The organism is Granulosicoccus sp. 3-233 (genome assembly GCF_052681095.1).
This window is the reverse complement of the sequence record NZ_JBQYLE010000002.1, coordinates 707815-765485: the sequence shown is the minus strand read 5'-3', so window position 1 is coordinate 765485 and position 57671 is coordinate 707815. Positions and strand designations below refer to the sequence as shown.

Here is a 57671-nt window from a genome sequence, read left to right as displayed (position 1 = left end):
AGGAAACGGTTACGATGGGGTTACCATCAGCGGTTCCTATACGGATTCCAATGACGTCCTTGGCAATCTGATCGGCACCAGTCTGGACGGCAGCAACGCGCTGGCCAACGGTCGACACGGTGTCCAGATTTCCAATGGTGCCCAGGACAATTTCATAGGCGGCAGCGGGCTCCACGAGAGAAACATCATCTCGGGCAATACCCAGACCGGGATTACCATCGACGGCAACAATGGCTCCACCACCACCGACAATGCAGTCGTGGGAAATTACATCGGCACCGATATCACAGGTAGCATCAGTATCCCCAACGTACAGCATGGCATTTACGTGAAACGCGGTGCCAGCGACAACCGGATTGGTGGCAGCAATGACAACTCCGGTCCCTATGCGCTGGCAGAAGGCAATGTGATCTCCGGAAATGGAGACTTCAGTGACTTGCTGAACCCGAGTGGCTCGGGCATAAGAATCGAAAACACCACAACGGACAGAAACGTCATATTTGGCAACTTCATCGGCACTCAGGCCGATGGTGTCTCACTGCTGGGTAACGCCCGCAATGGAATCGAGATCTATTATGGGCCACAGAACACTCTGATCGGTACTGGCGATATCACCCATGCCAATGTCATATCAGGCAATGGATTCGATGGCATCAAGATCGACAGTTACAACGCTCCAACCGAGAACAATTCGATCGTCGGTAATCGTATCGGCACTGATATCACTGCATCACAGAGCATCGGCAATGGTGATAGTGGCATTCAACTGAGCAATGGATCTGCCAACAACACGATCGGCGGCGATCGAACGGCAGGCGAAGCGAACATCATCGTTGCCAACAAGAACGGCATCAGACTGGGGTCAACGGGCTCCGACAACAATACAATTGTCGGCAATTACATTGGTACAAACTCCGTGGACAGCACGACCCTGGGCAACACTCAGGATGGCATAACGCTCTATGGTGGCGCCAGTGCCAACCGAATCGGCGGCTCGGGAATCGGCCAAGGAAACATCATCTCCGGTAATTCCGACAATGGTATCCGTCTCAACGGCAGCAACACCGACGGCAATGTCGTGCAGGGCAATTTCATCGGAACCACCGTCGACGGCAGTGGTGTCATCGGAAACGGGGGCAGTGGTATCAGATTGGTCTCCGGTCCCGGAAATTCTCTGATCGGTGGTGACCGTGGCGCGGGAGAAGGCAATCTGATTTCCGGTAATGCCTATGCCGGAATCAGCTTCTGGGGCGCCGGAACCGATGGGCACATCATTCAGGGCAACCGTATCGGCACCACTCTGGACGGTAACAGTGCGCTGGGGAGTCAATCCAGCGGCATCCTGATCACCGGGGGGGCCAGTAACAACACCATTGGAGGCCTCAGCACGGCCGGCACCGGTAACCTGATATCCGGGCATGCCAGCGGCTACGGTATCAGCATCAGCCTGGCAACCAGCAGCGACAATATCATCACCGGTAACCTGATCGGCACCAATGCCGCAGGAGATGCGCCGCTTGCCAACCTGACCGGCATCTACATCGATGATGCCACCAACACGCGTATCGGCGGCTCCCTGCCCGGCGAGGGAAACATCATTGCCGGCAACAGCGATATCGGTCTGAATCTCCAGGGTACGACCACCTCGGCGACGGTTCAAGGCAATCTTGTCGGCACGAACAGCGCTGGCTCATTGACGCTGGGTAATGGCGACTACGGCATCCATGTCAGGGACAGCACGGAGCTGGTAACCATTGGCGGCGCAGCTGCCAATGAAGGCAACATCCTGTCGGGCAATGCCACCTATGGTCTTTCCATCAACGGTACAACCAACGTTGTGGTAAAAGGCAATTACATCGGTGTTGATGCTTCCGGATTCGTGGCAATCGGCAATGATCTCGGCGGCATTCAGCTATCAGGTGCGGCCAGCAATACGCAGATTGGCGGATCAGGCAACGGTGATGGCAATCTGATCTCGGGCAATGCGGGTTCAGGCATCACCTTGTCCAACAATGCCGACGGCAATACGATTTCCGGTAATCTCATCGGTCTTGCCGTCGATGGAATCACGCTCCTGGGCAACCTTGGCTACGGCATTGCCATCAATACCAGTAACAACCGTATCGGCGGAAATACCAGCAGCGAACGCAACATCATATCCGGCAATACAAGTCATGGAATAGCCATACTCTCTGCCGCCGACCAGAACACCCTCATCGGCAACCGCATCGGCACCGACGCCAGTGACACCATTGACCTAGGCAACAACGGACATGGCATCTGGCTTGAATCCGACAACAATCAGCTGGGTGGTACTCTGCCCGGTTCCGGCAATGTCATCGCCTTCAACATCGGCAACGGCATACGGGTGGAAGGCGGCGCTACCGGCAATGCCATGCTTGGCAATGCCATCCGTGACAATGGCGGAATCGGGATTGACCTGGATGGTGACGCGGTCACTGACAATGATGCGGACGATAGCGATTCAGGCGCCAACAATCTGCAGAATTTCCCCGTCCTCGCCAATGTCATCGTTGGCGAATCAGGTGAATTGAGCATCGACAGCGAGATTCGATCGAGCACCAACACGACATTCAGAGTGGAGTTCTTTGCCAGTTCCACTGCCGATGCAAGCGGCCATGGTGATGCGCAGCGAATGATCGGATACACCACGATGACAACAGATGCCGGTGGCTCGGCCACTACCCAGGTGATACTTGATGCGAATGTAGCGGCCGGTGAATACGTGACAGCGACAGCAACGGTGGACAATGGAAGCGGCGGATTCTCGGATACCTCGGAATTCGCGGCCAATGTCATTGCCGTGTCCCATGCGACGGTCAATTCGGCCCCTGACTTCCACGCTGGCGAAGGCTTTCACACCGTGGCTCTGGCGAACTTGTACAACGGTGCTGTCGACCTGGTGACTCAGCCCGATGGCAAGTATCTGGTGCTGAGTGCCGTCAATACAGCGGCATCCGGAAAGGACCTGGATTTCGCGCTGACACGCTTCAATGCAGATGGCTCCCTGGATACGGGATTTGGCAACGGCGGCACGATCATCAGCGCGCTGACGAGCAACAATGAAACCGTGTCAGCCTTGTCCTTGCAAGGCGATGGCAAGATCATACTGGCTGGTGCTCGGAGTCTCGGCAACGCGAACGAAGCGGTCATGATTCGCTACAACAGCGATGGCTCTCTGGACACCACTTTCGGTTCGGCAGGTGTCGCTGCCTTTTCCCTGGCCGGCACTACCAGTTCAGTCATCACGGACATCGACTTGATGACGGACGGCCGTATCGTGGCCAGTGGCCACGTCAAGGTAGCAGGCGTCGACGCCATGCTGGCACTCCGCGCAACCAGCGATGGCAATCTGGACAGCAGCTTCAATGGCACCGGTTACCGGATCATCGATACGGGAATCGGTGATGCCGAAGCCGGAGCCCTGCAGGTTCAGACCGATGGCAAGGTCGTACTCGCCGGCTACCGCGACAATGGCACGACAACCGAAGCCAGAATCGTGAGGCTGACAGTGGACGGGGCTCTCGATAACACACTCAGTGGCGATGGCCATATCATTCTCGTCTCCGGTGACAATCTGCAAGCGACTACATTGGAAATCGCCGCGGATGGCAAGATCGTCGTCGGCGGCAACTCGGATGCGGCAGATTACCCATCACAGATTTCCCGCTTTCTCACCGATGGCAGTCTGGACAGCAGCTTCGGAGGCACAGGGTATGTGATCGTCAACGTCGGCAGTCCGTTCGAATCAGTCAACAAGCTCACCATTCAACAGGATGGCCGGATCGTGGTGGCAGGCAATGGCTACAATGGGTCCAACAATGATGTCTCGGTATTCAGGCTGAACACGGACGGCAGTCTGGACACCAGCTTCAATTCGAATGGGATGGCACGATTCGATATCAGCGGCGCTACCGATAGCGCCACGGCTGTGGATATCGATGCAATGGGTAATATCATGGTCGCCGGCAACAGTGACGGAAACATGTTCATTGCCAGCATTCGGGACAACGGTACTCTCAATGGACAGTTCAACGCCCGCAATACACTGGATGCCACGCCAGCCTACACCGAAGATACTGCTCCTGTTGTACTCGATGCAGATGTGCAGGTGTTTGATCGTGAGTTGAGTGAAGCCGACAACTTCTCGGGGGCCAGCCTGGTATTGGAGCGTGACTCGCTCGCCAATGCGGATGATATCTTCGGATTCACTACCGCCAATGGTCTCAGCCTGTCGGGCAATCAGATCATCAAGGGCGGACAGGTCATTGGCATATTCGATGCCAATAGTACGCCAGGGCAGTTGACGCTGACATTCACCGATGCAAACGGTGAAATACCTACGAACGCAGATGTCAATCACGCGCTTCAACAGATCACCTATCAGAATTCGAACGACAACCCACCCGGCAGTGTTCAGATCAACTGGACACTGAAGGACGGTAACGCGGGCGCGCAAGGCAGCGGTGGCGATCTGTCAGCGGCTGGACAGACGACGGTCAGCATCACTGCATCCAACGATGCGCCTGTCATCACCAGCGATGGTGGAACAGTGTTTGCCAGTATCGTTGTGAATGAAGGCGACATCGACGTCACGGAGGTCACTGCGAGTGACGTCGACATCGGTGCTGTATTGACATACGGCATCCGTCCATTCGTCGATCATGACAGCTTTTCGATCGATCCGGTGACAGGCCAGCTCTCATTCAACAATCCACCGGATCACGAGACGCAATCCGAATATCAGGTGTGGGTTGAAGTCACGGATAACGAAGGCGCAACAGACACTCAGATCATCGACATCTCTGTCGTGGACATCAATGAGCAACCTGTATTTCTCACCCCTGCCACCCTACCTGATGCCGATGAAGACGCAGCTTATAGCGTCAACATCGACACGAGCGATCCCGACTCCGGCGATACCCGCACTTTCAGCGCAACGGATCTACCCAGCTGGTTGACGATGCAGGACAACCTGGACGGCACGGCGACCCTGAGTGGCACCCCGCTTCAAGGCGACATCGGGCCCGTCAGTTTCACGCTGGACATCGAAGACGCCGCCGGTCTCAAGAGCACACGCACTTTTTCGCTGAACGTACAGAACGTCAATGATCCCACCGTGCTGACCTCTCCGTCCAGTTTCACGGTCAGCGAGAACAGCACGGTGGCAGCGCAGATCACCTCCACGGACGAGGATGGCGATGACCCGGAATATGCCATCAACGGCGGTAGTGATGCATCACTTTTTTCCATTGACGCGGCCACCGGAGAGCTCAGCTTCAATAGCGCAGCGGACTTCGAAAATCCGCTGGATGCAGATGGCAACAATGTCCATGAAGTCATTGTCTCGGTAACTGACAACGCAGGACCACCGTATTTCGCCACCTCACAAGTCATCACCGTCACCGTCACGGATACAGCCGATGAAGACCTCTCGCCGATCATCGACCAGGATGCCCTCGCCGGCGACCAAGGCATCATCGATGAAAACAGTGCCATCGGCAGCACCGTGGGTATCACTGCCCACAGTACCGATGGCGATGCGGGGCAGACTGTCAGTTATGCACTGAGTGGCACCGATGCGGCCCTGTTCAGCATTGATGCCAATGGCGTGGTGACCACCGCCGCCGCGCTGGATCATGAAGAAGCCGACACTCGCAGTTTCATCGTCACAGCCACTTCCAGTGATGGTTCGACGACCACACGTGGATTCACGGTCAGTGTCACCGATCTGGCCGATGAGGATCTGTCGCCGATCATTGACCAGGATGCCCTCGCCGGTGATCAGGGCATCATCGACGAAAACAGTGCCATCGGCAGCACCGTGGGTATCACTGCCCACAGTACCGATGGTGATGCGGGACAGACCGTCAGTTATGCGCTGAGTGGCACTGATGCCGCCCTGTTCAGCATTGATGCCAATGGCGTAGTCACTACCGCAGCCGCGCTGGATCATGAAGAAGCCGGTTCACGCAGCTTTATCGTCACGGCGACCTCCAGTGATGGTTCCACCGCCACACGTGGATTCACGGTCAGTGTCACCGATCTGGCCGATGAGGATCTGTCGCCGATCATCGATCAGGACGCCCTCGCCGGCGACCAAGGCATCATCGATGAAAACAGTGCCATCGGCAGCACCGTGGGTATCACTGCCCACAGTACCGATGGCGATGCGGGGCAGACTGTCAGTTATGCACTGAGTGGCACTGATGCGGCCCTGTTCAGCATCGATGCCAATGGCGTAGTCACTACCGCGGCAGCGCTGGATCATGAAGAAGCCGGTTCACGCAGCTTTATCGTCACGGCGACCTCCAGTGATGGTTCGACGACCACACGTGGATTCACGGTCAGTGTCACCGATTTGGCCGATGAGGATCTGTCGCCAATCATCGACCAGGACGCCACCACTGGCAGCAACGGCAGTGATGGCATCATCGACGAGAACAGTGCCATCGGCAGCACCGTGGGTATCAATGCCCACAGTGCCGATGGCGATGCGGGTCAGACCGTCAGTTATGCGCTGAGTGGCACTGATGCCGCCCTGTTCAGCATCGATGCCAATGGCGTAGTCACTACCGCAGCGGCGCTGGATCATGAAGAAGCCGACACTCGCAGTTTCATCGTCACTGCCACTTCCAGTGATGGTTCGACGGCCACACGCGGATTCACGGTCAGTGTCACCGATCTGGCCGATGAAGATCTGTCGCCAATCATTGACCAGGACGCCCTCGCCGGCGACCAGGGAATTATCGACGAAAACAGTGCCATCGGCAGCACCGTGGGCATCACTGCCCACAGCAGCGACGGTGATGCGGGGCAGACTGTCAGTTATGCACTGAGTGGCACTGATGCGGCCCTGTTCAGCATCGATGCCAATGGCGTAGTCACTACCGCGGCAGCGCTGGATCATGAAGAAGCCGGTTCACGCAGCTTTATCGTCACGGCGACCTCCAGTGATGGTTCGACGACCACACGTGGATTCACGGTCAGTGTCACCGATCTGGCCGATGAGGATCTGTCGCCGATCATCGACCAGGACGCCACCACTGGCAGCAACGGCAGTGATGGCATCATCGACGAGAACAGTGCCATCGGCAGCACCGTGGGTATCAATGCCCACAGTGCCGACGGTGATGCGGGACAAACCGTCAGTTATGCACTGAGTGGCACCGATGCCGCTCTGTTCACCATCGATGCCAATGGTGTGATTACCACCGCCGCCGCGCTGGATCATGAAGAAGCCGACACTCGCAGTTTCATTGTCACGGCAACTTCCAGTGATGGTTCGACGGCCAGCCGCAACTTCATCGTGACCGTCGGTAATGTCAATGAGGCACCGGTTTTTACCAGCAATTCAACATTGCCCGATGCCACCGAGGACTCCTACTACACCACCACCATCTCAACGCGTGACCCTGATACAGGGGATTCACTGAGCTTCAACAATACTGCGATGCCGAACTGGTTGTCGCTGATCGACAACAACGACGGCACGGCAACCCTCAGTGGCACACCACAGAACAATCACGTCGGTAGTCATTCCATCACGCTGGAAATCGAGGATGCCGGAGGACTCAAGAGTACTCGCACCTTTACCGTGACCGTCAGCAACGTCAACGATGCCCCGGTCTTCACCAGTGGAAATACATTCACTATCACGGAAAATGCCAGCGATATCGCGTCGATCAGCGCAAATGATGCTGATGGGAACAGCTTGAGCTATGCCATCGCAGGTGGTGCCGATGCCGCTCTGTTTACCATCGATGCCACTACCGGGGAGTTGAGCTTTTCCGCAGCGCCCGATTACGAGAACCCTCGGGATGCCGACCTCGACCAGGTCCATGAATTGATAGTCAGCGCCGATGACGGTACCGCGTCACCAGATTCCATAACAACACAAGCCATCACCGTCAGTGTTACCGACCTGGCTGATGAGGACTTGTCGCCAATCATCGACCAGGACGCCACCACTGGCAGCAACGGCAGTGATGGCATCGTCGACGAGAACAGCAGTATCGGCAGCACCGTGGGCATCACCGCCCACAGTACCGATGGTGATGCGGGTCAGACCGTCAGTTACGCACTGAGCGGCACTGATGCGGCCTTGTTCAGCATCGATGCCAATGGCGTAGTCACTACCACGGCAGCGCTGGATCATGAAGAAGCCGACACTCGCAGCTTTATCGTCACTGCCACTTCCAGTGATGGTTCCACAGCCACTCGCGAATTCACGGTCAGTGTCACTGATCTGCCTGATGAAGATCTATCGCCAATCATCGACCAGGACGCCACCACTGGCAGCAACGGCAGTGATGGCATCGTCGACGAGAACAGTGCCATTGGCAGTACCGTGGGTATCACTGCCCACAGCAGCGACGGTGATGCGGGACAAACCGTCAGTTATGCACTGAGTGGCACCGATGCGGGCCTGTTCAGCATCGATGCGAATGGTGTGATTACCACTGCCGCCGCGCTGGATCATGAAGAAGCCGACACTCGCAGTTTCATTGTCACCGCGACCTCCACTGATGGTTCCACAGCCATACGCGAATTCACGGTCAGTGTCACTGATCTGCCTGATGAAGATCTGTCGCCGATCATCGACCAGGACGCCACCACTGGCAGCAACGGCAGTGATGGCATCGTCGACGAGAACAGCAGTATCGGCAGCACCGTGAGCATCACCGCCCACAGTACCGATGGTGATGCGGGTCAGACCGTCAGTTATGCACTGAGCGGCACTGATGCGGCCTTGTTCAGCATCGATGCCAATGGCGTAGTCACTACCGCCGCCGCGCTGGATCATGAAGAAGCCGACACTCGCAGTTTCATTGTCACCGCGACCTCCACTGATGGCTCGACAGCCACACGCGGATTCACGGTCAGTGTCACTGATCTGCCTGATGAGGATCTGTCACCGATCATTGACCAGGACGCCACCACTGGCAGCAACGGCAGTGATGGCATCGTCGACGAGAACAGTGCCATTGGCAGTACCGTGGGTATCACTGCCCACAGCAGCGACGGTGATGCGGGACAAACCGTCAGTTATGCACTGAGTGGCACCGATGCGGGCCTGTTCAGCATCGATGCGAATGGTGTGATTACCACTGCCGCCGCCCTGGATCATGAAGAAGCCGGAACACGCAGCTTTATCATCACCGCGACCTCCACTGATGGTTCCACAGCCATACGCGAATTCACGGTCAGTGTCACTGATCTGCCTGATGAAGATCTATCGCCAATCATCGACCAGGACGCCACCACTGGCAGCAACGGCAGTGATGGCATCGTCGACGAGAACAGCAGTATCGGCAGCACCGTGAGCATCACCGCCCACAGTACCGATGGTGATGCGGGTCAGACCGTCAGTTATGCACTGAGCGGCACCGATGCGGCCTTGTTCAGCATCGATGCCAATGGCGTAGTCACTACCGCCGCCGCGCTGGATCATGAAGAAGCCGACACTCGCAGTTTCATTGTCACCGCGACCTCCACTGATGGCTCGACAGCCACACGCGGATTCACGGTCAGTGTCACTGATCTGCCTGATGAGGATCTGTCACCGATCATTGACCAGGACGCCACCACTGGCAGCAACGGCAGTGATGGCATCGTCGACGAGAACAGTGCCATTGGCAGTACCGTGGGTATCACTGCCCACAGCAGCGACGGTGATGCGGGACAAACCGTCAGCTATGCGCTGAGTGGCACCGATGCAGCCCTGTTCAGCATCGATGCCAATGGCGTAGTCACTACCGCGGCAGCGCTGGATCATGAAGAAGCCGACACACGCAGCTTTATCGTCACTGCCACTTCCAGTGATGGTTCGACGGCCATGCGCGGTTTCAGTGTCTCTGTCAGCGATATCAACGAAGCGCCTGTCCATGTTACGGACACCACCTTGCCGGATGCCACCGAAGACAGTCGTTACTCGGTGATCATCAACAGCCATGATCCTGACCAGGGCGACTCGCACTCGTTTCACTCACCCGATCTGCCCGATTGGCTGACGATGGTAGATAATGGTGATGGTACCGCGACGCTGACGGGCACCCCACAGCAGGCCGACAATGGGTCTGCCACCTTCAATGTGGAGATTACCGATGCCGCTGGACTCAAAAGCAATCGCAGCTTCCTGTTGACGGTCAATAATGTCAACAACGCCCCGGTCATTGACTCTGAAAACAGCTTCACCGTTGCCGAGAACAGTGTCGTCATTACCACGGTCACGGCATCGGATGCTGATGGGGATGCGTTGACATATGCCATTATCGGAGGCAGTGATGCCGCCATGTTCACCATTGACCCCGTAAGCGGAACACTGGCATTCTCCACAGCACCCGATTACGAGAACCCTGACGATGCCAACGGCGATCGGGTTCATGAGTTGACCATCAGCGTTGATGATGGCTCGGGCTCTGACAATGCAGTCATCACCAGGACAATCTTCGTGACCATCAGCGACTTGCCGGATGAAGACTTGTCACCTGTCACCGATCTGGACAATACCGCCGGTCAAGCAGGTTTTGTCATGGAGAACAGCGTTATCGGCACCGCCGTGGGCATTACTGCACACAGCGAGGATGGCGATGCCGGACAAACGGTCTCATACACCCTGGGTGGCCCCGACGCAGCGGCGTTCCAGATCGATAGCGAGGGTGTCATTACCACCACAATTCCGCTGGATCACGAAGCGGGCAATGAGCTTGCCTTCATCGTCAACGCCACCTCCAGCGATGGCTCAACGGCCACGCGCAGTTTCACGGTGGCAGTGGGCGATATCGATGAATCACCCACGATCACTTCCGCAGACAATATCAGTATCACCGAGAACCGTACGCTGGCAGGAATCATCACGGCCATCGATATCAATGGCAATACGCCGACAATCAGCATAACGGGTGGTGAGGATGCCGGACTGTTCTCGCTCGACCCTGACAGTGGAGAACTGCGTTTCCGCAACAATCCCGATTTCGAAGTGCCACAGGATCATGACAAGGACAATCGGTACGAGCTTGAATTGACGGCAACGGATTCCCTCAACCAGTCAACGACTCAGACACAGACTGTCACAGTGACGAACCTCAATGAAGCCCCCTCGATCAATATTCGGGAGATCCAGAGCACACCCGAGCACAATGGCGACATTGGCACCTTGAGTATCGTGGATCCGGACAGCGGTGATATCGTCGAGTTGACCATCGTGGGCGGTAATGCAGCATCGTCATTCCACTACGACAATGCCACCGCGCAGCTCAGCCAGATTGCGCACCTCGACACAGGTCGCTATACGCTGGAAGTCATGCTCGTTGATTCCGCTGGCAACGCCACTCAGGCAACGCTGACCATCAGCATCCTCGACGATCCCAGGCTGCAGGCAGCGCTGCCCGAGTCCACGGTCGACATGGACATACTGGCGGAACTGGAAACCACACTGTCCGAGTCCATGGAATCGACGTACAGCAGTTTGCCTGTGCCAGGAAAAATCACGCCATCGGATACCGAGTATCACGTACAGGAAAAGCCAGCGGAACCGGATAGCGCGGCCGACGAAGTCGTGGAGCAATCAGAGACAACCACCCCGGTTGGTGATCACTTCCACGACCCGAAGTTCGATATGGCTCCCGATCTGGTGTCAATGGCGCTCGACAACCCGAACATCGTAAACCCTGTTTCCTCGCTGAGTGCATCGGGCTACGGCAACGAGTCCTCGGAGAAGACACGGTTGCTTGAAATAATGAGTGACCTGCAGAAACGGGGACTGATGAGCCCGCAATCCATCATGGAGAAATTCCAGATACTCCCATTTCAGCTTACTCTGGCACCTTCCATGCTGGACGGCAGCGACACGCTGACCCAGGACTTGTCGGAAACGGCAAAAGAGCAGAATCAGCAGCAGCAACTGGTCGTGGCAATCGGCACGGGGGCAAGCGTCGCGCTGACCGCAGGCTTTGTCTCCTGGTTACTGAAAGCCGGTGTGCTCATATCCACCGCAAAGTCCAGCGCCCCGCTATGGAGCGCCATCGATCCGGTGCCAGTATTGCAGAAGAGAAACGATTCCTGATGCGAAGTACGCTGTCGACAGCATTCAGGCAGTAGCCACGACTGCCTGTAGTCCATACTCCTTGCCCGCACGCTGCAACCAGAGCCACAGATAATCGGCAAGACTGCGCCGCACCAGTACTTCGTAGCGGTCACCATCCAGCTTCATCAGTGTAGCCTGCGCCTTGGCCATCACCGTATTGACAACCTTGCCGGGTGGGAAGTTTTCCGGATTGATGTTGTACGAGGTACTTTTACGCATGACATTGATGGCATCGACACCAGATAATGTCAGCAGACAGTAACCACCGGATACATTGACAATGGCAATGTGCCCGGTAATGGCCGCACGCAGCTTCTTTTCGATGTCGTATGCCTGCTCGATGGGACAGCTCAGCAACCATTCATCAGGGGACATCCAGCGAACGCAGAAATGCGCCCCCCTGGCATCACTCTGCAGTCGCTCCGGCAACTCCAGCTCGAGCACGCTTCGCAAGGCCGCCGACAGTTGGTCACGGGCAGCGCTGGCGCGCAATATCAGCATCCCGGTGAGCTGCGCCTCCTCCAGCAACACCGTGGGTTCGATCTGCTCGGCCGTGGATTTCGAATCAACGATATCAGCGATCGAGGTTTTCATCGATGATCTTCTGCTCCGAACTGGCAGACCGACATGCGCCAGCGGGGTTTTCGCGCCGACCATATCGGAAGCCTTTCGACTGACAGCGTACTGATCCATGACGGCTACATCGGATACCGGATTACTCATGCCTTTTGCCTCACGCCTTCCGGGTCGAAGAACACCGGGGAACAGATGGTGGCCTCGATCACCGAGCCGCCCTTGAGTGGAAAGTAGACCTTCTCGCCCAATCGGTTCAAACCATCCTTGATGACCGCCATGGCAATGCGACGTTCCAGCGTGGCGCTGACGTAGCTGGAGGTCACATGACCTACCATGCTCATGGGTATGGCCTGATCAGGGTCACGTACTGCCTGCGCACCTTCGGGCAACTCGGCATCAGGGTTGCTTGTCATCAGTCCGACCAATTGCTTGCGGTCGCCTCGCAGGCAATCCTGCCGGTTCATGCCGCGCTTTCCGATGAAGCTGAATGGCTTGTTGTTGGCAACTGCCCAGCCATGATTCATGTCGTAGGGGGTCATCGATCCGTCCGTATCCTGACCGACAATGATGAATCCCTTTTCCGCCCGCAGAACATGCATGGTCTCCGTACCATAGGGTGTCAGATCAAACTCCTTGCCAGCCTTGAACAAGGCATTCCAGACCGCCAGTCCGTACTGCGCCGGTACATTGATTTCGTAGGAGAGATCACCAGTAAAGGAAATTCTGAATATTCGTGCGGGTACTCCGGCAACGGCGGCCTCGCGCCAGTCCATGAAACCGAAATTCGCGGCTGACAAGTCGATGGACGTCAACTTGCCCAGCAGCTTGCGACTGTCGGGCCCGGCGATGGTCATGGTGGCCCACTGGTCGGTGACACTGGTGAAGAAGACCTCCAGCTCAGGCCACTCGGTCTGATGATAGTTCTCCATCCAGGACAGGACATGGGCCGCGCCACCGGTCGTGGTGGTCATCAGGAAATGATTCTCCGCCAGGCAGGACGTCACGCCATCATCCATGATCATGCCGTCCTCACCGCACATCAGGCCATACCGACAACGTCCGGGAGCCAGCTTTGCCCAGGCATTGGTATACACACGCCCCAGAAACTCACGAGCATCCTTGCCCTGGATATCGATCTTGCCCAGAGTGCTTGCATCCAGAATGCCCACACCGTTGCGAGTTGCCAGCTGCTCTCGGGCAATCGCTTGTTCCAGGGTTTCATCTCCCCGGGGAAAATACAGGGGACGTTTCCACTGACCAACGTTCTCGAACTCTGCACCCTGCTCAAGGTGCCAGCTGTGCATGGGTGTGAATCGCTGCGGGTCGAACAACAGGTCGGTATGTGCACCACTCACCACGCCAAAACTCACCGGCGTGTAATTGGGGCGGAACACCGTTGTGCCGGTGTCTGCCATGCTCTTGCCCAGAGACTTCGCAACAATCGCCATGCCATTGATATTGCCGGTCTTGCCCTGATCGGTGCCGAACCCCAGCGCCGTATAGCGTTTCACATGTTCGATGGATTCAAACCCTTCGCGGGTGCTCATCTGAATCCCTGCAGCGGTTACATCGTTCTGCATATCGACGAACTGCCCGGGCGCCCGGCTGCTTGGTCTGGAGTGTGGTACCAGAAACACCGGCATGGCTGCACAGACCACGTCGTTACCCGGACCTGCACTCGGCCAGTCCTCTTGATCATCGGCGTCCGGGTAGCCGGCTGCAGCAGCTGCGTCACTGCCCGCCTGCAAGCCATCCTGCAGACACTCTGCCAGGCTCTGCAAGCCGGCCATGGCCCCCGCACTCCAACGCTGTTCGGTGGTATCACCCGGCACGAAGCCCAGTGCTTCTTCCGACCACACCGGCCGACTTCCAGTATGACAGGACAGATGCACAACCGGGCTCCAGCCACCGCTGGTCGCAATGGTGTCACAGCTCAGCAACTGGCTCTCGCCGGTGACAAAGCTCGCCCCGGCATTGATGGGAGCGACCAGCGCACCAGATACCCGCTTGCGGCCACGCGCTTCAATCACCGCAGAGCCGGTGATCACCTTGATGCCCTTCTGCAATGCCAGCTCGGTAACGCTGCCATCGGGTTCGCGACGGGTATCGACAATCGCCACCACCTTGCGTCCGGCATCGTGCCAGTCGAATGCACTCTGGTAACCACTGTCATTGCTCGTCATGACCACCAGAGTATTGCCCGGTACGACGGCAAAACGTCTTATATAGTGCGACAGACTGCTGGCGACCATGCATCCTGGCAGGTCATTGTTGGCAAAAACCAGTGGCCTCTCATGCGCCCCGGTTGCCAACACGACACTGCCGGCCCTGACCTTGTGCAGGCGCTGCCGGGTCATGTACCCCGGGGCCCTGTCGCCAAGATGCTCGGATCGTCGTTCGCTGATCGTCAGGAAATTATGATCGTGGTAGCCGTTGACCGTGGCACGTTGCAGCAGTGTGACTCGCGGATTGTCACGAAGCTCCTGTACCGCCTGATCTACCCATGCCATGGCATCGCCACCGTTGATCTGTTCATGACTGAACAGCAGTGAACCACCGGCTTCACTGCGTTCATCCGCCAGCATGACTCGCGCGCCTTGTCTGGCTGCGCTCAGTGCGGCACCCAGACCGGTCGGCCCGGCGCCCACGATCAGCACGTCCACGTGATGATTCATGTGATCGTAACGATCAACGTCGGCAAGCTTCGGGCTACGTCCCAGACCCGCCGCCTTGCGGATGAATCTTTCGTAGTTTTCCCATTGCGATCTTGGCCACATGAAGGTCTTGTAGTAGAAGCCCGGGGACATCAGATGGCCTGCCAGTCTACCGAGCAGACCCATCGCGTCCGCCTCCACATTCGGCCAGCCATTGACCGGTTCGCACACCAGTCCGTCGTACAGCGTCTGTTCGGTCGCCTTGATGTTGGGAGTCTGTGTCGCCTCGCTGGCACCGATCTGCAGCACCGCGTTGGGCTCTTCCACACCCGCGGTCATGATGCCGCGCGCACGACCGTACTTGAAGCTGCGGCCGACAATGTCAACCCCGTTGGCCAACAGAGCCGATGCAAGTGTGTCCCCCTCATAGCCCATCAGTCGCCGACCGTCGAAGCTGAACACCAGCGGCTTGTCCCGATTGATACGACCACCTCGGGAAAGGCGATTGCGCTGCTGAATCTTCAGCTGATGCGAGCTCATCATGATTCAGTGCTCCAGTTCAATACCGAGCCCGTCTCGGTCACCTCCGGCTCGCCGTCATACTCCAGCATCTCACCGGCCTTGTAGGTGCCGTAGATTTCGTAGGTCTGTGTATTGCGAAGCACATTGAAATACTTGCGACAGCCGGCCGCATGCACCCACAGCTCGCGATGCACGCCACGCGGGTTCTTGCGGTAGTAGAGATGATTTCCCCACTGCTCGTCACTCAGTGAATCCGGATCCGCAGGCCTGGGCAGATGAGCCTGGCCAGCAGCATGAAATTCCTCTTCTTCGCGGTGTTCGCCGCAATAAGGGCAATGAATCAGAAACATGGCAGCGTCAGTCGTTTGTCGTATCGTCGGGAATCAGTGTGCAACGCCTGCAGCACCGTGCTCGTCAATCAGGGCACCACTGTGAAAGCGCCAGTAGTCGAAAGCCCTGCTGAGATCGTTGGGCTCACCGGTGGCCAGCATATCGGCGAAGACATGACCTGAGCCGGGCGTTGCCTTGAAGCCTCCGGTACCCCAGCCGCAGTTGAAGAACAGATTTTCAACCGGCGTCTTGGAGATGATGGGACAGGCATCAGGAGTGGTATCGACGATGCCACCCCACTGGCGGTTCATGTGCACCCGCGAGACCACGGGGAACAACTCCAAAATGGCCTGCATGGTGTGTTCGATGACCGGGTAGGAACCGCGCTGCCCATAACCCACATAGCCGTCGATGCCCGCGCCGATGACCAGATCTCCCTTGTCGGATTGAGACATGTAACCGTGTACGGCATTGGACATCACGACAGTATCCAGAATCGGTTTGATCGGCTCGGAGACATAGGCTTGCAGCGGATGCGATTCTATCGGCAGCTCGAATCCGGCATAGCCTGCGAGAACACCCGAATTGCCAGCCGTGACACAGCCGATCCGGTCAGCACCTATCCGCCCGTGCTGCGCCGTCTCCACACCCACAGCGGCACCATCTTCGATCACGATGTCCGTGACTTCCGTCTGCTGCAGAATATCCACTCCGTAGCTGTCCGCGCCACGGGCAAATCCCCAGGCCACGGCATCATGCCTGGCGACACCGGCTCGCGGCTGCCAGGAAGCACCCAGTATCGGATAACGGGTGTTGCCTGAACAATCCATGATCGGCACGATCTCGGCACATTGCCGGGCATCGAGCACCTCGCCATCGATGCCATTGAGCCGATTGGCGTTCACTCGTCGCTGGATATCGCGCATGTCCTGCAGAGTATGGCCGAGATTCATGACCCCTCGCTGCGAGAACATCACATTGTAGTTGAGTTCCTGTGATAGCCCCTCCCACAGCTGCATGGCGTGCTCGTACAACTGTGCTGCTTCATCCCACAGGTAATTGGATCTGACGATGGTGGTATTGCGACCGGTATTTCCCCCGCCGATCCAGCCTTTCTCGATGACCGCCACATTCACCTTGTCATGCACACTGGCCAGATAATAAGCCGTTGCCAGCCCATGCCCGCCACCACCGACAATGATGATGTCGTAGTGTTTCCTGGGCTTGGGATTGCGCCACATCCGCTGCCAGTGCTCCTGGTGACGGAACGCCTGTTTGATGAGGCCAAATCCGGAAAATCGACTCATGTCCGTTGTCTGCATGCGAAGGGCTGAACGGCTATTGTGGACTTGTCGACGCTTGCGGTCCTGACAATTCACGTACATCTTTTGTCTGAATACGCCATTGATTGCAATTTGCGACAGAAAGAGCAGTATGCTCCACCGATGAAAGCACCTACACAAGCCGTTGCCGGGACGCACTGTCCGATCACCGTGGAGTTCGTGCTGCTATCTCACTTCTCATTGCTGAGCTTCACTGCTGCGGCCGATGCACTGACCACCGCAAATCTGGTCAGTGGGCAACCGCTGTTTGCGTTCAGAACGATTGCCCTGACAGAACACTCGGTGGTCAGCGATCTGGGCATACACCTGACAGCGGACAGCCTCATCAGTCAGTCAGAGCTGCCGCCGAACGAGGCGTCAACCAACATCGTACTGATTTGCGGTGGTTACCGATGCGATCTGCAGGAAGACCCGCAGCTCTCGAACTGGCTTCGTCTGCGCGATCAGCAGGGAACCCAGCTGGGAGGTCTCTGGAACGGCATACTGGCCGTGTCGGCAGCCGGCCTGATGACTGGCTACGGCTGCGCGCTCCACCCGGACAACCATACGCTGGCCAGCATGAGACACCCGCACATGACGGTTCGCCCAGACACCCTGGTGGTGGATCGCACCCGCTGGTCGGCTGCCGGGCCCAGCAGTGCCTTCGAACTGATGCTGATGCTTATCGGTCGTCACGACTCCGCCGAGACGGTGCATGCCATCAGGCAGATCCTCAAGGCCGATACGATGGTGTCTGCCGACAGCCGACCACGCTCGTGGAAACAGGAACAGGCCGAGCTGCCTGCCAACCTGCAGAGTGCCTTGCGACTGATGCGCAACAATCTGGATGAGCCGGTCAGCAAGCTGGCGTTGGCGCAACACATCAATCTGTCAACCAGGGCAATGGAACGACTTTTCCAGCGACATCTGAACACCAGCCCGGCGCGTTTCTATCGTCAGCTGCGACTCCAGCGAGCGCACGAACTGCTGTCGCAGGGCGATGCTTCGGTAGGCGAAGTCAGCGATGTCTGCGGCTTTGTCAGTGCCGCTCATTTCAGTCGATCCTTTCAGAAGCGGTACGGCGTTTCGCCGTCTGACGTCCTTCGATCCACCTCGTCTCTGCTGGATATGTCATGAGACTCGAATTGCACAAGAGCTGAGTTCGCGTCCCGAGAATGCCGTCGGCAAGACTCTGCTGCACTCGCGCTGGTCCTGCACCAACTGCCTCGCTGGGCAACACCAGGTCAGATTCCCTGGCAACAGGCGGTATCGAGAATCACCCGGAATTCCTGCCTGAGCTGAGCCAGAGAGCTGGGCTTCCTGATGAAGCTGCAATGGTGCAGATGACTCGTCCGCTGTCTCAGGAGTGCCATGTTATTGCCGGAGCAGAATACCACCCGACAACTGTCGCGACGATCCTGTGCCAGCGCCGCCACTTCGACCCCACTGAGTCTTTCCCCCAGATCCCAGTCAGTAATGAGAACCTGGGGAGCGCTGCGCAGCACCTCGTCGATGGCCTCCCCACCTGTGCGAGCACCGCGCGGGTTGAAACCCATTCGGCGAACCAGGTTCATCAGCGCAGCATGGGTCTGCTCATCATCTTCCACTATCAGGATATTCATGACCGTGTCCGCCCACGCAGCGCCAACTCGCCTTGCTTCAGAGAATCTGAAATGGAGAGTTGTCCGCTTGGCAAGGGCATCGCTTGTGTATCTCGTGTGATCTGGCCACCAACTTAAATCGGCAGACCGTCGCTCACTACCTTCTTGTAACAATTGACCATCGCCTCGCACCGAATGTAGATTGCGGATGACCACAATCGATTGCTGCTGCACGATGCTACCTTACCGTGCCTCAATGCACGCCCCCCGCTACAAGGTCAAGGACATCAGGTCGCCATGCATGCACGATTGATCAAACATCTTCATGACCTGCGCGCCAGCTACTGGTTCGTTCCCATGTACATGGTCTCGGTAGCCCTGATACTGGCCATTGTGATGCGCTGGCTGGATGCCCGTCATTCGATGAGCTGGCTGGCCGATTACATGCGTCTGGCTACCGATGATGCCAGCACGATTCTCAGTACGATTGCCACCGCCATTCTGGGCGTGGCTGGCGTGACATTCTCCATCACGATGGTTGCCGTGTCCTTCGCCAGCTCCAACTACGGTCCGCGCCTGATCAACAACTTCATGCGGGACAAGGGCAGTCAGTACACGCTTGGCACCTTCATCGGCACCTTTGTGTACAGCATGACGGTGATGACCGGCGTGCATGGCTCCACAACCCTGGAATCGGGCAGGGAGATCGCCGCCTTCGTCCCCTTGCTGAGCATCTGCCTTGCTCTGATACTCGCCTTTGCATCCATTTCCGTATTGATCTACTTCATCCATCACATCACGGAAACCATCAATATCGAAAACATCACGGCCAGCATCGGTCGTTCTCTGGAATTGCGGATCACCGAGCTCTTCCCGCAGCAGAGTGATAGCCTGCCCCTGACAGACGCTCCCGACTTCGATACAGCCATTCGGGGAAAGACCCTGCACGAGGTCAAGTCTCTCACCATAGGCTACGTACAGGCCATCGACCTTGACAATCTGAACCGCATTGCCGAGGACAGGGACCTGCTGGTCATGATCCACTACCGTCCCGGGGACTTCACCACCACTCACGATTGCCTGATGAGTGTCTGGACCTCCGCCAATGCAGAGACGGACGCAGATGAGCTGCGAGAGTGCCTGGTGACAGGAGAAGAACGTACGGAACAGCAGAACGTGCTGTTTCTGGTGGAACAACTGAGCGAGGTGATTGCAAGGACACTGTCCCCGGGGATCAACGATCCCTACACAGCCATCAGTTGCATGAACTGGTTTCGTACGGCCCTGATGCAATACCTTCATCAGGAGCGACAAGCGAAAAGGGAAAACGCCGCGACGTTTCCATGGCACCGTACTCGTGTCCAGCTCAAGCCCGTCGACCTGGATCGGCTGTGCAAGGCGATGTTCGATCAGACACGGCAATATGTCGCAACCGACATGAACGTCACCCTGCACACCATGGCGCTTCTGTCCGAATGCGGTTGGCATGCGGGACCCGGCTCATCCAGGGAACAGCTGAGGGACCATCTTCAACGCCTGTACCACTGCAGTTGTGCATCGCGCAAGGACAACGGCGATACGGATCTGATCTCGCAGCGCTTCGACGAGGCGCAGTGCATCATGGATCAGCGAAATGATATCAGCCATCTGCGCCAGGAGACACCCTGGTTTGGTGGAAGCGCCTGAGATTTTGTAAAAAAGACACGCCGTATTGCCATGTTTGCAATACCGCGGAACTTCGGCAGAGCTGTCGCTAGCCTTGATGCACTTGTCAACAAACGAGATGCAATAATGAAACCAAGAGAAAATGTACGCAGGGAATCGCTTCATTTCGTTCCACGCTTGCAATGTCAGGATCTGGCGAAGGCGTCTGCCGGCCGGGAATTTCACTACCAGCGCAGTGCGATTGCGGCCATGCTCTCTCTGGGCCTGACCAGTCCGGTCATGGCGCTGGAGCTGACGGACTTCACTGACCCGGATACCGAATACGATGAGGCTTACGTCGACTTCACCGCCAATGCCAATGATGGCAATCAGGATCAGGTGTCCTACGATGCACTGCTCAACGGTTTTTACAATCGCCAGGAAAGCACGCGAGAGCGGGTATTGAACTATCGATTCGATGCCAACTATGACGCATCAAGAGGCCCGAACAGCGACGATGACACACAGGACGATTACGGAGCAGGTATCGGCATCAACGCCGACACCTATTTCAGTGACAGCAACGAAAACCTCTTCTGGTTCGGATCGGCGGATTACGCCTTTCAGGACAGTGCAGAGGATGACAACGCAGGATTCACGGTAGGTATCGGTTACGGGCGTGTCTGGAACGCGACGCCGCTGGCGAAGGCATTGCGAATCCAGCAATCGCTGCAGGAGTACGGTCAGCTTTCGGGAGACCTGAGCGACGACGGGGCTGGCGAGCTGGCAAACATCATTGCTCGGGAAGACGAATATCGGGCCCGTGAAGGTGCGGATACCTATCGTGGAGTCTGGTATTCCGAGATGGAAGAAATCCTGCAGCGTGAAGGCCTTCTGACAGCTGACACACTCAGTGCACTGGGTGCGGTGAAAATGGACGATGTGCTGTTTGACGAACCGATCAGTGCCCGACGTCATGGATGGCTGGCTCGCGCGGGTGTCGGTATCCAGATCAGTGATTTCTCGGGAACGGTCGACAGCGATCCGAAGTTCCGCTTCGAGCTGGAATACGCCAAGCCTTACGGACTGACCGGACAGCTGCTGGAAACCGCCGTCTACGAACCGATATTCGGTGACGATACCGTTCATCGACTGTCCAATCGCCTCAGCTACACCTATGAGGTATCAGACCGTATCGACTGGCTCAACTCCTGGAACCTCAGTTTCCAGCAGGCCGATGATGATGACGATACCCGCTTCGTGAGCAACACGCTGACCTCCACATTCTTGTACCACCTGACCAATGAGCTGGATCTCGGACTGACGCTGGCAGCCAACGACGTGGATGTCAGACCCGATGCCACCAACGGTGATGACGAAGTCAACAAGTCGGCAGTACTCGGCCTGAGATACCGTATCAAGTAGGCAGCCTTGCCCATGCCCTACTCGTCATGGTAGCAATACCTGATATCACGGCCCCTGCAAGGATTGCGGGGACTGTGTCGTTTCGACCACTCAGGTAGCCTCTCGACCCAAGGCTCTGTCATATCCGGCTGGACCTCGTGTCAATTGTGGTGAAATCAGGTTCCATGTAACTCGGCAATCCCCGCATCCTGCCAATCGGCACCCCCTGCTGGTACTTTAATTGCGTGTGTTTCATCGTCCCTTTGTATGGCAACACGATGAATCCCAATTCTCTACGACTGGTACTGGTGTCACTTGTCGTACTGTTGCAACTGACATCACTGACCGTCGTCAGCTTTCTGACGAAGGAACAGCTCGCCAATCAGTCTCAGCTGGAGGCCACTGCGACCCTGAAAGCCCAGGCAGATGAGGTTGTGGAAAAGACGCGTCTCTTTCTGGTTCCTGCACTCAGTCAGTTGACCACCGCCGGCCAGTTGTTTGCAGACGGCATGCTCGATGCGCGTCGTGATCAGCAACTCTCCACGTTCTTCCGTTCCCAGTTGCGTTCGAACCTGTGGCTCAAGGGCATGTTTCTGGCGCGCGAAGATGGCAGCATGGTGCGAGTCGGACGCTTCGTCGACGACCGTCGTATCGACCCCGGCAAGGTCAGGGACCTGCTGGTCACCAAGCGGATACAGCTCAGCGGTGATAATCGCCAGGTGGAATACGAGGAACACAATGAGCGCACCGGAGAAACGCGGCATTGGTCGAATCCGGCGGACAACAGTGACCCCAGGCAACTGAACTGGTACCAGAGTGCACGCGCGCAACAGCGCCTGGTATGGAGCGATGCATTCAGTTATCACGAGAACGGCCAGCCGATTGTCTCGGCCTCCCTGCCCATACGCACGCCGGAAGGTCTTGATGCCGGCGTGCTCAGCGTGGCCGTCGACCTGCATGAGCTGACCCGCTTCATCGAGCGCACCAGCGGCTCGAACATCAACTCAGCGGTGATGATCGACGCCAACGGACGCGTGATTGCCTACTCATCAGCCATCCAGCACGTACGGCATCGAGCCCTGAGCGATATCGAGTCCATGTTCCGCCCCTCCGACGAGGCAATGCTGGAACTGTATGCACGTACCAATACCACGGGTATCAGCGCCACCGGTGAAGATACACTGATCGAACATCTGGACATGGGCGAAGTGACGCAGATGGGCCTTGCTCGCCGAGTCAACCTGTTTGGTGGTGCCATTCGCTGGACACTGCTGATCACCCAGCCCCACTGGACCAAACTGCACACCAGCGACAACATCCTCAATTCCGTCATGCGATTGGCAACGATCATCATTGCTGCTCCCGGCATCATGGCATTGCTGCTGATACTGGCCATTACCGCCCCCGTCTACCGCCTGCACCGCAGGGCAACCATCGACCAGCTGACCCGCGCCTACAATCGGGACGAATTCGAGAACCGACTGCGACACCGCATCCACGACATGCACAATCTGCCAGCCGACAAGCAACTGGTCAGCGTGGTACTCGATCTGGACGGATTCAAGGCGATCAACGATCGACACGGACACCCGACCGGGGATCTCATTCTGCGTGCTGTCGTCAAGAGACTGCAGAAACACGCGCCGAGCGATACGCTCATCGGCCGTCTGGGGGGCGATGAATTCGCACTGCTGTGCTCTGTGGATAAACAACTGGACCCCTTGACACTGATGGAACAGTTGCGCCGTCAGGTGACGGAAGTACCCGTGCCCTCCGGCAATGGTGTTCATACCTTCGGCATGACGATGGGACTCAGCGTGATCTGCAAGGGAGACTCCGCCGAGACCGTCCTCAAGCGTGCCGATCTCGCCCTGGTGAACGGCAAGCTGATCGAGAAGAACCGCACTTATGATTCGACCACCGGCACCGGCCAGGTATCAGGACAGATGACTCCCTTCTCGAAGCCCGACCGCTGCGCTGCCGCCTGCTCCTGAACAGAAAGCTGATCGAACCGCTTCTCGCCAGCGGGCATGGCTCGCAACAGGCCATTGCCACCTCCCGCGGTAATGCCACGCCCTGACATCCCGGCTGCAGATCAACCTGAATGAGACACACACCCATGTCTCGTTGAGGTCACTGGCTCAAACGCCTTTGCCACTCATCCTGACATCGATACCAGGCGACCAGGGGAGGCAGAAACCACGGCTTGCCGCGATAGAACGGTCGTGAGCGGAAAGGCACATCATCAAGCGCAGTTTCACCAGTGGACAGATTCAGCACCCTCTGCCCCAGCTTCATGCCCTGATAACTGGCCATCGACACGCCTGAGCCGCAGTAGCCCGCGGAATAATGGATACCCTGATGGGTTCCGGTATGCAGCAGCTCATCGAAAGTGTAGGCAACCTGTCCGGACCAGGAATGAGTCACCTGGTAATCATGCAGTTCGGGAAACAGTTCGCAGAGATGCCGATGCAGACGACGAGCACTGTCGCGGACGTTCGTCTCGCCAGCCGATACCCGCCCGCCGAACACGATGCGCTGCCTGTCCGGAGAACAACGATAGTAGTAAACCACCTTGCAGGTATCCGTGATATTACGGCGCGTGGGAAACAGCCGGTCCACCAGGTCTGTTGGCAAGACCTCCGTACACATGACATAGCTGTTGATGGGAATGATACGCCGTCGCAGCCAGGGGAACAGCGGCCCGGAATAGCCATTGGTGGCAATGATCAGCTCTCGCGCTTCCACTACCCCCCGCTCGGTACTCACACGGAACAGGCCCGAAGACAGGCGCACTATCCGGCTGGCGGCACAATGGGCGATGACACTGGCTCCCGCGTCAAGAGCCGACTGCAGCAGCCCCCGATGATACTTTGCCGGGTGCAGACTGGCATGACGGGGATACACCAGCCCACCATGGTAGGCATCAGTACCCAACTCCCGATGCTGTTCGTCGCGGCTCACCGCACGGGTTTCGATGGACTCTGCCGCCAGAATCGGTATCTCCCGCAATTGCGCGCGGAAGTGCGCTGGCGTATGTGCCGCACGAAACATGCCCTGACGCTGAAAATCGCAGACAATGCCTTCGTCGCGAATGCGCGATTCGATCCACTCCAGCGCCATCGTACCCATCGCTCGTATGGCCTGAGCCCGATCCGCGCCGAACCGTCTGGTCAGGTTCGCCAGTGACGGTTTGATACTGGTACTGATCTGACCGCCATTGCGTGTACTGCAACCCGCTCCAGGCTCTGCGGCATCGATGACCCACGTCGACAGGCCGCCACGCGCTGTCTCGATTGCCGCATTGAGACCGGTATAGCCTGCTCCCACGATCAGCACATCCACCCGCTCCGGCAGCACTGCATCGTGCGCCCCCCAGAGCGGCGCATCATCCAGCCAGAGCGGCGACTCGCTGAATTCGTCAGTCAATAAAACCATGGCAGACAAGCATTCGCTATGAATGGCGGAAGCCCGACATTGAATCACCGCAGCGGTTGCGTCAAGTGAAGAGAGCCATCAAGCGGTCGTGCCAGCTTGCTCGACAGGCATGCAAATCGGCATGACTGCCTGCCGCTGCCGTCGGCAGGCTCGACAAGGCAGGTGTCGTTGCGTCGTGCATACCTTCGGCACCGCGTCAATATCACCGATTCCTGCCATTGTGCATGGCGCTGTTCAGCCATTTTTCTCAAAAATAAATCAGATTCATAGAATATTTTCTGTGAACTGTGCCACATTATTTGATGGGGTAATGTCATGTTATCTCGTCTTAACTCCCTGACAATGACCTCATGGAGTAGCAGGCAATGCGACAGTTGATACTGGGTACGCGGGAGCACCCCGCATTGAATCAGAGCGTTCTGACGCGGATGCATCGACTTCGACATCGTGTCTTTCGCGAAAGACTGCGCTGGAATGTCGGGAGTGACAACGGCGTGGAAGTCGATGATTTCGACGCGCTCGACCCCTATTACATGGTGGCCCTGGAAGATGGCGAGGCGACGGCTTGCTGGCGCCTGCTGCCAACGACCGGACCCTACATGCTGCGCAACACCTTCCAGCAGTTGCTACGTGGCGAGCCCCTGCCCGAGCAGCGGGATATCTGGGAATTGAGCCGTTTCGCCGTGTTGTCGCCGGCACAGCGCTTCAAAGGGCAGATCCATCTCAATGATGTTGCCTTCGAGATGTTCGACCGACTGATCCAGTTCGCTGATGAGCGCCGCATCAGGCAATATGTCACCGTGGTGAGCACCTCGGTCGAACGCCTGATGAAAAGCAACGGCATCTCGCTCCGGCGTTTCGGTGACGGTCAGGCTTCTGACGTTGATGGAATCCGTTCGGTTGCCTGCTGGGTCACTCTGGACCAGCGAACGCGCGCCAGCGTATCCAATGCCGTGGTGGACACTAGAACGGCATGATCTTCGACAATGAGATCGCCTTGGCAACGGCCTGCGAGCGGTTGGTCACTTCCAGCTTGCGAATGGCGTTGCGCAAATGAAATGTCACCGTATTTTCGGAGACTGCGAGTATGCGGGCAATGGCCCAGGAGGTCTTGCCCTTCGCAGTCCAGCTCAGGCATTCGATCTCGCGCGGGCTGAGCCTCTCGAAACCATCGGAGACTCTGTCAGTCGTTCTTGACAGGATGCGCTTGGTCGCCTCGTGCATGGCATGGACGATGATGTGCAAACCGGTTTCATCAGACGCCAGAGGATTCTCCCTGCGCTCTGAGGAGACCAGGCTGAGCATGCCGCCCTCGGCGCCCGCACCATGCACCGGCACACTGATCCCGAAACGCAGACCGTGCTCGCTGGCCTCGCGCATCACGAGCTGTTCCTGCTGCCCCTGCTTGCCTGCCGAATACACCAGCCTGTCCCACAACACCGGCCTGGAATCGCTCCAGCAATGCCGGACAACCGGATCGATCGCCACATAGTTGTGACTGTCGTACCGCTCACGCCAGGCTGCCGGGTAATTGCTGGACAGGACAATCCCCTCGACAATGGGGTAATAGCAACCGAACAGGTAGTAGTCGTAACCCAGCGCCCGAGTCGCCTGCCGACAGACGCGCTGCAGGGATTCTGTCGAGCTGGCACGCGAGATATCTGACGCAATATCGAAATACAGAAGCTCACGGGATATGGACCGCTCGGCAGGAGAGGCCTTCGTCGTCACGCTCGCTGCATTCTCATGCTGAAGTCCCGCAGCAAGCTTCTGTACTGACGCATCAAGGCCAACTGGTGACATTGCAAAACCGATACAAACCTCGTGGATCACTCATCCTGCCGGTATGACCACGGATGTGTCAATGCTCAATCAGGGAGAATCCAGCGACAGAAAGTTATCGATACCATCAACCTTGTCTTCCGGATGATGGTTCACGTAGATCACAGAGGTGCTGGAGCCAGCGCAGATCTTCTCGATCAGCGCCAGAACCAGCTGGCGATTCATGTCATCCAGCCCCAGACAGGGCTCATCCAGTATCAGCAACGGCGGATGCTTCACCATGGCGCGAGCAATCAGAAGCAGTCTCTGATCGCCGTAGGAGAGCTTGTTGAAGAGCTCGTCGGCACGCTGTGACATTCCCAGCACGGCCAGCCACTCATCGGCAATTTCCCGCTGACGATCGGTGTATTTGCTGTACAGGCCGATACTGTCATGGAAGCCGGAGATGATGACATTTCTCAGGCTCGTACTGACTCGATATTCCCATTGCAGGGCTGTGGAGACATACCCGATGTACTGCTTGATCTGCCAGATACTCTCGCCATTGCCTCGCTGGAAGCCGAAGACCCGAATATCATTGACGTAGCACTGAGGATGATCACCCGTGATCAATGACAGCAAACCGGTCTTGCCACTGCCATTGCGACCCGTCAGTTGCCAGTGCTGGTTCGGCTCGATGGTCCAGGACAAGTCTTCGAAGATGGTGACGTCGCCGTACCGGATAGCGACCTTGTCCAGTTGCACCAGTGGCTGCGCCGGGTCCAGCGGCGGCAGGGAGAACATCGGATCACTTCGCGGCAGGTCCAGCTCACTGGTCTTCAGGTGCAACAGCTGGTACAGATCGCCGTAGGCCTGCTCATCGTCTCGCGCCACCTTGTGCAGTAGCTGCCCATGGTCCACATAGGCAATATCGGTAATGAACTCCGGGCACTCGTCGAAGCGGTTGAGCACCAGAACCATCGGTATCTTGTCAACCAGCGAGGCCAGATGCCGAGCCAGCATCTGGTGAGTCGCCGCGTCCAGCCCGTCAAACGGCTCATCGAGTATCAGCAGCTCGGGATCACTGGTCAAGGCCCTGACCAGCAGGACCTTGCGGGTCTCGCCGGTCGAGAGCTTGCGAAAGGCCCGATCCAGCAGACCGGCAAGACCGAACTGCTCAACCAGCCGCGCCGCCAGCTCGATGTCCTGACAACCTTCATGCAGGATCTCGGACACTGGCGTACCTTCGGAGATCACATCCATGATGTCCGCATCGTCCTTGCGCCGCTCGGCTTCGATCAGTTCGCCCTGGGTTTCGTAGGAGACCAGTGCCACCTTGCCCGGCAAGCCATCAATACGCCCGGCAATCACGTCGCCGGCACCGGCGAGCACTGCTGCGAGTGCCGACTTGCCTGACCCGTTGGTGCCGGTAATCATCCAGTGCTGACCGGCCTTCAGCTGCCAGTCGATATCGACAAGCTGGAATCGCTCATCGAAATCGACCGTCAGTGACTGCAATTCGATGGAAGATCGAACACTCATGTCCAACTCTGACAACTCCTGGATGGAATACCGCTCATGACAGGCCTGTACAGCGCCTCAGATGATGCGCTTCATGTCGGCCATGTGACCGCGCAGCGTGGCACCGATGGCCTCGACGGGGTGTGTCCGGATGACATCATTGACTTCGATCAGTCGAGCATTGTCCACACCCATGTCGTTCAGGTTCAATCCCTTGCCGATGACATCACTCTTGATGCCCTTCATGAAATCGCCCAGCAGTGGCAGACAGGCATGGTTGTACAGATAGCATCCGTATTCAGCCGTGTCGGAAATGGTGGAGTTCATCTCGTACAGCTTCTTGCGCGCGATGGTATTGGCAATCAACGGCGTTTCATGCAGTGATTCGTAGTAGGCAGAGTCGGCGATGATGCCGGCGGATGTCATGGTCTCGAAGGCCAGTTCGACGCCGGCCTTGACCATGGCCACCATCAGAATGCCGTTGTCGAAGTATTCCTGCTCGGAGATGTCCACATCACCTGCCGGTGTCTTTTCGAAGGCCGTTTCCGCAGTTTCCGCACGCCAGCCCAGCAGCTCGGCATCATCATTGGCCCAGTCGGCCATCATGGTGGCCGAGAAGTGACCGGTCATGATGTCGTCCTGATGCTTCTGATACAGAGGACGCATGATGTCCTTCATTTCTTCCGCAAGATCGAAGGCCTTTATCTTGGCCGGGTTGGACAGACGATCCATCATGTTGGTGACCCCACCGTACTTCAGCGCTTCGGTGACCGTCTCCCAACCATACTGGATCAATTTCGAGGCATAACCCGGCTCGACGCCTTCTTCGATCATCTTGTCGAAGCACAGCAATGATCCGGTTTGCAGCATGCCGCACAGAATGGTCTGCTCGCCCATGAGGTCAGACTTGACTTCCGCGATGAACGAGGACATCAACACACCGGCCTTGTGACCGCCGGTACCGACGGCATACGCCTTGGCCAGCTCCAGTCCCTCACCCTTGGGATCATTGTCCTCATGCACGGCGATCAGCGTCGGCACACCGAAACCACGGACGTACTCCGCGCGCACCTCGGAACCCGGGCACTTGGGGGCCACCATGATGACAGTCAGGTCGTCACGAATCTGCATGCCTTCCTCGACAATGTTGAAACCATGGGAGTACGACAGACAGGCACCCTGTTTCATCATCGGCATGATGGTGTTGACCACGGCCGTGTGCTGCTTGTCCGGCGTCAGATTCAGCACGACGTCAGCTGTGGGGATCAGCTCTTCGTAGGTACCGACGGTAAAGCCGTTTTCAGTAGCGTTCTTCCAGGACTGACGCTTTTCGGCAATGGCTTCGGCTCGCAGTGTGTAGGAAACATCCAGCCCACTGTCGCGCAGATTCAGCCCCTGGTTCAGGCCCTGGGCACCGCAGCCGATCACGACCATCTTCTTGCCCTTGAGCGCATTGACGCCGTCGGAGAATTCATCCAGATGCATGAATCGGCATTTGCCCAGCTGGGCAAGCTGCTCACGCAGCGACAAGGTATTGAAATAATTGGCCATTGTGGCGACTCCTGAGAATAACTAAGGTCTGATTTGCCGCGCAGTGTATCGACTCGCTGGCGTTTCGTAAATTGATATATTTGAAACGCAATGTTTTAATTACTGCAATGAACTCCAGAACCCTGACCCAGTTCCTTGCATTGGCCCGTACGCTGCACTTCGGGCAGGCCAGCGAGTCCTGCAACATCAGCCTCTCGACGCTGTCCAGAAACATCCGACAACTGGAAGAAGAGCTGGGCGTCTCCCTGTTCGAGCGAGACAATCGCTCGGTAGCCCTGAGCGCCAAGGGACAGCAATTCGAGGTCTACGCCCGCGAGGCTCTGGCCAGTTGGCACAGCATCAGACAGGAACTGGCAGACACCGGCAACCCGCTGCACGGCGAACTCAGCATCTACTGCTCCGTTACCGCCAGCCAGAGTGTGCTGTACGAGCTGCTCAACCGATTTCGCCCCCGCTACCCGGGTATCGATATCAAGCTGCATACCGGAGACCCCGAACACGCCATCGCACGGGTGCTGGCCGGAGAGGAGGACATCAGCATAGCTGCCCATCCGGGGCGTCTGTCGCGCTCCCTGCATTTCAAGCCCGCCATGGTCTCTCCCCTGCTGTTCATAGCACCAGCCGAACTGGGCGATGCGGACATACCTGCCAATGCGCCCGCTGATACGGCCGACTGGGCGCAAGTTCCCATGATTCTCTCGGAAGGCGGCATTCTGCGCACGCGTGTCGATGCCTGGTTCAAGTCGCTGCAGCTGACACCGCGCATCTATGCCCAGGTTGCCGGCAACGAGGCCATCGTCAGCATGGTCAGCCTTGGGCTGGGTGTCGGAGTTGTACCAAAGATCGTGCTGGACAACAGCCCCATGGCCGAACGCATCCGGATACTGGACGTCAAGCCGGAGCTCGCTCCCTACGACGTTGGCCTGTTCACCTTGAAGAAAAGCCTACAGAACCCGTTGATCGATGCCTTCTGGGGAGTGCTTTCAAGCTAACCCCTGACAATAGACGCTGATTAAAGTTTCTGGGCATATAGCCGTTACACGCGCCCCTTTTCAGACCATGGGCCTTTCATGGCAGCGCGTTTGCAATAGTCACCACCTGACAGTCGACAAAGACGACCTTCCACAGGGCCGCACTGCCAAATCGCACTCAAGGTAGACGAAAACCATGCTGCAAACCGAAAACGCAATGCAGGTAGACCCGGCAACGGACTCGGCAGTTGCCAGGAATTCCATCAGCAACTCAGCACCTCGTGCCCGTACACGACCGGTGGTTCGTTCGAGCTACCTTGTGGAGCGATTGTTTGCCACGCCTGAAAACAACCTGTTCAATTACGTCAAGTTTCATCTGGTCAACGATCATATCAAGGCCTGCAAACTCGATGATGCGCGACTCATGGACATCGGTTGCGGCTTGCAGGTGGCCAGACGTTTCATCGAAGCCCTGAACCCCGACGTGCGCTACTACGGAATCGACTACGAGGCCTCATTCGCACCTGATGCGGTCGTCGATCTGAACGTGAAAGGAGCGCTGCGCAAGCCCATGCAGTGGAAACCCGATGTCGTCATGCTGCTCGATGTACTCGAACACCTCCACGAAGATGAAAGCGACTTGAGTCAAGTCATCCGCCATGTCGCCGAGTCCATGTCCGGCGATGCCAGGCTGATCATCACCGTCCCTCAGTGGTATCGCCTCGACCGGTTCAAACTGGCTCATCTGCATTACCCGGAACACAAGATCCGCCTGACCCAGGGAGAATGGAAAAGGCTGATCGAAGAACATTTCGATATCCAGACGATACAGGGCGTCGGTTTTCTGTCAGTGATACCGTACCTGCCGATGGCGTTCAAGCGCTACACTCCGGACAACGCACTCGGACGCCTGTTCACCCACATGCGATCGAAGACATTCGAAAAGCGCTGGATCAAACCGCTGGATCTTTTCCTGTCACGAACCCTGGGCAGGATCGGCCCCTTCAAGCACCTGTCCAACGACATACTCATTGTTGCAACACCGCGCAACCGGGCATAAGACAATGGCAAGCACCGACTCGTTCCACCCCGACTTTCTCGGTGAAATGTGCCGCCGCCTGCAACTGCAACCCTACCCTGACTGCCGTCAATTTGTCGTGCAGCACCTGTTCCCCGACACGGTAAGACTGCTTCGCCTGTTGCATGACTACCTGCCCATCGACACCGTGATCGGCATCAGTTACTCCGGCAATGCGCAGGCCGTTGATGAGCTGCGATCCATGGGCATCAGGGTCTTGACACCCGAATACTCCGAACTGGCGAGCGTGGTTGCCACGGAGCTGCAACACTGTATCGATCGCTGCCGCCACCAGGCCCAACGGCTGGTGATACACGAAGTCGGTGGCATCGCCATTCGCGCCCTGCACGAACCCATGTACATCGGTGGCGATACCGTGGTCGGTGCTCTCGAGATCACCAAACAGGGTGTCTGGGTAGCCGAACAGCTGGAAGAGATGCGCATTCCGCAGATCAATGTCGCGCAGACGCGATTGAAGGAGATCGAAGGCAAACAGGTGGGCGAAGCCGTGGTATCCGCACTGGATAACATCCTGCGCGAACTGGGCTATTCGACCGTCGGCCGAGATGCCCTGGTCTGTGGGTATGGATGGGTCGGCAAAGGGGTTGCCCAGAGCCTGCGTCAGCGAGGCCTCGGCGTCAGTGTCAGGGATATCGACACCGTGTCGGTCGTTGAAGCGACGGTGGATGGACACAACCCCAGCTATGGCGAGACTTTGACACGTCCTCCAGCCATTGTTGTCGGGGCCTCGGGCAGACGTTCGATAAACGAGCATCTTCTGGCACAACTGCCTGATCGCTGTTTTCTGGTCAGTGGATCATCGAAGGATCATGAAATCGATCTCGATCACCTTGCCGAACAGACGGCCAGCACGACCACACTGCATCCGCATGTTCGCCAGTGTACGCTCCACGATGGTCGTCGAATCTATCTGGTCAATGAAGGCTATCCTGTCAACTTCACCGGTGCCAGCGTTCCCGATGAGATCGTCGAGTTCCTGTTTGCCGAACTGATCATGCTGGTCCCCTGGCTGCTTGACGACTGCCCGTCACCGGGAATACATACCCTGCCACCTGCCGATGAAGCCTTGCCTGCCAGTATCTGGCTGGAATTGCGCTGACAGACAAGGACCCGCGGCACACCACGATACCGCTCCAGGCAGCTTCTTCAGGGATTTTCAGCCAGTTCTTCCCGGCGGCGCTGGACTGCCCATTCCGCCGAGACCGCATGGCTGGACCAGTGAGCGATGCCGTTATCGTGTTCCAGCAGAAAATCCGTCGCGCGATGCTTGTCCATGGGCTTGCTGAACAGAAACCCCTGCAGCTGATCACAACCATGAGCAATCAGGAAATTGCGCTGCTCGGTGGTTTCCACCCCCTCGGCCACGACGGTCAGGGACAGGGTTCTCGCCACATCGATGATCAATTCGACCACCGGTGAAATGCCGCCATCATCAAGGAAGGATCGATCGATCTTGATGCTGTCCAATGGAAATTTCTGCAGATAACCCAGATTGCTGTAACCGGAGCCGAAATCATCGATACTCAACCTGACACCCAGCGAGGTCAGGCCGGCCAGTATCTGCTGTACCGATTCGCTGTCTGCCATCAACATCGACTCGGTGATTTCCAGCTCGATGCTCTGAGGTCTGCAATTGGTCAACTGCAGGGCATCGCGCACCACCGAATCGAAATCCCCACGACGAAACTCCATTGGCGACACATTGATGGCCACCGGAATATCGTGACCCTGTGCGCTCCAGAGAGTCTGCTGCAGCATCGAATGATGCAACACCTGACGGGTGATGTCGCCAATCATCCCGGTCTCTTCCGCCACGGCTATGAAGTCTTCGGGCGGCACCCATCCGAGCAAGGGGTGCTCCCAGCGCACCAGAGCTTCCATGCCGGCCATTCGACCATCTGCCGCTGCCAGCTTGGGCTGGAAATAGACTTGCAGCGAGCCACTGTCAATGGCTTCACGCAGATCGGTCTCGATACGCAGTCGTCGGCGGATCTGCGTCGTCATGTCGGGCTTGAACGTGCGATAACCGCCTCCAGCCTCCTTGGCCGCATACATCGCCATGTCCGCCTGCTGCATCAGCAGTGTCGAGTCTTCCGCATGCTGCGGAAACAGGCAGATGCCGATACTCGGGGTCATGGTCATGGCATGACCGTCGACACGCATGGGCTTTGCCAGTGCTTCCACCAGGTCCCTGGCCATCCTCTCCGAACGTCCAGCCGCGCCCTGCTCATCGATCAGCAATGTGAATTCATCACCTCCGAGTCGGGCCAGGTAGTCGCTGGCATCCAGACAGCCCTTCAGGCGATCGGACACGGCAACCAGCAATTTGTCGCCCAGCGAATGCCCCAGGGTATCGTTGATCAACTTGAAGCGATCGAGATCGACGAACAGGATTGCCAGTTCCCGACGTTCCTGGCGCGCACTGTCCAGCCGATCGTTCAGCGTGCTCAGCCAGGAGGTTCTGTTTGGCAGGCCCGTCAGCGTATCCGTGTAGGCGAGTCGATTGACCAGCTGCTGAGCATTGTGCTGATTGGAGATATCGATCTCGCTCATGAGAATGGATTTCTTGCCACTGACCGGATCGGGGCACAGCTCCAGGGTCAGGCTGTGCCAGACAGGCCCCTTGGCCGTTTTCATCTGCGCCTCGATACTGGCACCGGCACCATGAGTCAGCGTGTCGTGGGCCAGCTGCCAGTCCTTTTCGTCAAGAAAACGTTCCGACAGTGTCAATACGTCGGCTCCCAGCATGCGCCGGGCTGCAGGATTGGAATACATCAACCTGCCTTGCCTGTCGAAGACAGACACGCACACCGATGTGTGCAGCAGAGCCACACTGCGATACAGCGTATCGGAGTCGGAGAGCTTGTCCTGACGGATGGCATTGATCAGCAACCAGCGTGCATCATCCGGAGCCTCGATGGCACTGATGGAACATTCATAGGAGCAGGAACGTCCCATCGGGTAGAACGTCCAGTGTTCAGCAACGCTGTTGCTGGTGCCACTCAGGTCTTCGCAGTACTGTCCCAGGCGCTCGCAGACGGTACGAGTCATGCCATCGCTCATGTCCCGCCCTTGCAATTCTGCAAGATCGGGGGCGTTCCACAAGTCCAGTCCAGCCTGATTGGCCCACAGAACCCTCAGGTTGCCGACATCGAAAAGCCAGACCGGAGTGCTCAACAGCGACAGCGGGTAAGAGATCGTCTTGATGTACTGTTGATACGGCATAGTACAGCTACCAGACTGTGCTCGAACAAAACGAGAGGTGTCCATTCTCATGCATGACCCTCTCCGCAGTATCGCAATCGCTGATCTTCAAGGGTAAGCTGAGTGTTACATCAAGGCAGAAACCGGCCCCATTGGTCCCTTCGCAGCCATTGCGCGCGTGACCTCCGATGCATGAACGCCATGTCACGGGACAACGGATGCCAACAATTTGCGCAGCAGGCTGTCGAGCAGCTCTCGCTCCGACTCGTCCAGTGCTTCGAGCAGACCAGCCTGATTCTCCACATGCTCTGCCACCACCTTGTCGATGAGTCGCTTGCCTTTGGGAGTCAATCTGACGAGAATCCTGCGAGCATCAGCCGAATCGGATTTACGCATCACCAGACCCGCCTTGACCAACTGATCGATGCGATTGGTCATGGTGCCCGATGTAATCATCATCGACGCCATCAGCTCACCAGCGGTCAAGGCATGCGGTGACGATGAACGGCGCAGAGTCGCCAGCACGTCAAAACCCGCTGCGTTGAGCCCATGATGAGCGAAGACCTTGCCCATCTGCCGGGAAAACAGATGTGAAACCACGCTCAGACGCCCAACCTGGGCCATGGCAGTCACATCGAGGTCCGGCCGCTCCGTTTGCCACTGACTGATTATCTTGTCCACTGCATCCATAAGGAACAATATAGCAGAGGGACAGCGGAACAACTGTCATCCCGCCCACGACACCGTTTCACTGGCATATATCTTGACATCAAGATAATAACCATTTATCTTGACATCAAGATATATAACTTACGGACAATGGAGATCGCAGCATGGATCCGTCACGTCACCTGGACCTCGGCCTGACCGCTCTGGCACCGGCCATCTGGGGCAGCACCTATCTGGTTACCACGGAGCTGCTGCCGCAGGGCTACCCGCTGACGGCAGCGCTGTTACGTGCCTTGCCCGCCGGTATTGTTCTGCTGGCTCTGACACGAACGCTTCCCAGTGGCATCTGGATCGCGCGTTCGCTGATACTCGGAGCGCTGAATTTTTCACTGTTCTGGTGGCTGTTGTTCGTGGCTGCCTATCGTTTGCCCGGCGGTGTGGCGGCTACCGTTGGCGCCATTCAGCCACTTCTGGTGCTGTTGCTGTGCAGACTGTTGCTGGATCAGACAACCACTCGCCTGGCGGTGCTGGCAGGCTGCGGTGGCATTCTGGGTGTGGCGCTGGTCGTATTGACCGGGGAGTTGTCACTGGATGCGGTCGGCACACTGGCCGCACTGGCAGGAGCGGTCTCCATGGCATTCGGGACCGTTCTGACTCGTAAATGGCACCCGCCTGTTTCAGCCCTGACATTCACGTCATGGCAGCTTCTTGGTGGCGGCCTCTTGCTGCTGCCCATAGCGCTGTGGCTGGAACCACCCCTGCCTTCTCTGTCGATGGCGCACATGGCAGGCTTCGCCTATCTCGGGCTGTTCGGTGGCGCAATCACCTATTTCCTGTGGTTCAGGGGAATTTCCAGACTGAACCCTTCAACGGTCACGCCACTGGGCCTGTTGAGCCCGGTCTCCGCAGTCTGTCTTGGCTGGCTGCTGCTCGAACAGAACCTGCACGCAGTACAGATTGCCGGCATCGTGTTGGTACTGATCAGCGTATGGCTGGGTCAGCGCTCCCAGCGAAAGCCCGCGTGACAGGCCTGCAACAACTCTCTTGCCCGCCTCATTGGCAACACGTGTCTGAAGAAACCGGCAAACCGAACCGACCACCCTCGCGGCAGACGGCAGGCTGTCGCCGAGCAGCCGATATCAGGCTTGAGTCGTCGCCAACTGCTGTTCCAGTACCGAGACCACCAGTTCGTGATCATCGATCTGCGGCAAACCCGATACCGTCACCGAACCAATGACTCCGGCTCCCCTCACCGTCACGGGAAAGGCACCACCGTGAGCCGCAAACTCGTTCAATGGCAAGAGATACTTCTCTTCCAGGCTGACCCCCTTCACACGGCACAGCGCTCCCATGTACAGGGAACTGTGAGAAAAGCGCTGTACGACCCTCATCTTGCGCTGCACCCACTGCGCATTGTCCAGAGTAGCCCCCTCCAGTGCCGAGTGAAACAGACACTGGCCATTACGCGTGACATCGATGGCGATGGGCAATGTTCGCTGTCGGCCAAGTTCCAGCAGACGCAAGCCGATCTCATGCGCCTGTGAAATACTGAAACTGTCGAATACCAGCCGAGCTTCCTGAGCCTCGATCTGCTCCACGACCTGCTGATCGCTCAGCCCCTTGAGACTCACGATTCCGATCCTCTCAGGCTGACGCCGGACACAGCATCGAATAGATGGACCTTGTCGACATCCACATTCAGGCCGACTGTCTGACCAATCTCCTGCGGTGTCTCGCCCTGGATATTCACCGTGACCGAGCTGCCATCACTGGTACGCGTGTACAGGTAGGATTCGCCTCCAAGCCGTTCCACACCATGGATCTCGACCGTCACATCGGCCCCGTCCGGTTCCGCAATGCTGACCGCATTGGGACGAATACCGGCCACCACCTCGGCGTTGTCCGACAAGTCGAAGCGGTCTGCCTGTAACGCCATGCGCCGACCCGCGGCCAGCGAGACCTCGCCTCTGTCTGCAGACACCACCTTGCCATTGAGAAAATTCATCTTCGGCGAGCCGATGAAACCGGCAACGAAACGATTGACCGGATAGTGATACAGATCCAGTGGCGCGCCGAACTGCTCCACGACACCGGCACGCAGGACAGCGATCTTGTCCGCCATTGTCATGGCTTCCACCTGGTCATGGGTCACATAGATCATGGTATTGCCCAGACGTTTGTGCAATTGCGCGATCTCGGCCCGCATGTCCACTCGCAACTCGGCATCCAGATTGGACAGGGGTTCATCGAACAGGAAGATTCTCGGCTCGCGAACCACGGCTCGTCCAATGGCAACCCGCTGCCTCTGCCCACCGGACAGATCCTTGGGTTTTCGATCGAGCAACTCGTTGATCTGCAGCATCGCAGCCACTTCCGCAATCTTCTGCTGGATGATCTTGCGCGGCGTATTCAGATTCTCCAGTCCGAATGAGAGATTCTGACGCACGCTCATGTGCGGATACAGGGCGTAGGACTGGAACACCATGGAGAGTCCCCGGTCCGCGGCAGCCACGTCGTTGACAAGGTCATCATCGATCATGATTCGGCCACTGGTGACCGTATCCAGACCCGAGATCATGCGTAGCAGCGTCGATTTGCCGCAACCCGAGGGCCCGACAAACACACAGAATTCGCCGTGATTGATGGTCAGATCGACACCCTTGATGACCTCGATCGAACCGTAGGCTTTCTTGATGTCTTGAAGTTGCAGATTTGCCATGGCTCAGAAACTCTTCACTCTTGTCTGTTCGATCATCATTTACCACCGGTGGAGGCAATGCCGGTGGCGATGTATTTCTGCAGGAATGCAAACACGACGGCGATGGGCAGAAGCGTCAGTACCGTCATGGCCAGCAGACTGCTCCATTGCGTCTGCATCTCTCCCTGAAAACTGTTCAGGGCCAGCTGTAGCGTGAAATTCTCGGTTCGGGACAATACGATGAGCGGCCACAGGAAATCGTTCCAGCGCCACATGATGGCAAGAATCGCCAGCACGGCAATGGCTGGCGCACTCAATGGCAGGATGATTCGCCAGTAGATCTTCCACTCGCTGGCCTTGTCCATGCGCGCGGCATCCAGAATTTCATCCGGTATCGTCAGCATGTATTGCCGCAACAGGAAGACCCCCGTCGGGGTTGCAGCTCCCGGTATGATCACCCCCCAAAGAGAATTGATCATGCCCATTTCCCGCACCACCAGAAACAGAGGTACCAGCACGACGGTCTGCGGAATCATCAACGTACCGATGATCAATGCCAGGACCATGTTGCGACCACGAAATTCGTATTTGGACAGTGCAAAAGCCGCCATCGAATTCACCAGCAACATGATCAATGTCGAAATGACGGTAATGAAGGTGCTGTTCCACAGGAATTGCAGAAAGTTGAATCGCTCGAAAAGATCGGTGTAATTGGACCAGGCGAGCGCCATTTTCTCCACCGGCTCTCGTTCCTTGACCTTCACCTTGATGATCTCCTCCGGTGCGTCCAACCTGACCACCTGAGACACGATGCCTACCCGACGCACCTGCGCCACGGTGACCCCTGCCAGCTCCCCGTCGGTCACCGTGAACAGCGGCAGAGGCTTGCTGTGTCCTTCCAGCATCACGGTTTCCTGCGCATACGGCAGAAAACGTGGCGGAAAATTGTTCAATTCCGCATCGGTCTTGAACGATGACATCACCAGCCAGACGACCGGGCCGAACATCAGCACGATGCCAAGGAACAGATAGCCGTAGGTGAACCAGTCTGTCCAGTGAAGTCGACCGCTGCCGTCACTCCTGCCACGCGTGCGTGTCAGAAACGCGATTGCCTTACCCATTGACGTTCCTCCTGCTCGCCCACAACTGCAGGAAAGTCAGTATGACGAGTACGATGGCCAGCAGAATGGATGCTGCAGAGGCCAGACCAAACAGACGAGGTGTACCGGCAAAGCCTGTCTCGTAGACATATTGAATCAACAGGGTTGTTGCAGAACCCGGCCCTCCACCGGTAAAGGCGTAGACCTCATCGAAGGTCTGCACACTCTTGATCAGGGACAATACAAGCACGACGATCATGGTTGGCATCAGCAGAGGGAGCGTGATGCGACGAAAGGTTCTGAATGGAGAGGCGGCATCCATGCTGGCGGCTTCATACACATCGCGGGGGATTGCCTGAAGACCGGCCAGCAGAATCAGCGTGTAGAAACCCATATGCGCCCAGACGGATATGAATACCGACCAGAAGAAGGCCCAGTGCCGGTCCAGCAGCCAGTTGATGGTCTCGAAGCCCATGCCCTCCAGAGCTGCGTTGGCCAGGCCCTCACGCTGCAGGATCCACTTCCAGATCAGCGCGACCACCACTGGCGACAGCAGCACGGGAAAGAAGAAGACGCTGCGGAAGAAACCGCGAGCACGTATCTTGCCGTTGAGCATCAGTGCAGTCAGAAGCGCAAACCCGACCATGAACCCCACTTGCAGCAGGACGAACCAGATCGTGTTGTAGACCGCACGCCAGAACAGATCATCCTTGCATGAATTGGGGTTGAGAAAATCCTCGCAGCTGGTCAGCGTCTGATAGTTGCCCATGCCGACAAAAGTACGATCCTGCAGCAGTATCTGATCACTGCCGGTCATGGCGTACACGAAGTTCAGAACAACCGGCAGGAAAGCAAACAGGCCGAACAACAGGAGATTGGGCAGCAGGAAGACCCATGCAAGCCTGGAGATACCCAGGCGCTTCTGCAGGTACAGCATGGGTATCTCGATGACCCGCATGCAAGAACTGATCATTCGTGCCATGACTAGGCTCCAGGTAAGTCTCGAGTCTGCTGCCGCCAGACACGGCCGACAACAGACTCAGGCATCAGGTACTCCGAAGCCGCTGCAGAGCTACGTTCTGCGGGGGCCTCGGGGTCTCACAAGGGGGGGTTGCCCTACTCGACTTCGGACATGGTCTGTTCAAGGTCGCTGGTGGCCTTTTCCATCGCTTCTTCGATGGACAGCTCACCCACGATGGCCTGCGAGACTCGTGTCATCGTGATACCGAACATGGCCCGGTTGTGCTTGTAGCCCTGATAGGCATAAGCAACCGGAGACACCTTCTCGACCTGTTTGCCCCAGGCGTTCAGCGCAGCTGCAGCGGGTGCGGAAGCGCCTTCGTAGTCAACTCCACTCGCAGCAACCGCTGCATGTGCAGGAATGTTGCGAGTCCGGGCTGTCAATTCGGCGTAGACGTCTTCCCGAGCCAGATAATCAAGCAGCTTGCCGACGATTTCGGGATGCTCGCTGCCATTGAAACCCACGATGCCGGCACCGCCGGGCATACCGGTACATGCCACTTCGCCACACGGTGTGCCGACGACCTGCCAATCGAAGGCGTCTCCGATTTCGCTATCGAACTTGCCGACCTGCCAGCTGCCCGAGTAGTAGTAAACCAGTGAACCGGAAATGAATTCCTTTGCCGCGTCCTGATAGGTATCGCCCCCGGTACCGGCCCATACATCACGCAGCATGACACCGTTGTTGTTCCATTCGACAAACTTGGTGACAAAGCGGGTAAAGCCCTCGTCGACCAGTGCCGGAGTGCCGTCATCGGCAAACAGTTTCGCACCCTCGGAGATGGCTGGGCCCGCAATGCGATGTCCGGAACGATCCATGGCCATCAGATAGGGCGTTTCCGTGGCTTCGGCAACCTTGGCGACTGCATCGGCCCATTCTTCCCAGGTAGCGTCTGCCGCAGGCGGCTCGACTTCTGCCTGATCGAACAGAGTACGGTTGATATAGCCGCCAGTGATGGTCAGCTGAGAATGCAGGCCGTAGATACCCTTGTCTTCCGGACTCTTGCGGTACCAGTTCAGGATGTCCCCGAAGGACTCTTCCCAGTAGTCGGCATCGACATACGGTGAGATATCGACATAGTACTCGGACAGGCCACCCAGGTCGGTGACCTTTGCCAGGTCGGGACCACTGCCAGCGGCGAGCTGAACCGGCAGATTTTCAAGAATTGCCTTGTAGGGTACTGTATCGACGATAACGTCAACACCTTCGTTTTCCTGCTCGAAGCGCGTGACCAGTTCATCGATCACCTCGCACTCGTTGCCATCCGACGAACACATGAACCGCAGTTCCTGCGCCTGAGTGGCAGATGCAGCTACGCCGAGGGAGGCAAGCAGAACCAGTTGGCCCACTACATTCTTTCTGAATTTCATCGTCAAGTCTCTCCGTTCTCCAATGGTATGGTCATACGAAAAAGGTGCGAGATCCGCGCCCGCTTCAGGTACAAATCCTTTTCCGTCGATCTCCTGCGTTGTCGTGTGTCGCGTCTACGCGACGGTGGTGTGATGATGCCGGGGTACCCAGCTCTCGTATACTGCATCGTTGGCCCCTAGCGGCAGCGACACCCGCCTACCCGACTGAGCCGATAGATAGATGGCACTGACCAGCTCCAGCGATCTGCGCCCATCCCGCAGCAGCACTTCACGCCCGGGCTGACCGTTCAACGCATCATAGAGTGCATCGAAAAAACCGGTAAAACCCGATCGGGCAGGCACAACCGCCGCCAGTACCTCGTCGATGGCTGCCTGCTGCGCCGGAGTGCGAGCCAGAAACTCCCAGGTATCGCTTGCCGGCGCATAGGGCGCCGTTCCGCTGGTGGCCGTCAGGCCCTGAAAACAGAATCGCAAGCGTGAAGTATCGGTAGCCGCTCCCAGAGTGATCGAACTGGTTGCCAGGGCGCCATTTTCCATGTCGAACTGGATTGCAGCGCAGTCTTCGGTTTCTATGTCATTGACACGCGTTGCGCAGCTGGCCGACAGGCCTGCCACGGGTCCCAGCACATGCATCAGTAGATCGTGATTATGGATGGCATGCCCCAGTACGGCACCACCTCGTTCGCCCTCCCAGGTGCCGCGCCAGGGGATGGCGTAATAATCGGCATCACGATTCCAGTGTGTTTCCAGGCTTGCCATATAGGGCTTGCCAGCCAGGCCGGCATCCATCAGAGCCCGCAGTTGCTGCATCGCAGGTCCGTAACGGTATTGGAATACCGGTGTGATGCATCTACCCGTTTTTGCCGATGCCTCTGCCAGGGCATCCGCCTGAGCCAGCGAGTTCACCAGCGGCTTTTCACAAACCACGTGCTTGCCGGCTTCGAGTGCCATCAGGGCTGTGTCGAAATGCAGATGAGGCGGCAGACAGACGTCGATGATATCGATCTCATCATCGTGGATGACTGCCGACAGATCCCTGCTTACCGCAATGTTGGCACCATTGACGATACTGCGCGCGCGTTGCTCGTCCAGATCACACACGGTGCTGACAACAAACCGTTCGGGCAGTTCGCGATAGGCGGCAAGATGCTCACCGCCGATTCCCGCTCCGATGATGGCAACGCGTAGCGGCTTTCCGGTGGAAGCAGGCATGGTAATCAGACCCAGCGACCGGCAGGATGGGCCTCTTCGGCCAGCAGCTGCGCTTTCAGTGCCAGCTCCATGACCTTGAAGGCATGTGCCTGCGGCATGGCCGTGTCCGTGCGATTCTCGATATCGTTGCGCAGGTTCTGGAAGTAGGGATAACCGGCATCACTGCAATCGATCTTTTCATGGCGCGTGCCGTTGACCAGATAGAGATGGTCGATTCCATCGTCTCGGGCCACATCCACGTACTTGCGCAGTTCGATATAGCCTTCGGTACCCAGTATGGTCAATCGTCCATCGCCCCAGGTTGGCAACGCATCGGGTGTGTACCAGTCCACCCGGATGTAGGCGTGGCCATGCTCGCTCTGCAGCGCAATCTCTCCGAAGTCCTGCAGCCCCTTGTCATCGGGATTGGCGTAATTGCCTACGGTTGCCATGCGGATATCGGCATCGGTGCTACCGGTGAAATACAGAAACTGGTCGATCTGATGTGAACCGATGTCGCACAGAATGCCACCATAGCTGTTGCGGTCGAAGAACCACTCGGGACGCGTGGGCCGGTTGAGTCTGTGTGGCCCCATGCCCAGTGTCTGGATGACCTTGCCGATGGCCCCCTCCTGCACCAGCGTTGCCGCCCTGGTGACACTGGCCACTTCGAAACGCTCGGAGAAATCGATGGACCAGATTCGGCCGGTCTGCTTGACGCACTGTCTGATCTGCTCCAGCTGCTCGAGGGTCGTGCAGCCCGGTTTGTCCACCATGACATCCTTGCCGGCTTCCATCGCCGAGATCGCCAGTGCCGCTCGATCTCGTGGAATGGCGGCAATGAGGATCAGGTCGATACTGTCGTCCTGCAACAGCGTTTTCAGCTCGGGCACGCGTTGTTCGTTGCCGAAACGCTTGACAAAGCCTTCCAGGGTTTCCGGTTCGCCCTCTGTCCACCAGCCCGCAAACTCTCCGCCCACATCCAGCATGTTCTGGATCTGACCGAAAATATGGCGGTGATCGATACCAACCGCAGCGAATCTCAATGACTTTGACATGACCTGGTAACTGTGATTTTTCCGTGAGTGAATTCGTCCGTCGGAATGCATGACATCAGTCCCGGCAAGGGCGCTGAACAGCCAGACGGCAGGCCAGTGACTTTATCAGAACCGTCTCAATGGTAGTGAACTTGCGGCAACCTGCCGAGCAGGATAACGCCTAACGCGTCAGATGTGAATCAATTTTGTAACAATTTGTCGCGCGAGCGGAAAACCCCTTAGTCCAGAAGCTGCCTCTCCAGAAAGTCAAGCACTTTTCGACGCATGCGAGGCGTTTCCACATGGCCGCTTTCCGGCTCGATCAGCAACTCCCAGGCATGAGCGGCATCAGCACATTCGCAGGCTTGTTCCAGAGGCTTCACCACTGCGTCGAGTGCCCGAGGTGGCGTCAGCGAATCCAACGCACCAACGGCACACAGATGAGGGCGAGGGATGATCAGCGAGACGATGTCAGCCGTGCTGAATTGTGCACACAGCCCTGGGACCGTCATGTAGATTCCGTGCTCATCGTGCGCCCCGAGTTCAATCAGGGTTTCAAGGTCGGCCAGACAGCAGACTTCCGCCACCGCCTTCACCCGATCATCCAGTGCAGCCAGCCACCAGCCCAGCGTTGCCCCCATGGAAATTCCATAAGCCGCTATCCTGCTGGAGTCCATGTCAGCCCTGCCCTCCAGGTAATCGATGGCACTGGCCAGTTCTCGCAACATGGTGCCGAACAGCGTATCCCCGTGCCACAGGAGGGACTTGCTCAAGGCAGATTCACCATAGCCTGAGCGCTCACCGAAACATGGCAGGTCTACAACCAGTGCAGCCATACCGCGTTCGATCAGCACAGGTGCATAGGGACCTTCGCTCAAGGCCGGTCGGCCACTCAGCAGCTCCTGCTTGCCGATAGCATGATTATTGCCATGGGCATGACAGTACAACACCACCGGAAAAGGCCCATCGCCCTCGGGCCTGCACAACAGAGCGGGAATCCAGTCGTCCGGCGCATGGGCGGTGCGTCGCGTGCACGGCACTTGCAATCGTTCGATCACCATGCCACCGGAGACAGTTGGCGGTACTGATCGTCGGTCTGGCACCGCAGCCGACTCGGGCCGCCGTGGAGCTGGCCAGCCGCCAAGCAGAACATGCAGTCTTTCTCGTGTTTGTTGCATGGCACTGATCATACAATCAGCCGGTGTCGATCAGAATTGCTCATCCGCAATCGTGACGAATGATGTCGAAACCTTCGTCGTTCGACGGAGGCTCGAAAAATCGAGTGATGGCATCGAACATCGCCACGGTATCCGTTGCATGGCGTTGCGGCTCTTCGATTGCCCGGGCTTTCAGCCGCGCCTTGCAAGACTCATCGGAACTGTGCAGATAGTGAAATTCATGAGATGCGCCGGCTTGCACGATGACATCCTGTATCCAGCGACGCTGAGTGACGGTATTGGCAGGAAAGTCGAGTACGACGGAGGCTCCATTGCGCAGGAGATCGATCAGCACCGGTCGTATCGCCGATTTCAGCTTGTCGGAACAGCGCACATAGCTCGACACATCATTCACCTCTCCGGCATACAGCGCAGCCAGCAAATGATCCTCACTGAGCATGGTCGACGCGCGCTCTGCAGCAATCTGCCGCGCAAGGGTACTCTTGCCCGATGCCATCTTCCCGCAGAAGACATACAACGTTCCCCTGGACATTACTGATCCTCCTTGAGCACCTGCACGAACCCGGGTGGATCTCCTCGTGGGCTGACATCGGCAGAACCGTTGACATGCTGAGTGGACAGACAGAGAAACGGAGATCGAGCAATGAAGGCTCGGCAATGCCGGTCAAGTGCCGGCAGACACTTGTCAATCGCCAGAGCATGCGTGTCGGCATGAAGGTCACGCAGCTCGGCTTCGCTGCTGATCGTGAATCTGGCATCCGGCTTCTTCATGGACAGTGCAGTCAGCTTCAGGCGTGGCAAACAGGTTCTGGGCCAATGATTCTGACCGCATGGTGCTGTCCCTGCAACCACGTTCAGCGCCGTCGACAAGTCCTTCTCGATCAGTGCGAACGGTAATCGCTGCGAATCGCCCGCCTGTCGTGTCCAACGATCCGTGGTTGCGGCGCTGAACGGTCTCCATCGCATGACCCATCTGCAACTGGCAGGAATCGGTATCGGCAGATGATCGACTGCTCGTTCTCGCAGCTGGGGGCTTGAACTCAGGGCACTTGCCGACAGGCAGGCCGGATGGCGTGTCGATGCTGTCGCTCTCGCTGCGGAAATATTGCAGCGTGCAAAGGACCTGACAGGCGAACTCACCGCGCGTGTCATCTTTCATGAAGGCATCATTGATGTCGCGCCTGAAACGAAAAGCTGCCCACTCTCTCTCCAGATCCGGATGAGTCGGTACAGCGCAATGCCGGATTTCGCGACATCGATCATTTCTACACGGCGCCAACCTACAGGGGATGGGTATGTCATAAAAAGTGAGCGGCTGTACTCGACGCATGTTGTACTCTATAGCCTGACTGGTCGCTCTTCAAAATGACAAACCCTGGCCGGAACATCATATGGCCGCAATTGGAAGAAAAACATGAAACTCGGAATCCTGTCGTGTGGCCCGAACTCCTACAGCACTCGTCGACTCGTGGAGGCAGCAAAGCAACGCAACCACACGGTCAGAGTCCTGAACACCCTGAAGTTCGCCATCGATCTCCAGCAGGGTGTACCTGACCTGTATTATCGGCAGAAGACACTGAGCAGCTACGATGCTGTCCTGCCTCGCATCGGCGCTTCAATCACCTATTATGGAACGGCAGTGGTCAGACAATGCCAGGAGATGGATATTTTCTGCGCCAACACGGCCGCCGGCATCACCAACTCGCGGGACAAGCTGCGTAGTCTGCAGATTCTCAGCCGGCACCATGTAGGCATCCCCAGAACAACCTTCGTACGCGACAAGAAAGACGTGCTGCCCGCCATCGAAAGGGTCGGTGGTGCACCCGTGGTCATCAAGCTGATCGAAGGCACCCAGGGAATCGGCGTACTCCTCGCAGAATCCACCAAGTCGGCCGAGGCGATCATCGAGTTGCTGCAGAGTCAGAAGCAGAATGTGCTGATCCAGAAATTTGTCGCCGAGAGCAAAGGCAAGGACATCCGTGCTTTCGTGGTCGGCGACCGAGTGGTGGCTGCCATGCGCCGAGTCGCTCAGGGCCAGGAATTTCGCAGCAATGTGCATCGCGGCGGTGTCGCCGAAGCCGTCGAGTTGTCGGATGAATACAACGAAACGGCCGTTCGTGCAGCACAGATACTCGGCCTTCGTGTGGCGGGTGTCGACATGCTCGAAGGAAAGAACGGACCTCAGATCATGGAAGTCAACTCATCCCCGGGCCTGGAAGGTATCGAAACCTGTACCGGCCTGGATGTTGCCGGAAGTGTCATCGACTATATCGCTGCCCAGGTCGATTTTCCCGAAATCGACATTCGACAGAGACTCACCATCAGCAAGGGCTATGGTGTCAGCGAGATCTACATACCGGAAGGCTCCCACTTTGTCGGCGTCTCCATCGCGGATACCGAGCTGTCGGAACAGGACATCAACGTGCTGACCCTTTACCGAGGTGGCAAGATCATCCCCAACCCGAAAAAGGAACGCGTGCTGGAAGCGGATGACAAGTTGCTGTGCTACGGCAAGCTGGAGTCCATGCGCAGCATGGTGCCGGTCAAGACTCGTCGCCGGCGCCGTCCTGAAGTACTGGATCTGGTCACCGAGGTGCCGCATTCCGACAACCCGAGCGCATAGCCGCTCAGACGACCACACCCGGTGAAAGATTGAGCCATGAAGGCTGGTTCACCCCCGGTGGGATATCGATCATCCCCCCGGGGGCCGCATTGCGACAGTCGTCGCCTGCACAAGCAGGGAACGTCCCACTGTGGTTCCTTGACGTCACACAGGAATTCGACCATTGAACGCAGGTTCGCTATCGGGACCCACGCAACGACAGGACACATTCACGAAAGAGCCGTACCAGAAATCCCGGAAAGCTCGTTCATGCCGCTCTCATGGCCATCGGACCCACGCTTGCAATCCAGCAGGCCACTGAACCGCGATTCGATTTCGCCAGCTTCGAGAATGCCAGCCTTTACCACTACCTGTTCCAGCGCATCCATCCAGCATTGATAGTAATCCCAACTCACGTCGTCCAGATCATGCGACGTTTCCCATGAGCGGATATTGTTCATCAGGGCCTGTCGAAACTCGTCCCACTCATAGTGACCTTCCTTCGACAGGGCAATCGCCACGCCGAACACCAGCTTCTCCCAGTCGCGGTCGAATTGCAGATGTCCATCTTCCCGAGGTGGTGCCTCTTCAGACGACCCCATCATGCTGGTTGCCGCATAATGTTCGAATCGTGTAAACATGATCGATGCTACTCCGAAGGCGCTCTGACCAGAGCCACACCCATCATGGCCTCCGGAGTCAGCAAGCTGGCCAGCTCCTCCTCGCCGAGATCCTCGGTGCCTTCGGGTCTCATGGGCAGAACCCACCAGCGAATCTGAGCACTGCTATCCCATATGCGCACATTGACCGAATCATCCAGCTGCACACCGAATTCGTTCAGAACGACGCGTGGCTCACGAACCACTCGGGCTCGGAATGTCGGATCCTTGAACCAATAGGGAGGCAGCCCGAGCGTCGGCCACGGGTAGCAGGAGCACAAAGTGCAAACCACTACATTGTGAACGTCCGGAGTGTTCTCGACGATACGCATATGCTCACCTTCGGCACCGGACATCCCATTGGGCAGGTCGAGCTGTTTACAGGCGGCGTTGCAATCCTCGAGCAGCAATTGCTTGAATTCCGGGTCGACCCATGCTCGTGCCACCAGTTTGGCACCATTGAATGGTCCCATTTCAGTGTCAAAATAGCCGAGCACCTTGTCGACCGTTTTTCCGGTGATGACACCTTTTTCTATCAACAGTGATTCGAGTGCTTTCGCCCTTGCTTCACTGATCACTTCTTTGTCCGCGTCGTAGCGGAATCCGGGGTATAGACTGGTCATGGTGTATTTCCCAATTGATTGTTTGGTCGAACTGATCAAGCAGCTTCGATATAGGCTTCAAAGATATCGTTGTAATATACGGAGCCCGGCTCGATCAACGATTCGTCCCAGAGATCTTCAGCCTTGAAGGCAAGGTTGTACACGGGCATGGGCGTACCGAGCCCATCTGCAGTGCTGTAGAAGTAGGTATACGATTCCTCATAGACTTCCATCACTTCTGCCACACGACCTTGCAGATTGCCTGGCAGTCGACTGTGAACGCCGGCTGAAATCGTCTTTATTCTCACTCTGTCACCAACACTGAATCTGGGTGCCGTGCTGGCTGCTCTCTTTGGCGAATCACCTTCCCGCAGGTATTTCTCCACCTGCGTATCGATCAAGGGATCCCCACCTGCCGGCAACTCAGTCGGTTTTTCATCGGCCATGTCTTTCAGGATCAGAGCTGCACGAGCATCGAGTTCTTCTTCGGTGATATACCCCTCTTCGATGAAGAACCCGGAAATACCCCCCAACCACTTTTCGTAGTATCGCAATCGAAAGTAGTCGAACGGATGGATGTTCTCGGCCCCCTGCCGCAAATGTGCCCAGGTCCAGAAGCTTTCGAAAGTGCTTGGCACCTGACTCATGTCGTAATCCGGCAGCGAACCATCAAGATGATTACTCAACGCCATCATCGCTGTATGAATGCCGAATATGCGCTGCTCCCATTCTTCCACGAAGACACGCGGTTCAGTATTGACAGGATCAAGCCCTTCCAGACCACCGAGATTATGCTGTAATTTCATCGTTTGTCCTCACGTCTTTTGAATTGGCCGGATCTGCAGCATCTTCTTCGATGAAACAGCTTCGGAAACCGGCATGAAGCTCTCTGGCATCGAGGTTTCTTCCAATGAAGACCATCTCGTTGAACCTCTCCTGCCCAGCAGCCCAGGCCTTGCCGGGCTGCCCATCCAGAGTCATGTGCACGCCCTGAAAAACAAAGCGTCGGGCATTGTCGTCGAGATTGAGAATACCCTTCATTCGAAAGATATCGGCGCCGCGTGCCTGTACCAGCTGGTAGAGCCAGCGGTTCAGATCGTCGCTGTCCATGGTCCCCTTCTCCTTGAACGCAATGGATTGAATGTCATCATCATGCTCATGAGCATCGTCGTCCAGCAATTTGGGGTCGATGGCAAGAGCCTGTTGAAGATCGAAGGCATTCACTTCGAGAATGCTGTCAAGATCGACATCACAGTTTCTGGTCGTGTGAATGGACGCCATCCCGTTGAGACTTCGAACCTTGTGTCTCAGAGCCTGAAGCTCTTCGTCATTCGTCAGGTCTGCCTTGTTCAACAACACCACATCAGCAAAGGCTATTTGCTCTTCCGCCTCATGACTATCCCAGTGATTGACGATGTGGCAGGCATCCACAACCGTGACAACGGCGTCAAGTCGTGTATGCCTGAGCATGGTCTCGTCAACGAAGAATGACTGTATGACCGGTGCAGGATCCGCCAACCCGGTCGTTTCGATGATCAAGTGATCGAAGTCATTCAGACGTTCAGTCAAATCCGAGACGATTCGAATCAGGTCACCTCTCACAGTACAACAGATGCATCCGTTGTTCATCTCGAATATCTCTTCATCAGCTCCCACGACCAACTGATGATCGATACCGATTTCACCGAATTCATTGACGATGACGGCGATACGCTTGCCATGGTCACCCGTCAGAATTCTGTTCAACAGCGTGGTCTTGCCGGCACCCAGATAACCGGTCAATACCGTTACCGGAATTTTCTTGTCAAGAGTCATGTCTGCTTCCAGAACTGTGGATTGATCGAAGTAGCGACAATGTCGCCATTGAAGGGCAATTGCCTACGGGAATCGTCGGCCGACTCGGATCGGCTTCGCGCCAGAACTGCCTCGCAGACCAGGCAATCATGAAACCGGCTCGATCGTCGTCAACTTCTTCCCCCAGGCCTCGGACGCATAGCCGAACACGGCACCCAGCAGCATGGCCGTAACTGCAATCAGAATCGGGTTTTCCGGGAAAGGATCACTTACTGCAAGACCGGTAACTGCTGTCGTGCCTACGGTTTGAGAAAACCCCCAGACAATGGCTGGAATGATACCGTGCGTGAATGGCAGCTTGGATGCCTGCACCATGGCTGCGCTACCGATGCCGACGCAGATTGCCGCCACCAGAAGATTGTCCCCGATCAGCTCTATTGCCAGCAAGGATAATCCGGCAATCAGGATACCCGTGAAATTGCAGGCTACGGATTTGACGAACCCTGCCTTGCCTCCGCCGACTATGAAGAATGACGCCCAGGCGGTAAACGTGACCCAGACTGGAACCGGAATGATCGTCGCCGTGACGACGACCGCGACGCCGCCTAGAATTCCGATACTGACAGTAAGTGCTTCAGATTGTTTCATGCTTTATACCTTCCCATCGTGCGGGTTTGAATTCATCGACATGTAGAGAGAGCATTCGAAAACCCTCCTGTCAGGCCATGGCCGCCATGGCAAAAAAGGCAGCACCAATGCTCGATATTGCAAGCCCGACAAGTCGCAAAGGACGATTGTCTGCCAGAGATTCACCCTTGAGGAGCCGCGCGGCAAGCAGATAGCTGCCAAGGGCCATGACCATCTGGACAAGCGTCAGTCCGGTGAGATAGGAAGCTAACGTCGCCATGTTCGCCCCTACAATTGCTTCCGCATAGGCATAACCGTGAAAGACTCCGGCTACGGCCGTCAGAATGGCCTCTTTGCGTACATCAAGCCGCTGTTTCATTGTCAGCAAGGCACCGACAAGTACAACAGAGGCGGCAATGAACAGCTCGACTGCCGGGATCGTGAACAACTGCAGATGCAACCCCACTCCTGCCATGCTTCCGGCAACAAAACCCAGTGGAATCAACAGACCGCGCCTTGCGATGGCAGCCAACAAACCTGCTGCTATGATGAAGGCAAGATGGTCCAGGCCGATCACAGGATGTCCGATGCCTGAGAGCAGGCCTTCCAAGGCCGTTTCAGGTTGTCGACCGCCCAGTGGATGATGCGCAAGCGCCGACAACGGGGTCAAGGCAATGCTTGCCAGAAACAACAGTCTGTGTCTGGTTTTCTTCCCGATGGCTCGGAAATGGGACAGTGGAGTTCGGTTATGAGAAGTCTTGGATGACATGTTCTTTGCTCGGAATCTGAACTGAGAGTAAAATCTATCACCTATATAGTTTTCACTTGCTGCTGAATTTGCAGCACGGCAGTACCCTTTTTGCAGCACATCGACAAGCCTGCGCGAATCGCGGACCGGACTGACAAGTGGCTCGCAAGCGAAAGTCCACAGCCCGATTCCCGGGAATCAGAGCACGCTGGCAAATGACAGCGTCGATATCTCATGAGGGCACCAGCCTGATGAGACCGGCTCGATATACCGAAAGACTGCGCGTCGACCTTTCCGTAGAAAAATGGAAATTTCAAACCAACGCCCCCATGGACTCGGCGGTGATTTCCCGTACATCAATCAGGCGTAAAAATACCCGAGATTTCTCTTGACGGAGGTCACTGCCAGGCGCATATAGCGCTCTCAATCCAGCTGTTTTCCTGCTCATCGAGAATGCACCATGACCCATTGCGCCACCCGTCCGACCTACTGCCTGCTGCTGGCTTCACTCATCGTCCTGAGCAGCGGTTGTAGCGATTCTGGCGGTGGCAGTGCTATCAGCTCTCCACCAGAATCGGACGCTGGTGGTCTGCCATTTGCGCTCGCCGATGAAAACGGGACGTCCGACGTCGCGCGCCTGGGCTATCCGGAGGTTCGTGATCTGTCGCGCGATCTTGCCACCGGCAGGTTTCTGGATCGCTACTTCGACATCGATTCTGCCGTGGCTGCACTTGCAATCGAGGCGGCCGATGCCGAAGAAAACAGCGACTACCCCTGTCCCGATGGTGGAACCGTCAATGCAAACAGGATCAGCCGCAATGGACCGATTCCCTCCCATGTCGCCACATTCGCCGATTGCTCCCTTGAAAGTCGAACCCTGTCCGGCTCTCTGACACGAGAAGTCAATCCGGGTGTGATCGGTTCAGGCAGCTACATCGCCATAACGGCCACATTCGAAGCTCTGGAAATTCGCTCCGGTGACAGTGAGCGATTACTGATCAGTGGTACGGCGATGCGTCAGCGTACGGATGGATCAGCAGCGGTTGGCGTGGAGCGCGGCTCCTGCACCCTTGAAGAAGACAACCGTTCTCTGATCGAAGGATCCTCTATCACCTCGGCGCTGATCGAAGAGAGTGGTATCGCCGGCAGTATCACGGTTTCCGACTACAGCCATGATCGCTGGGATGCCAGGTTTCACGATGCCAGTTCAAACGCTCCCCTGTGCCCACTCACGATTGCACAACGGGAGTCCGCCAGCCTGAAAGCACACTTTGACCACTACAGCAACAGCGCCATCAACGGGACCGCCAGCGTGACCAGCAGCATCAGTATCGGCATGGCCGATGCAATGGACGCAGCATCACAGACCAGCGTGCTGCCGGATGGCTCCAGTGTGACGCTCACCGCGCTGCAGGATCAGGCAGGCAAGGTACAAGTCGACATTGTGAGCGAAGGTTCTGCCATATCCTTCATTGATGACCATGTATTCCCCTCTCAGGACTTCGTATTGTCGTTTTGAGAGGTCACAACCACTGACGGGAAGCCGCGCCCAGCGGCTTCCCGTCAAACTTCACGCCATCTCCTCGGATTTCCTGTCATCGAAGACTTCCAGCAACTCGGCCAGCTTCGATTCCCCCAGGGTCTGCCGGGCAAGCGCGAAGACATCGTCCTCTTCCTCTTCCATGTGGTGATCGTTGTCGTGAACCAGCTTCTTGAAGGTCTTGAGCCACTCCGGTGAACTCATGTCGGTTTCGTCCAGCTTCTCGATCAATTCCATCGCCTCATGATGTTCTGCCACACTGTGGCGACTCTGATCAGTGCTTTCCGAGTGCTTCATGAGTGGGGCATAGAAGGCATGCTCTTCGGCTGCCGCATGGGCTTCGAATTCGGCCTTGAACTGCTGGTACAGTTCTCGCCGTTTCTCGGAGTCGCCTTCGGTGTCCTCGATCCTTCTCATCAGGTCACGCTGTGTCTCGTGGTCCGACTTTATCCGTTCCAGTATGTTCATGTGCTCGTTGATCTCCTGCGTGCGAGTGGTCAGTGTCATGCGCGGTTCGCCGACTCCGTGAGCCGGTGATACGACGCTGCGCAGCAGAATCATGGACCAGCGCTGGTCAACCCCCTTTCAGTTTGTAAGCTTTTCACGGTTGAGAGGACGCTCGAACAGTCTTGATTGCAAGCGTATCGGGAAGGCCTGACGATGCAGTCAGCCCAGCAGGTCATCTCGTTTACAGAACGCGAAAGGTCCTGTTTGTGACGAGGACTTCACGCATCATTCGATACTTCAGTTCCGCCACAGGGACGTGGACTGGCAACTGGCGCTCACGGTATCCCCGGCGCGATAGTGCAATCAGCTATTTTCTTCGTCTGCCAACAAACCAGAGATACACCAGAATGCCACCGAACAGACCGGCGACATAGCTCATCAGCTCGTTGACCTGCATGCTCTGGCCGGAAATCAGGAAATAGAGAAACACCAATCCGGTCAGGGCCAGCGAAATGAGCAGTGCCTTCGTCAGATTGCTGCGCTTCTTCATGTCATTCTTCCTGCCCGACAAAAGCCGGACTTGCATTAACCCAGTTCGAAGGAGGCAACCCCGAACAACTCACCCAACTGATAACGCGGGCACTTCCCCTTGTACATCCGCGCGGTTTCGAAGACGGCAGTCAGCCCGATGCGACTGGCCAGCTCGACCCCTTCCTTATTCGGCTCTGGCACGTCCAGTATGAGAGTCGATGCAGACGTTGTAGAAACCAGTTGGCGTAGCAGCTCGCCTGCATGATCCACAGAACGGGCCAATACGGGTCCTGCCTTGTAACCCTCTGCACACCGTCGAATGGTAGCGAAAGCCTGCAGGGTTCCATCATCAGCGACACAGACAAGTGAGTGCCGCGAATCGCTCGGTGCAACCCAACTGGCCAGCAGTGCTTCCCGGCGATAGCCCGCCGCTTTTTCGTCCATGGCCAGCAGCGCTGTCCAGTCCTCAGCGCCATAGGCTCGGCAGCTGCCACTCACGGCTTCGCTGGTACCGACACTGGACAACCCTGAGGTCAAGCCGGCGAAGCGGATATTGCGGTAGGCCAGCTCGAAGCCGGACTTGCGATAGTTGTTCTGCTGTTCCACGACCCCATCCAGACCAATGACCTTGCCTTCCAGATAGCGCATCCCTGCCTGCCACACCGCCCATCCGAACCCCTGACCGCGATAGTCCGGATGACAGATGTACAGGCCCAGAAATCCATGTTCTTCATCATGCCGGACAACCGAGATGGCGGCCGCGGGCTGCTCACCGTCAAAGGCCATGAAGAAGCCGTCAGGATCCGCCTGCTGAAACAGACGTGCATCGTCCACACCGGGATTCCAGCCTTCTCTGCTTGCCCAATCGAGCATGAGCTCGATCTCGGCAAAGGTTGCCGGGCGAATCGTGGGAGTGCTCATGTTCTTGACGGGTCCTGCTCGTTCTGCAAAGGATCCGAAGAGCGTAGCACTGCAAGGCTGTCGCGTCATGAATGGTCATTGATTTGACGGCGGCATCCAACACGGTACGAAACTTGACACTGAGGTTACCTGTGAGGCCGAAAAGCCTGTTATTTCGCGAAAAACGATCTTTTTACGCACCACCTGAGTGCAATCAATCTGAAACACGCACCATATGGGAACCCCGTTGAACGACAAGCCACTCCACGGCGAACTGGAACTGATGCAGGTCACCAAGCGTTTTGGTGATTCCATTGCAGTCGACAGCTTCACTCAGCATTTCCCGGCAGGCCAGTATGTCAGTCTGCTGGGTCCGTCGGGCTGCGGCAAATCCACGACTCTGCGAATGATCGCCGGACACGAATCAGTCAGTTCGGGTGACATACGCCTCGATGGTCGCAGCATCAGCCAGCTGCGGCCTGCGCAGCGCGGCACGGCCATGATGTTCCAGAGCTACGCCCTGTTCCCCCATCTGAGCGTGCTCGACAACGTGGCCTTCAGCCTGAAGATGCGGGGGGTCGACACCACTGCTCGGGAACGCAAGGCGCACGAACTGCTGGAACTGGTGCATATGGACGAATTCGCTTCACGCATGCCTGAGCAGCTATCGGGCGGACAGCAGCAACGGGTTGCACTGGCACGCGCACTGATAACCGAGCCTTCGGTGTTGCTGCTGGACGAACCACTTTCCGCACTGGATCCATTCCTGCGCATACGCATGCGAGCTGAACTGTCCCGTCTGCAGCGCGAACTCGGCATGACGTTCATCCATGTGACCCATAGCCAGGACGAGGCCATGGCACTGTCAGATCGTGTGGTTCTGATGAACAACTCGGTCATTGAACAGGCAGGTACACCCGAGGAGATCTTCAACGCTCCGCAGACAAGCTTCGTTGCGAAATTCATGGGTGGTCACAACATCGTCGACGTCGATGGTCGTGCCTATGCCTTGCGTACCGATCGTACACGTCTGTCCACGAACGGCGGCGGCGTGGCGGCACAGGTAGCCAATGTCGAATTCCTTGGCCGCACGGTGGATGTCTCACTCGACTGCAACGGTGTCGAGCTGGTCGCCTCAATGCCTGACGGTGATTTCCACCGTGATCGTGTTCGCACCGGAGACAGCATCTGCGTGCACTGGTCACACGATGACCTCTACGAACTGTCTGATGCCTGAGCAACTACTCGAC

43 protein-coding genes and 1 pseudogene (1 of these 44 running past the window's edge) are annotated in these 57671 nt (G+C 57.0%); 14 read left to right on the top strand and 30 right to left on the bottom strand.

From position 1 onward, the window contains the following. A protein-coding gene (locus ACUNV4_RS08180) for a cadherin domain-containing protein (RefSeq protein WP_430878020.1) crosses the window boundary here: on the top strand, window positions 1–12088 show its 3' portion. It extends 1556 nt beyond the left edge of the window; only the last 12088 of its 13644 coding nucleotides appear in the window; its start codon lies beyond the left edge, outside the window; it ends in the stop codon at window positions 12086–12088. Between the two features lie 24 nt (window positions 12089–12112). On the opposite strand, the gene ACUNV4_RS08175 is transcribed toward ACUNV4_RS08180, so the two are convergent. From ACUNV4_RS08175 to ACUNV4_RS08160, 4 genes are all read right to left on the bottom strand, one after another. Further along, window positions 12113–12703 (bottom strand): sarcosine oxidase subunit gamma, encoded by a 591-nt coding sequence (locus tag ACUNV4_RS08175; protein ID WP_430878019.1) that lies wholly within the window; start codon window positions 12701–12703, stop codon window positions 12113–12115. 125 nt (window positions 12704–12828) lie between these two features. Continuing rightward, the gene (locus ACUNV4_RS08170) at window positions 12829–15882 is read right to left on the bottom strand and encodes a sarcosine oxidase subunit alpha family protein (protein WP_430878018.1); all 3054 of its coding nucleotides are present in this window, start codon (window positions 15880–15882) and stop codon (window positions 12829–12831) included. Next, the gene (locus tag ACUNV4_RS08165; RefSeq protein ID WP_430878017.1) at window positions 15879–16211 is read right to left on the bottom strand and encodes a sarcosine oxidase subunit delta; all 333 of its coding nucleotides are present in this window, start codon (window positions 16209–16211) and stop codon (window positions 15879–15881) included. The genes ACUNV4_RS08170 and ACUNV4_RS08165 overlap by 4 nt, the downstream gene beginning before the upstream one ends. 33 nt (window positions 16212–16244) lie before the next feature. Further along, window positions 16245–17498, bottom strand: a complete 1254-nt coding sequence (locus ACUNV4_RS08160) for a sarcosine oxidase subunit beta family protein (protein WP_430878016.1) — start codon at window positions 17496–17498, stop codon at window positions 16245–16247. 138 nt (window positions 17499–17636) lie between these two features. Between ACUNV4_RS08160 and ACUNV4_RS08155 the strand changes: the two genes are divergently transcribed. Beyond that, window positions 17637–18650 (top strand): GlxA family transcriptional regulator, encoded by a 1014-nt coding sequence (locus tag ACUNV4_RS08155; protein WP_430878015.1) that lies wholly within the window; start codon window positions 17637–17639, stop codon window positions 18648–18650. Window positions 18651–18757: 107 nt separating this feature from the next. On the opposite strand, the gene ACUNV4_RS08150 is transcribed toward ACUNV4_RS08155, so the two are convergent. Next, on the bottom strand, window positions 18758–19135 hold the full coding sequence (locus tag ACUNV4_RS08150) for a response regulator (protein WP_430878014.1): 378 nt from the start codon (window positions 19133–19135) through the stop codon (window positions 18758–18760). A 276-nt stretch (window positions 19136–19411) separates the two neighbouring features. Between ACUNV4_RS08150 and ACUNV4_RS08145 the strand changes: the two genes are divergently transcribed. The 3 genes from ACUNV4_RS08145 to ACUNV4_RS08135 all read left to right on the top strand — a co-directional run bounded on the left by ACUNV4_RS08145 (window position 19412) and on the right by ACUNV4_RS08135 (window position 24156). Further along, window positions 19412–20800, top strand: a complete 1389-nt coding sequence (locus ACUNV4_RS08145) for a DUF2254 domain-containing protein (RefSeq protein WP_430878013.1) — start codon at window positions 19412–19414, stop codon at window positions 20798–20800. A 105-nt stretch (window positions 20801–20905) separates the two neighbouring features. Next, window positions 20906–22183, top strand: a complete 1278-nt coding sequence (locus ACUNV4_RS08140) for a hypothetical protein (protein ID WP_430878012.1) — start codon at window positions 20906–20908, stop codon at window positions 22181–22183. Window positions 22184–22440: 257 nt separating this feature from the next. Further along, complete coding sequence (locus tag ACUNV4_RS08135; protein ID WP_430878011.1) at window positions 22441–24156, top strand: sensor domain-containing diguanylate cyclase; 1716 nt, start codon at window positions 22441–22443, stop codon at window positions 24154–24156. 139 nt (window positions 24157–24295) lie between these two features. Here ACUNV4_RS08135 and ACUNV4_RS08130 read toward each other — a convergent pair whose 3' ends face one another. After that, window positions 24296–25600 carry an NAD(P)/FAD-dependent oxidoreductase gene (locus ACUNV4_RS08130; protein ID WP_430878010.1) on the bottom strand — a complete coding sequence of 435 codons (1305 nt, stop codon included), beginning with the start codon at window positions 25598–25600 and terminating at the stop codon, window positions 24296–24298. 365 nt (window positions 25601–25965) lie between these two features. Here ACUNV4_RS08130 and ACUNV4_RS08125 point away from each other — a divergent pair, with 365 nt between their 5' ends. Then, a complete protein-coding gene (locus tag ACUNV4_RS08125; RefSeq protein WP_430878009.1) occupies window positions 25966–26577 on the top strand; it encodes an acyl-homoserine-lactone synthase in 612 nt (203 codons plus the stop codon). Here ACUNV4_RS08125 and ACUNV4_RS08120 read toward each other — a convergent pair. The 3 genes from ACUNV4_RS08120 to ilvC form a co-directional block, all read right to left on the bottom strand. Further along, window positions 26564–27331, bottom strand: coding sequence for a LuxR family transcriptional regulator (locus ACUNV4_RS08120; RefSeq protein WP_430878008.1), 768 nt, complete (start codon window positions 27329–27331; stop codon window positions 26564–26566). The genes ACUNV4_RS08125 and ACUNV4_RS08120 overlap by 14 nt on opposite strands. Window positions 27332–27472: 141 nt before the next feature. Then, window positions 27473–28903 carry a molybdate ABC transporter ATP-binding protein ModF gene (gene modF / locus ACUNV4_RS08115; RefSeq protein ID WP_430878007.1) on the bottom strand — a complete coding sequence of 477 codons (1431 nt, stop codon included), beginning with the start codon at window positions 28901–28903 and terminating at the stop codon, window positions 27473–27475. Between the two features lie 57 nt (window positions 28904–28960). After that, the gene (ilvC, locus tag ACUNV4_RS08110; RefSeq protein WP_430878006.1) at window positions 28961–30433 is read right to left on the bottom strand and encodes a ketol-acid reductoisomerase; all 1473 of its coding nucleotides are present in this window, start codon (window positions 30431–30433) and stop codon (window positions 28961–28963) included. Window positions 30434–30540: 107 nt separating this feature from the next. Between ilvC and ilvY the strand changes: the two genes are divergently transcribed. From ilvY to ACUNV4_RS08095, 3 genes are all read left to right on the top strand, one after another. After that, window positions 30541–31425 (top strand): HTH-type transcriptional activator IlvY, encoded by an 885-nt coding sequence (gene ilvY, locus ACUNV4_RS08105; RefSeq protein WP_430878005.1) that lies wholly within the window; start codon window positions 30541–30543, stop codon window positions 31423–31425. Between the two features lie 175 nt (window positions 31426–31600). Continuing rightward, window positions 31601–32464, top strand: a complete 864-nt coding sequence (locus ACUNV4_RS08100) for a methyltransferase domain-containing protein (RefSeq protein WP_430878004.1) — start codon at window positions 31601–31603, stop codon at window positions 32462–32464. 4 nt (window positions 32465–32468) lie between these two features. Then, window positions 32469–33602 carry a hypothetical protein gene (locus ACUNV4_RS08095; RefSeq protein WP_430878003.1) on the top strand — a complete coding sequence of 378 codons (1134 nt, stop codon included), beginning with the start codon at window positions 32469–32471 and terminating at the stop codon, window positions 33600–33602. Between the two features lie 47 nt (window positions 33603–33649). Here ACUNV4_RS08095 and ACUNV4_RS08090 read toward each other — a convergent pair whose 3' ends face one another. Together ACUNV4_RS08090 and ACUNV4_RS08085 are read right to left on the bottom strand one after the other, a co-directional pair. Then, window positions 33650–35728, bottom strand: a complete 2079-nt coding sequence (locus ACUNV4_RS08090; protein ID WP_430878002.1) for a putative bifunctional diguanylate cyclase/phosphodiesterase — start codon at window positions 35726–35728, stop codon at window positions 33650–33652. Between the two features lie 183 nt (window positions 35729–35911). Then, window positions 35912–36388 (bottom strand): MarR family winged helix-turn-helix transcriptional regulator, encoded by a 477-nt coding sequence (locus ACUNV4_RS08085; RefSeq protein ID WP_430878001.1) that lies wholly within the window; start codon window positions 36386–36388, stop codon window positions 35912–35914. A gap of 152 nt (window positions 36389–36540) precedes the next feature. Between ACUNV4_RS08085 and ACUNV4_RS08080 the strand changes: the two genes are divergently transcribed. Continuing rightward, the gene (locus tag ACUNV4_RS08080) at window positions 36541–37401 is read left to right on the top strand and encodes an EamA family transporter (protein WP_430878000.1); all 861 of its coding nucleotides are present in this window, start codon (window positions 36541–36543) and stop codon (window positions 37399–37401) included. A gap of 114 nt (window positions 37402–37515) precedes the next feature. On the opposite strand, the gene ACUNV4_RS08075 is transcribed toward ACUNV4_RS08080, so the two are convergent. The 10 genes from ACUNV4_RS08075 to ACUNV4_RS08030 all read right to left on the bottom strand — a co-directional run bounded on the left by ACUNV4_RS08075 (window position 37516) and on the right by ACUNV4_RS08030 (window position 46937). Beyond that, window positions 37516–38007, bottom strand: coding sequence for a heme-degrading domain-containing protein (locus tag ACUNV4_RS08075; protein ID WP_430877999.1), 492 nt, complete (start codon window positions 38005–38007; stop codon window positions 37516–37518). Further along, entirely contained in the window at window positions 38004–39095 is a 1092-nt protein-coding gene (locus ACUNV4_RS08070; RefSeq protein WP_430877998.1) for an ABC transporter ATP-binding protein, read from the bottom strand. The genes ACUNV4_RS08075 and ACUNV4_RS08070 overlap by 4 nt, the downstream gene beginning before the upstream one ends. A 35-nt stretch (window positions 39096–39130) precedes the next feature. Continuing rightward, window positions 39131–40195 (bottom strand): carbohydrate ABC transporter permease, encoded by a 1065-nt coding sequence (locus ACUNV4_RS08065; RefSeq protein ID WP_430877997.1) that lies wholly within the window; start codon window positions 40193–40195, stop codon window positions 39131–39133. Continuing rightward, window positions 40188–41156 carry a carbohydrate ABC transporter permease gene (locus ACUNV4_RS08060; RefSeq protein ID WP_430877996.1) on the bottom strand — a complete coding sequence of 323 codons (969 nt, stop codon included), beginning with the start codon at window positions 41154–41156 and terminating at the stop codon, window positions 40188–40190. Before ACUNV4_RS08060 ends, ACUNV4_RS08065 begins: the two co-directional genes overlap by 8 nt. Window positions 41157–41290: 134 nt before the next feature. After that, on the bottom strand, window positions 41291–42565 hold the full coding sequence (locus tag ACUNV4_RS08055; RefSeq protein WP_430877995.1) for an ABC transporter substrate-binding protein: 1275 nt from the start codon (window positions 42563–42565) through the stop codon (window positions 41291–41293). Window positions 42566–42679: 114 nt separating this feature from the next. After that, window positions 42680–43777, bottom strand: a complete 1098-nt coding sequence (locus tag ACUNV4_RS08050; protein ID WP_430877994.1) for a Gfo/Idh/MocA family protein — start codon at window positions 43775–43777, stop codon at window positions 42680–42682. Window positions 43778–43782: 5 nt separating this feature from the next. Beyond that, window positions 43783–44814, bottom strand: coding sequence for a Gfo/Idh/MocA family protein (locus ACUNV4_RS08045; protein WP_430877993.1), 1032 nt, complete (start codon window positions 44812–44814; stop codon window positions 43783–43785). 218 nt (window positions 44815–45032) lie between these two features. Further along, window positions 45033–45971 carry an alpha/beta hydrolase family protein gene (locus ACUNV4_RS08040; RefSeq protein WP_430877992.1) on the bottom strand — a complete coding sequence of 313 codons (939 nt, stop codon included), beginning with the start codon at window positions 45969–45971 and terminating at the stop codon, window positions 45033–45035. Between the two features lie 40 nt (window positions 45972–46011). Further along, the gene (locus tag ACUNV4_RS08035) at window positions 46012–46503 is read right to left on the bottom strand and encodes an AAA family ATPase (RefSeq protein ID WP_430877991.1); all 492 of its coding nucleotides are present in this window, start codon (window positions 46501–46503) and stop codon (window positions 46012–46014) included. Then, window positions 46503–46937, bottom strand: a complete 435-nt coding sequence (locus ACUNV4_RS08030; RefSeq protein WP_430877990.1) for a pyridoxamine 5'-phosphate oxidase family protein — start codon at window positions 46935–46937, stop codon at window positions 46503–46505. The genes ACUNV4_RS08035 and ACUNV4_RS08030 overlap by 1 nt, the downstream gene beginning before the upstream one ends. 448 nt (window positions 46938–47385) lie before the next feature. On the opposite strand from ACUNV4_RS08030, the pseudogene ACUNV4_RS08025 reads away from it, so the two are divergent. Both ACUNV4_RS08025 and ACUNV4_RS08020 read left to right on the top strand, forming a co-directional pair. After that, a pseudogene (locus tag ACUNV4_RS08025) lies at window positions 47386–48309 on the top strand (ATP-grasp domain-containing protein); the annotation flags it as partial. Next, window positions 48292–48594, top strand: coding sequence for a cation:proton antiporter regulatory subunit (locus ACUNV4_RS08020; RefSeq protein WP_430878299.1), 303 nt, complete (start codon window positions 48292–48294; stop codon window positions 48592–48594). The pseudogene ACUNV4_RS08025 and the gene ACUNV4_RS08020, both read left to right, overlap by 18 nt. A gap of 209 nt (window positions 48595–48803) precedes the next feature. On the opposite strand, the gene ACUNV4_RS08015 is transcribed toward ACUNV4_RS08020, so the two are convergent. From ACUNV4_RS08015 to ACUNV4_RS07990, 6 genes are all read right to left on the bottom strand, one after another. Then, the gene (locus ACUNV4_RS08015; RefSeq protein ID WP_430877989.1) at window positions 48804–49214 is read right to left on the bottom strand and encodes a nitrile hydratase accessory protein; all 411 of its coding nucleotides are present in this window, start codon (window positions 49212–49214) and stop codon (window positions 48804–48806) included. 8 nt (window positions 49215–49222) lie between these two features. Further along, complete coding sequence (nthA, locus tag ACUNV4_RS08010) at window positions 49223–49855, bottom strand: nitrile hydratase subunit alpha (protein WP_430877988.1); 633 nt, start codon at window positions 49853–49855, stop codon at window positions 49223–49225. Window positions 49856–49890: 35 nt separating this feature from the next. Continuing rightward, window positions 49891–50640 carry a nitrile hydratase subunit beta gene (gene nthB, locus ACUNV4_RS08005; protein ID WP_430877987.1) on the bottom strand — a complete coding sequence of 250 codons (750 nt, stop codon included), beginning with the start codon at window positions 50638–50640 and terminating at the stop codon, window positions 49891–49893. After that, window positions 50624–51649 carry a CobW family GTP-binding protein gene (locus ACUNV4_RS08000; RefSeq protein WP_430877986.1) on the bottom strand — a complete coding sequence of 342 codons (1026 nt, stop codon included), beginning with the start codon at window positions 51647–51649 and terminating at the stop codon, window positions 50624–50626. Before ACUNV4_RS08000 ends, nthB begins: the two co-directional genes overlap by 17 nt. Window positions 51650–51775: 126 nt before the next feature. Next, window positions 51776–52276 carry a DUF1097 domain-containing protein gene (locus ACUNV4_RS07995; protein ID WP_430877985.1) on the bottom strand — a complete coding sequence of 167 codons (501 nt, stop codon included), beginning with the start codon at window positions 52274–52276 and terminating at the stop codon, window positions 51776–51778. Between the two features lie 70 nt (window positions 52277–52346). Next, complete coding sequence (locus ACUNV4_RS07990; RefSeq protein WP_430877984.1) at window positions 52347–53024, bottom strand: HupE/UreJ family protein; 678 nt, start codon at window positions 53022–53024, stop codon at window positions 52347–52349. A 439-nt stretch (window positions 53025–53463) separates the two neighbouring features. Between ACUNV4_RS07990 and ACUNV4_RS07985 the strand changes: the two genes are divergently transcribed. Further along, window positions 53464–54522, top strand: a complete 1059-nt coding sequence (locus ACUNV4_RS07985) for a hypothetical protein (protein WP_430877983.1) — start codon at window positions 53464–53466, stop codon at window positions 54520–54522. 51 nt (window positions 54523–54573) lie between these two features. On the opposite strand, the gene ACUNV4_RS07980 is transcribed toward ACUNV4_RS07985, so the two are convergent. The 3 genes from ACUNV4_RS07980 to ACUNV4_RS07970 form a co-directional block, all read right to left on the bottom strand. Next, window positions 54574–55050 carry a hemerythrin domain-containing protein gene (locus tag ACUNV4_RS07980; RefSeq protein ID WP_430877982.1) on the bottom strand — a complete coding sequence of 159 codons (477 nt, stop codon included), beginning with the start codon at window positions 55048–55050 and terminating at the stop codon, window positions 54574–54576. Between the two features lie 307 nt (window positions 55051–55357). Next, entirely contained in the window at window positions 55358–55540 is a 183-nt protein-coding gene (locus tag ACUNV4_RS07975; protein ID WP_430877981.1) for a hypothetical protein, read from the bottom strand. Between the two features lie 35 nt (window positions 55541–55575). Then, a complete protein-coding gene (locus tag ACUNV4_RS07970) occupies window positions 55576–56442 on the bottom strand; it encodes a GNAT family N-acetyltransferase (protein WP_430877980.1) in 867 nt (288 codons plus the stop codon). Window positions 56443–56668: 226 nt separating this feature from the next. Here ACUNV4_RS07970 and ACUNV4_RS07965 point away from each other — a divergent pair, with 226 nt between their 5' ends. Beyond that, complete coding sequence (locus ACUNV4_RS07965) at window positions 56669–57658, top strand: ABC transporter ATP-binding protein (RefSeq protein WP_430877979.1); 990 nt, start codon at window positions 56669–56671, stop codon at window positions 57656–57658. Window positions 57659–57671: the final 13 nt, after the last annotated feature.

What these genes read in the sequence shown, in the direction of transcription:
- ACUNV4_RS08050 (WP_430877994.1), bottom strand. Translation starts at nt 43,777, where the DNA reads ATGCCTGCTTCCACCGGAAAGCCGCTACGCGTTGCCATCATCGGAGCG.
- ACUNV4_RS08100 (WP_430878004.1), top strand. Translation starts at nt 31,601, where the DNA reads ATGCTGCAAACCGAAAACGCAATGCAGGTAGACCCGGCAACGGACTCG.
- ACUNV4_RS08015 (WP_430877989.1), bottom strand. Translation starts at nt 49,214, where the DNA reads ATGTTTACACGATTCGAACATTATGCGGCAACCAGCATGATGGGGTCG.
- ACUNV4_RS07985 (WP_430877983.1), top strand. Translation starts at nt 53,464, where the DNA reads ATGACCCATTGCGCCACCCGTCCGACCTACTGCCTGCTGCTGGCTTCA.
- ACUNV4_RS08155 (WP_430878015.1), top strand. Translation starts at nt 17,637, where the DNA reads ATGAAAGCACCTACACAAGCCGTTGCCGGGACGCACTGTCCGATCACC.
- ACUNV4_RS08165 (WP_430878017.1), bottom strand. Translation starts at nt 16,211, where the DNA reads ATGTTTCTGATTCATTGCCCTTATTGCGGCGAACACCGCGAAGAAGAG.
- ACUNV4_RS08140 (WP_430878012.1), top strand. Translation starts at nt 20,906, where the DNA reads ATGAAACCAAGAGAAAATGTACGCAGGGAATCGCTTCATTTCGTTCCA.
- ACUNV4_RS08145 (WP_430878013.1), top strand. Translation starts at nt 19,412, where the DNA reads ATGCATGCACGATTGATCAAACATCTTCATGACCTGCGCGCCAGCTAC.
- nthB (WP_430877987.1), bottom strand. Translation starts at nt 50,640, where the DNA reads ATGAAATTACAGCATAATCTCGGTGGTCTGGAAGGGCTTGATCCTGTC.
- ACUNV4_RS08150 (WP_430878014.1), bottom strand. Translation starts at nt 19,135, where the DNA reads ATGAATATCCTGATAGTGGAAGATGATGAGCAGACCCATGCTGCGCTG.
- ACUNV4_RS08030 (WP_430877990.1), bottom strand. Translation starts at nt 46,937, where the DNA reads ATGCGATGGAGACCGTTCAGCGCCGCAACCACGGATCGTTGGACACGA.
- ACUNV4_RS08080 (WP_430878000.1), top strand. Translation starts at nt 36,541, where the DNA reads ATGGATCCGTCACGTCACCTGGACCTCGGCCTGACCGCTCTGGCACCG.
- ACUNV4_RS08160 (WP_430878016.1), bottom strand. Translation starts at nt 17,498, where the DNA reads ATGAGTCGATTTTCCGGATTTGGCCTCATCAAACAGGCGTTCCGTCAC.
- ACUNV4_RS07995 (WP_430877985.1), bottom strand. Translation starts at nt 52,276, where the DNA reads ATGAAACAATCTGAAGCACTTACTGTCAGTATCGGAATTCTAGGCGGC.
- ACUNV4_RS08070 (WP_430877998.1), bottom strand. Translation starts at nt 39,095, where the DNA reads ATGGCAAATCTGCAACTTCAAGACATCAAGAAAGCCTACGGTTCGATC.
- ACUNV4_RS08175 (WP_430878019.1), bottom strand. Translation starts at nt 12,703, where the DNA reads ATGAAAACCTCGATCGCTGATATCGTTGATTCGAAATCCACGGCCGAG.
- ACUNV4_RS08065 (WP_430877997.1), bottom strand. Translation starts at nt 40,195, where the DNA reads ATGGGTAAGGCAATCGCGTTTCTGACACGCACGCGTGGCAGGAGTGAC.
- ACUNV4_RS07975 (WP_430877981.1), bottom strand. Translation starts at nt 55,540, where the DNA reads ATGAAGAAGCGCAGCAATCTGACGAAGGCACTGCTCATTTCGCTGGCC.
- ilvC (WP_430878006.1), bottom strand. Translation starts at nt 30,433, where the DNA reads ATGGCCAATTATTTCAATACCTTGTCGCTGCGTGAGCAGCTTGCCCAG.
- ACUNV4_RS08135 (WP_430878011.1), top strand. Translation starts at nt 22,441, where the DNA reads ATGAATCCCAATTCTCTACGACTGGTACTGGTGTCACTTGTCGTACTG.
- modF (WP_430878007.1), bottom strand. Translation starts at nt 28,903, where the DNA reads ATGAGTGTTCGATCTTCCATCGAATTGCAGTCACTGACGGTCGATTTC.
- ilvY (WP_430878005.1), top strand. Translation starts at nt 30,541, where the DNA reads ATGAACTCCAGAACCCTGACCCAGTTCCTTGCATTGGCCCGTACGCTG.
- ACUNV4_RS08090 (WP_430878002.1), bottom strand. Translation starts at nt 35,728, where the DNA reads ATGCCGTATCAACAGTACATCAAGACGATCTCTTACCCGCTGTCGCTG.
- ACUNV4_RS08170 (WP_430878018.1), bottom strand. Translation starts at nt 15,882, where the DNA reads ATGATGAGCTCGCATCAGCTGAAGATTCAGCAGCGCAATCGCCTTTCC.
- ACUNV4_RS08055 (WP_430877995.1), bottom strand. Translation starts at nt 42,565, where the DNA reads ATGAAATTCAGAAAGAATGTAGTGGGCCAACTGGTTCTGCTTGCCTCC.
- ACUNV4_RS07990 (WP_430877984.1), bottom strand. Translation starts at nt 53,024, where the DNA reads ATGTCATCCAAGACTTCTCATAACCGAACTCCACTGTCCCATTTCCGA.
- ACUNV4_RS08095 (WP_430878003.1), top strand. Translation starts at nt 32,469, where the DNA reads ATGGCAAGCACCGACTCGTTCCACCCCGACTTTCTCGGTGAAATGTGC.
- ACUNV4_RS08130 (WP_430878010.1), bottom strand. Translation starts at nt 25,600, where the DNA reads ATGGTTTTATTGACTGACGAATTCAGCGAGTCGCCGCTCTGGCTGGAT.
- ACUNV4_RS08040 (WP_430877992.1), bottom strand. Translation starts at nt 45,971, where the DNA reads ATGCAACAAACACGAGAAAGACTGCATGTTCTGCTTGGCGGCTGGCCA.
- ACUNV4_RS07970 (WP_430877980.1), bottom strand. Translation starts at nt 56,442, where the DNA reads ATGAGCACTCCCACGATTCGCCCGGCAACCTTTGCCGAGATCGAGCTC.
- ACUNV4_RS08045 (WP_430877993.1), bottom strand. Translation starts at nt 44,814, where the DNA reads ATGTCAAAGTCATTGAGATTCGCTGCGGTTGGTATCGATCACCGCCAT.
- ACUNV4_RS08060 (WP_430877996.1), bottom strand. Translation starts at nt 41,156, where the DNA reads ATGGCACGAATGATCAGTTCTTGCATGCGGGTCATCGAGATACCCATG.
- ACUNV4_RS08000 (WP_430877986.1), bottom strand. Translation starts at nt 51,649, where the DNA reads ATGACTCTTGACAAGAAAATTCCGGTAACGGTATTGACCGGTTATCTG.
- ACUNV4_RS07980 (WP_430877982.1), bottom strand. Translation starts at nt 55,050, where the DNA reads ATGACACTGACCACTCGCACGCAGGAGATCAACGAGCACATGAACATA.
- nthA (WP_430877988.1), bottom strand. Translation starts at nt 49,855, where the DNA reads ATGACCAGTCTATACCCCGGATTCCGCTACGACGCGGACAAAGAAGTG.
- ACUNV4_RS08035 (WP_430877991.1), bottom strand. Translation starts at nt 46,503, where the DNA reads ATGTCCAGGGGAACGTTGTATGTCTTCTGCGGGAAGATGGCATCGGGC.
- ACUNV4_RS08125 (WP_430878009.1), top strand. Translation starts at nt 25,966, where the DNA reads ATGCGACAGTTGATACTGGGTACGCGGGAGCACCCCGCATTGAATCAG.